This is a genomic window from Microcoleus sp. B13-B6, from assembly GCF_036705405.1.
Taxonomy (GTDB): domain Bacteria; phylum Cyanobacteriota; class Cyanobacteriia; order Cyanobacteriales; family Microcoleaceae; genus Microcoleus.
Genome location: NZ_JAUBUJ010000063.1, coordinates 1 through 50742 on the forward strand (window position 1 = coordinate 1; position 50742 = coordinate 50742).

The 50742-nt window shown below is 45.0% G+C and carries 44 protein-coding genes, 1 tRNA gene and 2 pseudogenes; 28 read left to right on the forward strand and 19 right to left on the reverse strand.

Annotated elements, in window-relative coordinates; translation table 11 throughout:
- The 7 genes and pseudogenes from QUB35_RS24260 to QUB35_RS24290 all read left to right on the forward strand — a co-directional run.
- A pseudogene (locus QUB35_RS24260) lies at nucleotides 1-486 on the forward strand (hypothetical protein); the annotation flags it as partial.
- Nucleotides 487-658: 172 nt separating this feature from the next.
- Entirely contained in the window at nucleotides 659-3655 is a 2997-nt protein-coding gene (locus tag QUB35_RS24265) for a DUF499 domain-containing protein (RefSeq protein WP_333144239.1), read from the forward strand.
- Between the two features lie 199 nt (nucleotides 3656-3854).
- The gene (gene yqeK, locus QUB35_RS24270; RefSeq protein WP_333144240.1) at nucleotides 3855-4490 is read left to right on the forward strand and encodes a bis(5'-nucleosyl)-tetraphosphatase (symmetrical) YqeK; all 636 of its coding nucleotides are present in this window, start codon (nucleotides 3855-3857) and stop codon (nucleotides 4488-4490) included.
- Between the two features lie 137 nt (nucleotides 4491-4627).
- Complete coding sequence (gene rsfS, locus QUB35_RS24275; RefSeq protein WP_333144241.1) at nucleotides 4628-5047, forward strand: ribosome silencing factor; 420 nt, start codon at nucleotides 4628-4630, stop codon at nucleotides 5045-5047.
- Between the two features lie 2 nt (nucleotides 5048-5049).
- Nucleotides 5050-5559, forward strand: a complete 510-nt coding sequence (locus tag QUB35_RS24280) for a CGLD27 family protein (RefSeq protein ID WP_333144242.1) — start codon at nucleotides 5050-5052, stop codon at nucleotides 5557-5559.
- 181 nt (nucleotides 5560-5740) lie between these two features.
- Complete coding sequence (locus QUB35_RS24285) at nucleotides 5741-6694, forward strand: asparaginase (RefSeq protein ID WP_333144243.1); 954 nt, start codon at nucleotides 5741-5743, stop codon at nucleotides 6692-6694.
- A gap of 120 nt (nucleotides 6695-6814) precedes the next feature.
- Nucleotides 6815-6891: transfer RNA gene (locus QUB35_RS24290), tRNA-Met, on the forward strand.
- Between the two features lie 350 nt (nucleotides 6892-7241).
- Here QUB35_RS24290 and QUB35_RS24295 read toward each other — a convergent pair.
- The 4 genes from QUB35_RS24295 to QUB35_RS24310 form a co-directional block, all read right to left on the reverse strand.
- Nucleotides 7242-8408 (reverse strand): RNA-guided endonuclease TnpB family protein, encoded by a 1167-nt coding sequence (locus QUB35_RS24295; RefSeq protein WP_333144244.1) that lies wholly within the window; start codon nucleotides 8406-8408, stop codon nucleotides 7242-7244.
- A gap of 150 nt (nucleotides 8409-8558) precedes the next feature.
- The gene (locus QUB35_RS24300; RefSeq protein ID WP_333056627.1) at nucleotides 8559-8747 is read right to left on the reverse strand and encodes a DUF2949 domain-containing protein; all 189 of its coding nucleotides are present in this window, start codon (nucleotides 8745-8747) and stop codon (nucleotides 8559-8561) included.
- A gap of 230 nt (nucleotides 8748-8977) precedes the next feature.
- Nucleotides 8978-9358 carry a hypothetical protein gene (locus QUB35_RS24305; protein ID WP_333144245.1) on the reverse strand — a complete coding sequence of 127 codons (381 nt, stop codon included), beginning with the start codon at nucleotides 9356-9358 and terminating at the stop codon, nucleotides 8978-8980.
- Nucleotides 9359-9752: 394 nt separating this feature from the next.
- Nucleotides 9753-9992 carry a hypothetical protein gene (locus tag QUB35_RS24310; protein ID WP_333144246.1) on the reverse strand — a complete coding sequence of 80 codons (240 nt, stop codon included), beginning with the start codon at nucleotides 9990-9992 and terminating at the stop codon, nucleotides 9753-9755.
- A gap of 51 nt (nucleotides 9993-10043) precedes the next feature.
- Between QUB35_RS24310 and QUB35_RS24315 the strand changes: the two genes are divergently transcribed.
- Nucleotides 10044-12932 (forward strand): PAS domain S-box protein, encoded by a 2889-nt coding sequence (locus tag QUB35_RS24315; protein WP_333144247.1) that lies wholly within the window; start codon nucleotides 10044-10046, stop codon nucleotides 12930-12932.
- 254 nt (nucleotides 12933-13186) lie between these two features.
- Here QUB35_RS24315 and QUB35_RS24320 read toward each other — a convergent pair whose 3' ends face one another.
- Complete coding sequence (locus tag QUB35_RS24320; protein ID WP_333144248.1) at nucleotides 13187-13777, reverse strand: rhomboid family intramembrane serine protease; 591 nt, start codon at nucleotides 13775-13777, stop codon at nucleotides 13187-13189.
- A 469-nt stretch (nucleotides 13778-14246) separates the two neighbouring features.
- On the opposite strand from QUB35_RS24320, the gene QUB35_RS24325 reads away from it, so the two are divergent.
- The 3 genes and pseudogenes from QUB35_RS24325 to QUB35_RS24335 all read left to right on the forward strand — a co-directional run.
- Nucleotides 14247-14624, forward strand: coding sequence for a Mo-dependent nitrogenase C-terminal domain-containing protein (locus QUB35_RS24325; RefSeq protein ID WP_333144249.1), 378 nt, complete (start codon nucleotides 14247-14249; stop codon nucleotides 14622-14624).
- A gap of 652 nt (nucleotides 14625-15276) precedes the next feature.
- Entirely contained in the window at nucleotides 15277-16161 is an 885-nt protein-coding gene (locus QUB35_RS24330) for an SGNH/GDSL hydrolase family protein (protein WP_333144250.1), read from the forward strand.
- Nucleotides 16162-16281: 120 nt separating this feature from the next.
- Nucleotides 16282-16416: pseudogene (locus QUB35_RS24335) on the forward strand (Mo-dependent nitrogenase C-terminal domain-containing protein); the annotation flags it as partial.
- 395 nt (nucleotides 16417-16811) lie between these two features.
- On the opposite strand, the gene QUB35_RS24340 reads toward QUB35_RS24335, so the two are convergent.
- Nucleotides 16812-17270: a hypothetical protein gene (locus QUB35_RS24340; RefSeq protein WP_333144251.1), complete on the reverse strand. Its 459-nt coding sequence runs from the start codon at nucleotides 17268-17270 to the stop codon at nucleotides 16812-16814.
- Between the two features lie 449 nt (nucleotides 17271-17719).
- On the reverse strand, nucleotides 17720-17902 hold the full coding sequence (locus tag QUB35_RS24345; protein ID WP_333144252.1) for a ribbon-helix-helix domain-containing protein: 183 nt from the start codon (nucleotides 17900-17902) through the stop codon (nucleotides 17720-17722).
- A gap of 599 nt (nucleotides 17903-18501) precedes the next feature.
- Here QUB35_RS24345 and QUB35_RS24350 point away from each other — a divergent pair.
- From QUB35_RS24350 to QUB35_RS24360, 3 genes are all read left to right on the forward strand, one after another.
- A complete protein-coding gene (locus QUB35_RS24350; RefSeq protein ID WP_333144253.1) occupies nucleotides 18502-19131 on the forward strand; it encodes a Uma2 family endonuclease in 630 nt (209 codons plus the stop codon).
- A 143-nt stretch (nucleotides 19132-19274) separates the two neighbouring features.
- Entirely contained in the window at nucleotides 19275-19892 is a 618-nt protein-coding gene (locus tag QUB35_RS24355; RefSeq protein ID WP_333144254.1) for a Uma2 family endonuclease, read from the forward strand.
- Nucleotides 19893-20195: 303 nt separating this feature from the next.
- A complete protein-coding gene (locus QUB35_RS24360) occupies nucleotides 20196-20429 on the forward strand; it encodes a hypothetical protein (protein ID WP_333144255.1) in 234 nt (77 codons plus the stop codon).
- Between the two features lie 3 nt (nucleotides 20430-20432).
- Here QUB35_RS24360 and QUB35_RS24365 read toward each other — a convergent pair whose 3' ends face one another.
- From QUB35_RS24365 to bchB, 4 genes are all read right to left on the reverse strand, one after another.
- Entirely contained in the window at nucleotides 20433-20591 is a 159-nt protein-coding gene (locus QUB35_RS24365) for a hypothetical protein (RefSeq protein WP_333144256.1), read from the reverse strand.
- A gap of 16 nt (nucleotides 20592-20607) precedes the next feature.
- A complete protein-coding gene (locus QUB35_RS24370) occupies nucleotides 20608-21087 on the reverse strand; it encodes a DUF2188 domain-containing protein (protein ID WP_333144257.1) in 480 nt (159 codons plus the stop codon).
- Between the two features lie 165 nt (nucleotides 21088-21252).
- Entirely contained in the window at nucleotides 21253-22053 is an 801-nt protein-coding gene (locus QUB35_RS24375) for a DUF1963 domain-containing protein (RefSeq protein ID WP_333144258.1), read from the reverse strand.
- Between the two features lie 78 nt (nucleotides 22054-22131).
- Nucleotides 22132-23658 (reverse strand): ferredoxin:protochlorophyllide reductase (ATP-dependent) subunit B, encoded by a 1527-nt coding sequence (gene bchB / locus QUB35_RS24380; RefSeq protein ID WP_190659189.1) that lies wholly within the window; start codon nucleotides 23656-23658, stop codon nucleotides 22132-22134.
- 1043 nt (nucleotides 23659-24701) lie between these two features.
- On the opposite strand from bchB, the gene QUB35_RS24385 reads away from it, so the two are divergent.
- Nucleotides 24702-25955 (forward strand): transposase, encoded by a 1254-nt coding sequence (locus QUB35_RS24385; protein WP_333056613.1) that lies wholly within the window; start codon nucleotides 24702-24704, stop codon nucleotides 25953-25955.
- A gap of 567 nt (nucleotides 25956-26522) precedes the next feature.
- Entirely contained in the window at nucleotides 26523-32036 is a 5514-nt protein-coding gene (locus QUB35_RS24390) for an AAA family ATPase (RefSeq protein ID WP_333144259.1), read from the forward strand.
- 282 nt (nucleotides 32037-32318) lie between these two features.
- Here the strand turns inward: QUB35_RS24390 and QUB35_RS24395 are convergent, their stop codons facing one another.
- The gene (locus QUB35_RS24395; RefSeq protein WP_333144260.1) at nucleotides 32319-33530 is read right to left on the reverse strand and encodes an acetate kinase; all 1212 of its coding nucleotides are present in this window, start codon (nucleotides 33528-33530) and stop codon (nucleotides 32319-32321) included.
- Between the two features lie 228 nt (nucleotides 33531-33758).
- Between QUB35_RS24395 and psaK the strand changes: the two genes are divergently transcribed.
- A complete protein-coding gene (psaK, locus tag QUB35_RS24400) occupies nucleotides 33759-34019 on the forward strand; it encodes a photosystem I reaction center subunit PsaK (protein ID WP_333144261.1) in 261 nt (86 codons plus the stop codon).
- Nucleotides 34020-34063: 44 nt separating this feature from the next.
- Here psaK and QUB35_RS24405 read toward each other — a convergent pair whose 3' ends face one another.
- The 3 genes from QUB35_RS24405 to QUB35_RS24415 all read right to left on the reverse strand — a co-directional run bounded on the left by QUB35_RS24405 (nucleotide 34064) and on the right by QUB35_RS24415 (nucleotide 36632).
- Nucleotides 34064-34702, reverse strand: a complete 639-nt coding sequence (locus QUB35_RS24405; protein ID WP_333144262.1) for a histidine phosphatase family protein — start codon at nucleotides 34700-34702, stop codon at nucleotides 34064-34066.
- Nucleotides 34703-34843: 141 nt separating this feature from the next.
- Nucleotides 34844-35533, reverse strand: a complete 690-nt coding sequence (locus QUB35_RS24410; protein WP_333144263.1) for a DUF3226 domain-containing protein — start codon at nucleotides 35531-35533, stop codon at nucleotides 34844-34846.
- Nucleotides 35526-36632, reverse strand: a complete 1107-nt coding sequence (locus QUB35_RS24415) for an AAA family ATPase (RefSeq protein ID WP_333144264.1) — start codon at nucleotides 36630-36632, stop codon at nucleotides 35526-35528. Before QUB35_RS24415 ends, QUB35_RS24410 begins: the two co-directional genes overlap by 8 nt.
- Before the next feature lie 103 nt (nucleotides 36633-36735).
- On the opposite strand from QUB35_RS24415, the gene QUB35_RS24420 reads away from it, so the two are divergent.
- A complete protein-coding gene (locus QUB35_RS24420; RefSeq protein ID WP_333144265.1) occupies nucleotides 36736-36963 on the forward strand; it encodes a DUF433 domain-containing protein in 228 nt (75 codons plus the stop codon).
- Nucleotides 36964-37279: 316 nt separating this feature from the next.
- Here QUB35_RS24420 and QUB35_RS24425 read toward each other — a convergent pair whose 3' ends face one another.
- Nucleotides 37280-39754 (reverse strand): phosphoketolase family protein, encoded by a 2475-nt coding sequence (locus tag QUB35_RS24425; protein WP_333144266.1) that lies wholly within the window; start codon nucleotides 39752-39754, stop codon nucleotides 37280-37282.
- A gap of 1027 nt (nucleotides 39755-40781) precedes the next feature.
- Between QUB35_RS24425 and QUB35_RS24430 the strand changes: the two genes are divergently transcribed.
- From QUB35_RS24430 to QUB35_RS24440, 3 genes are all read left to right on the forward strand, one after another.
- Nucleotides 40782-40871 (forward strand): hypothetical protein, encoded by a 90-nt coding sequence (locus tag QUB35_RS24430; protein WP_333144267.1) that lies wholly within the window; start codon nucleotides 40782-40784, stop codon nucleotides 40869-40871.
- Between the two features lie 132 nt (nucleotides 40872-41003).
- Entirely contained in the window at nucleotides 41004-41330 is a 327-nt protein-coding gene (locus tag QUB35_RS24435; protein WP_333144268.1) for a DUF433 domain-containing protein, read from the forward strand.
- A gap of 4 nt (nucleotides 41331-41334) precedes the next feature.
- Nucleotides 41335-41688 carry a DUF5615 family PIN-like protein gene (locus QUB35_RS24440; protein WP_333025693.1) on the forward strand — a complete coding sequence of 118 codons (354 nt, stop codon included), beginning with the start codon at nucleotides 41335-41337 and terminating at the stop codon, nucleotides 41686-41688.
- Nucleotides 41689-41790: 102 nt separating this feature from the next.
- On the opposite strand, the gene QUB35_RS24445 is transcribed toward QUB35_RS24440, so the two are convergent.
- The gene (locus tag QUB35_RS24445) at nucleotides 41791-42039 is read right to left on the reverse strand and encodes a hypothetical protein (protein WP_333144269.1); all 249 of its coding nucleotides are present in this window, start codon (nucleotides 42037-42039) and stop codon (nucleotides 41791-41793) included.
- A gap of 541 nt (nucleotides 42040-42580) precedes the next feature.
- Between QUB35_RS24445 and QUB35_RS24450 the strand changes: the two genes are divergently transcribed.
- The gene (locus QUB35_RS24450; RefSeq protein ID WP_333108471.1) at nucleotides 42581-42952 is read left to right on the forward strand and encodes a hypothetical protein; all 372 of its coding nucleotides are present in this window, start codon (nucleotides 42581-42583) and stop codon (nucleotides 42950-42952) included.
- 5 nt (nucleotides 42953-42957) lie between these two features.
- A complete protein-coding gene (locus QUB35_RS24455; protein ID WP_333144270.1) occupies nucleotides 42958-43386 on the forward strand; it encodes an HNH endonuclease signature motif containing protein in 429 nt (142 codons plus the stop codon).
- A 66-nt stretch (nucleotides 43387-43452) separates the two neighbouring features.
- On the opposite strand, the gene QUB35_RS24460 is transcribed toward QUB35_RS24455, so the two are convergent.
- The gene (locus QUB35_RS24460) at nucleotides 43453-43638 is read right to left on the reverse strand and encodes a hypothetical protein (protein ID WP_333144271.1); all 186 of its coding nucleotides are present in this window, start codon (nucleotides 43636-43638) and stop codon (nucleotides 43453-43455) included.
- Between the two features lie 575 nt (nucleotides 43639-44213).
- On the opposite strand from QUB35_RS24460, the gene QUB35_RS24465 reads away from it, so the two are divergent.
- The 3 genes from QUB35_RS24465 to QUB35_RS24475 all read left to right on the forward strand — a co-directional run bounded on the left by QUB35_RS24465 (nucleotide 44214) and on the right by QUB35_RS24475 (nucleotide 45426).
- On the forward strand, nucleotides 44214-44585 hold the full coding sequence (locus QUB35_RS24465; protein WP_333108483.1) for a helix-turn-helix transcriptional regulator: 372 nt from the start codon (nucleotides 44214-44216) through the stop codon (nucleotides 44583-44585).
- Between the two features lie 129 nt (nucleotides 44586-44714).
- Nucleotides 44715-45074, forward strand: a complete 360-nt coding sequence (locus QUB35_RS24470; RefSeq protein WP_333144272.1) for a DUF433 domain-containing protein — start codon at nucleotides 44715-44717, stop codon at nucleotides 45072-45074.
- Between the two features lie 4 nt (nucleotides 45075-45078).
- The gene (locus tag QUB35_RS24475; protein ID WP_333144273.1) at nucleotides 45079-45426 is read left to right on the forward strand and encodes a DUF5615 family PIN-like protein; all 348 of its coding nucleotides are present in this window, start codon (nucleotides 45079-45081) and stop codon (nucleotides 45424-45426) included.
- 172 nt (nucleotides 45427-45598) lie between these two features.
- Here QUB35_RS24475 and topA read toward each other — a convergent pair whose 3' ends face one another.
- Nucleotides 45599-48322 (reverse strand): type I DNA topoisomerase, encoded by a 2724-nt coding sequence (gene topA / locus QUB35_RS24480; protein WP_333144274.1) that lies wholly within the window; start codon nucleotides 48320-48322, stop codon nucleotides 45599-45601.
- Nucleotides 48323-48893: 571 nt separating this feature from the next.
- Here topA and QUB35_RS24485 point away from each other — a divergent pair.
- Together QUB35_RS24485 and QUB35_RS24490 are read left to right on the forward strand one after the other, a co-directional pair.
- Nucleotides 48894-49565 (forward strand): hypothetical protein, encoded by a 672-nt coding sequence (locus tag QUB35_RS24485; RefSeq protein ID WP_333144275.1) that lies wholly within the window; start codon nucleotides 48894-48896, stop codon nucleotides 49563-49565.
- Nucleotides 49566-49735: 170 nt separating this feature from the next.
- On the forward strand, nucleotides 49736-50742 hold a 1007-nt coding region (locus tag QUB35_RS24490; RefSeq protein ID WP_333144276.1), incomplete at its 3' end, for a protein kinase domain-containing protein.

The following is a 50742-nucleotide window of genomic DNA, read 5'->3' on the forward strand; positions in this document are numbered from 1 at the left end:
CTCACTATTGTCTCGGATGATTCACTTTTACCCCCTCACTCCGTGTATGTGCCAGTTGGGGGTGCGGAATGTGGGATACAAGTAAAGGCGGATAAAGCCCGACTGCTACCAGTATCAGAGCGATCGCAATATCTGTTCGGCAAAGACGCGGGCCAAGCCCCAGTCAAGCGCCCGAAAAAAGACCACAAGCAATTGAGTCTCTTTGATACTTCAGAGAGCACAGCCGATGAAGTGTCAGAAGATTGGGGCGATACCAATATTGAGAATCAAGGTAAAACTGTACTCGATCGCATCCACCAAACCATGATTCTATTTGCGGCTGGACGCAGCGAAGCCCTCAAACGCTTCTTAGTCGATGACGGCGTGGGAAGTGACAAGCGCTTCTGGACATTAGCCCAGTCCCTCTCAGCCTTGTATCCCACGGGCACTGATGAAAAGCGCTGGGTGGATGGAGTTTTAGCAAGAAAGAAAGGACTAGGATTTTAAATATAGCCGATTCCACTTGTAGGGGTAGTGCCCCCGTGCCTACCCTCCGCGTCTACAATTTTGTAGGTGTTTCAGAGATTGGGGCGGGCACGGGGGCACCGCCCCTACAGAGAATGAAACTCCATAAACCTGGGATACGTTATAAATTAACCCATAAATAGGAAGTAATATTGTGGCAGGACTCAAACCTTGGTATAAAATTGAAGGACTTATCCCCCGCGAAGACTTGCGCGAGGGCAAACCTTTAGATGCTTCCGAATTTGCCGTACATCTCGACCAAGTGCGAGACAAACGAGCGCCCGCAGATTATCAAGAACCCGATCGCTTTTTCGATCGCACTTATCTTACCAAATATTTAACATACCTCGCCGCTCAGGTAGTCCGGCGACTCTCCGGTGAAACCACAGAAACCTCAGCTATATTTAATCTTTCTACGCAATTTGGCGGCGGCAAAACTCACGCATTAACTCTACTCTATCACTTAGCAAAACACGGCCCTGCTGCTAACAAATGGACGGGAGTCGATAAAATCTTAAACCAAGCAGCCATTTGGGCCATCCCCGAAGCCGCTGTAGCCGTATTTGTCGGCACTGAATTTGACTCCATCACCGGGCGCGGTGGCGATGATGGCACTCCTCTACGCAAAACACCTTGGGGTGAAATTGCCTATCAGTTGGGAGGGGAAGCGGCTTTTAATATTGTCGCCGAACACGAAGCACAATTTATTGAACCCAAGGGCGATGTAATCCGCAAGTTTTTGCCTAAAGATAAGCCCTGTTTGATTTTGTTAGACGAGATTATCAACTACGCCAGCACTTATCGCAAAACCGGTTATGGCGATCGGCTTTATAACTTCATTCAAGCCCTCTCAGAAACTGCCAGAGGTGAAAAAAATGTCGTTTTAGTAGTATCTATTCCCGCCTCGGAGATGGAATATACTGCTGCTGACGAAGCCGACGAACAGCGCTTCAAGAAAGTGCTCGACAGATTGGGTAAGGCAATTATGATGTCTGCCGAATCTGAGACATCAGAAATTATCCGCCGTCGCTTATTTGAATGGACTGCTAATGCTGTCACCCCTGAAGGTAAAATCATGCTTCCCAAGGATGCTGTTACTACCTGTAACGAGTATGCAGATTGGGTGATTGAACACAAGCAACAGTTGCCTAGTTTCCCGATTGAAAGTGCGCGGGAAGCCTTTGTCGCGACTTATCCTTTTCATCCAACGGTGCTATCGGTATTCGAGCGTAAATGGCAGGCTTTGCCTCGATTTCAACGCACCAGAGGTGTCCTCCGACTCTTAGCTTTGTGGGTGTCTATTGCCTACCAAGAAGGTTATAAAGGCAACCATCGCGATGCCCTAATTGGATTAGGAACTGCACCTCTAGATGACCTATCATTTCGAGCCGCCGTATTCGATCAACTGGGAAACGATCGCCTAGAAGGGCCGGTGACAACTGATATTTGCGGCAAAAAAAACTCTCACGCCATTCGTCTTGATGCGGAAGCTACGGAAGATATTAAGAAATCACGACTGCATCGGAAAGTGACGACTGCGATCTTTTTTGAATCTAATGGTGGCTGCACTCGCACAGAAGCAACTGTCCCAGAAATTCGACTGGCTGTAGGTGAGCCAAATGTAGATATTGGCAATGTAGAAACGGTTTTGGAATCTTTAACTAGCGATTGCTATTACTTAACTGTCGGGCAAACTAAGTATCGATTTAGTCTCTATCCAAACCTCAACAAGATTCTAGCAGACCGCCGCGCTAACGTGCAAGGGCATCGCATTGATGAGCGAATTCTCAATGAGATTCAGAAGCTATTTGCCCTTAATCAGGGAATTCAGGTTATATGTTTTCCCGAACAACCTAACAATCTTCCCAATCAAGCTGTGCTGACTTTAGCGGTGATGTCTCCCACCCATTCCAAACAGGATGAGAGTACCCTAAAGTTGGTGGAGTCAATGATTCGCGAGTCTGGTGCGTCAGCGAGAACGTTTAAGAGTGCGCTAATTTTTGCGATCGTCGATTCTGATGTTCAATTGCGCGAAGAAGCCCGCAAGATGCTATCCTGGGAAGACATTCGGGATGAGGAAACCAATTTAGATGACGTGCAGAAAAAGCAATTATCTGAAAACCTGAAAAAGGCTCAGCGCGATTTGATTGAAACCGTATGGCGCGCTTATAAATACGTCGCATTGTTAGGGAAAGATAATAAGTTACGGGTGGTGGATTTGGGTTTAGTGACTTCCAGTTCTGCTAAATCAATTGTAGACTTAATTATCAATCGCTTGCGCCTGGATGGGGATGTGGAAGAGGCGGTGAGTCCTCGGTTTTTGGTTCGCAATTGGTCTGGTGCTTTCCAGGAGTGGAGTACCAAGTCTGTGCGGGATGCCTTCTTTGCTTCACCTTCGTTTCCGCGACTTTTGAAAGGGGATGCGGTGAAAGAGGCGATCGCTCGCGGTGTCAAAGATGGTACTTTAGCATTAGTTGGCAAAGCATCAGGCGATCGATACGAACCGTTTGAGTTCAAAACCGATTTACCAGCCAGCAAAATCGAAATTTCAGACGATTTGTTTATCATTAAATCAGAGGTAGCCGCCGCTTACCTGCAACGTATCACCGATCCGCCAAAGTTGAGCGCGTTAATAATTTCCCCCACCAAAGTGCAACTCGAACCGGGTAAAAAGCAAACTTTTATCGCACGGGGACGCGATCAATATGACAAAGAAATTGCTATTGGTGAAATACAGTGGACTACTACAGGCGGTAATCTTGAACCCAATGGGCTTCTCACAGTTGGAGAAGATGAGGGCAATTTCACTGTGACAGCAACAGTAGAAACAATCAGTGCTATTGCTGAATTTACCGTAAAATTTTCTAATGGTGGCATAGCGAAACAAAATGCTACAATTTATCAATTACCCGACCCCAAAACCATCCCACTTCCACCTAAAGGATTGAGATGGATTAGTGAAATTAGTCCTCAGAAGTGGATGAATTTTTATACTAAAGTTCTGAGTAAATTTGCCAGTGACAAAAATGTTAAGCTCACAGTGAAAATAGAAGTTTCTATCGAAGGTGAGGTATCTCAGCAAAGGCGGGATGAGACTAAAATTGCACTCCAAGAACTCGGATTGAATGATGAGGTGGATGTTCTAGAATGAAGTGGAGGGGGTAGGCACGGGGAGTAGGGGTCGCACTACCCCTACAAAACCATGATTTGCCGCTCTAATGAAACCGCCCAGCCTTCGCCCCCTTCACCCCTCCCCATCCCAGATATCACCACACCCCTGCGTGCCCGACACCGCAGTCCATTAAAACAAAACGCTAAAATAGTAGCTCATACAATTTCGGAGTTAATACTTGGCACTTGCACCCGCTCGCGAAAACGTCCTAGCTTGGCTCTCTGAGCGCGTTCCTGCTGCCCGCATCAAACACATCCTCGGAGTCGAACAAGTAGCAGGTGACTTGGCTTGCCATTACGGCCTCGACGAAGCAAAAGCCCGATCGGCCGGTTTGTTGCACGATTTGGCAAAATACTTCAAACCTCAACTGCTGCTGCAAATGGCCCAGAAGGAAGGTTTAGAGTTAGACTCAGTGTTGGAAGCACACCCGCATTTGCTGCACGCAGACGCCAGCGCGATCGTCGCTAGAGACGAATTCGGGGTGGTCGATCGAGAAATTTTGGACGCAATCGCCAATCACACCCTCGGCCGACCAAACATGAGCCAGCTCAGTTGTACCGTATTCATAGCAGATACCATAGAGCCGAGCCGCGGCAACACAGCCGCACTAGAAGCACTGCGCGAGGCAAGCTGGCAAAATCTTTATGCAGCCGTGTGGCAAACTAGCGATTATTCTCTTAAATATTTGCTAGAAACTCGCTGCTACATCCATCCCCGCACCGTACTTACGCGGAATTGGGCGCTGCAAATGGCCCGCGAATCGCCGGAAACAGGAAATTCGACCCAGAAGTCGATCGAACAAATTACAAGTTAAAAGTAAAATTTACCAGAAATTCTGTCCTTACTTTTGGCTTCAAGCTAATTCCTATTTCCAGCCTCAAACTGCCAACAATCGATCGCGAAAACGCACCGATTCCCCCTTACCGTATCAATTAGGAAATTAAACACTTAATGTCTGATCTAACCCAACTCGAATACTCCAGGGCTCAGTCTACAGCAACCGACGGCACATCCCAAGACGAAGCTCGCGGCCTGATCATGACCGTTGCCCAAGCAGCCGATGACCGCAAAGCAGTAGATATTGTATTGCTCCGCGTGTCAGAAGTATGCTTTTTGGCAGACTACTTTGCGATCGTCACCGGATTTTCCAACGTGCAGGTACGAGCCATCTCCCAAGCAATAGCAGACCAAGTTGAAGAAGAGTGGCAACGCTTGCCACTGCGTACACAAGGGCTATCAGACGCTAGTTGGGTCGTCATGGACTACGGCGACGCGATCATTCACATTTTGAAGCCTCAAGAGCGGGAGTTCTACAATTTAGAAGCGTTCTGGGGACACGCCGAACGCATTGACTTTTCCCCCACGCCGTGAGGATGGCTAATGTGAAAAACGTTTCAGCTTCTATTTGTCCCGTTCCGCAAGAACAGCGGCCGATCAATGAATACCAAGAACTTAAAGAATCCTGGTTTTTTAGCTGGGTAACACTCAATTGGCCCGGATACCTGGCAAAACTAGCTTGGGTTTGGGCTTGGAGTTGCTTGGTATCCGGGCCGATAGCTGCTTCTAGCTTTTCTCCTGTCAAGTATCCAGCTCAATTTGTCCTCAGCGGTGCCGCAGGTGCCGGTTTTATTCTAGGATTAGCTTTGCTGCGGCTCTACTTGGGTTGGTTCTACGTGCGATCGCGCCTTTCAAATCCCACGGTCGTCTACGAAGAGTCTGGCTGGTACGATTGTCAATCTTGGCCTAAAACTCCCGAAGTTTTGCTTCAAGACCAGTTGATTGTTAACTACCAACTAGAACCAATTCTCAGGCGTCTGCGGCAGACATTTTATGGTTTGACAGTATTGCTGGTTGCCGGGGGACTAACTTGGAGTTGTTTGTAATCGGGAATGGAAGGGAGTTTTGAGTTTTGAGATTGCCGCGCACCGCCAACAGGGCACACGGAGTGCATGAGTCAGAAACGATCGCAGAAAGATTAACTTTATAACTCGTAACTGGCAGCTCGCAACTCAAAACTTCCACCGGCCTCAATCTAAAATCTAAAATCTAAAATCTAAAATTGATATGACAAGGGGAAAACGAACCCAAGCTCCCGAACTGGAAGTCACACTGCTGCGCGAAGGTATTGTGGAATCGAGGCACCGCGCCCAGGCCGCTGTCTGCGACAACCGCGGGCGCGTTCTGTCTGTTGCTGGTAACTCGGAAACGGCCTCATTTGTCCGTTCTTCACTCAAGCCTTTTCAAGCTTTGGCGGTGACGGGGACTGGCACTTTAGAACGCTACGAATTGACCGATCGAGATTTAGCGATTATTTGCAGTTCCCATCAAGGTACGATCGAGCAATCGCGCCAGGTATTTAACGTCCTGTGGCGCTGCGACATTGACCCCTCTAAACTTCAATGCCCCATTCCCGAAGGCAAAAAGAGCGCCCTGCAATACAATTGCTCCGGGAAACACGCCGGAATGCTGGCTGTCTGTCAGCAACTGCACTGGCCTCTGGACACTTATTTACGCCGCAAACATCCTGTCCAGCAGCTTATTTTGGGCAAAGTGGCTGACTTGCTGGCAATGCCTGCCGAAGAGTTTATCAGCGCTCGCGACGACTGCGGCGCTCCTACCTATCTGTTGCAGTTGGGGCAAATGGCGTCTTTGTACGCTCAGTTAGCCTCCGGCAACAATGTGGATATGGAGCGGATTGTCCGCGCTATGACTCATCACCCGATGATGGTTGCCGGTGAGGGCAAATTTGACACGGAACTGATGCGCTTGACTCAAGGGGAATTGGTGAGCAAGTCCGGCGCCGAAGGGGTGCAGTGCATTGGCCGCGTGGGCGAAGGCATGGGCTTGGCAATTAAGGTGACGGATGGAGGAAAGCGTGCTCAATTTGCTGTGGCGATTCACTTGCTCAAGCAGTTGGGGTGGATTACTCCGACGATCGCCGAAACTCTGGCGGAAACTTACCTCACTCTGAGCGAATTCAAGCGATTGGAGGTAATCGGGGAAGTTTCGATGCTTTAGGGCGATCGAGACTCGCTCGCCGATTTCAGCAACCCCTCCCACAATCTAAAAAGTTTTTTTGATGGAGGGGTTGCAATTTTCAGAAAGATATGTTTATATTAGTAAAGAGACAAAAAGCGACGCGGGATAGAGCAGCCTGGTAGCTCGTCGGGCTCATAACCCGAAGGTCAGTGGTTCAAATCCACTTCCCGCCACCAACTTAAATAAGACAAGCCCCGGCATCCTAAAAGTTGCTGGGGTTTGTTTTATGCCGTCTGTTTGATGCCGTCTGCGATCGCCTCTTCGACAGATTGAAAACAGTTTATTTTAGTCGGCAACAAAAATGAGGACACAACAGTGTTGTGTCCCTACTGTATATTTGTATTTTTCTAATTGGGACAAAATAAGACCCACCCTTAACCTAAACACTGAACCCTATACTTTCCGACGACCGTTTGTGCAAGCTTTATTTGTTAAAAAATTGCAATCCGATATCCCTATTTTTTAAATCAGGATTGTGAACTACCAGACGCTGACCACTTAAGTGGTACAGCGCTGGCTTCCTGATTCAACGGGGCGGGGCGTCCCACAAAACCGAAGTTTTACCAGATCGACTTACATCCCCTCCACAGGCAGAAGCGCTAGTTCCTAACGCCAAAATCCGCAAGGCTTCATTTCTAATATTGGTTGCCGCGTTTACGTCACGATCGTGGTGAGTACCACAATGCTGACAACTCCATGCTCTAATATCAAGAGTGAGATTCTCAACTCGATTTAGACATACATGGCAAGTTTTAGAACTCGGAAACCATCTATCGATTTCGACATATTGCTTTCCTTCGCTCTGGGACTTGTACTTGAGCATGGTACAAAACATACCCCAGCCAGCATCACTAATAGCTTTGGCTAGATTATGATTCTTTACCATGCCTTTGATGTTGAGATTTTCCACTGCAATAACTTGGTTTTCGTTAACTATCTTGCGGGATAGCTTTTGTAGAAAATCTTCCCGGCATCGGGCAATCTTGGAGTGAACTTTTGCCACCGCCCGTCTTGCCTTTTTCCTGTTTTGACTGCCTTTCTTTTTGCGAGAAAGCTTTTGCTGCTTACGTTTTAGGTTCCGCTGACGTTTAACAAAATGCTTGGGATTGCCAAACTTAGAACCATCACTGGTAATCGCAAAATGAGTCAACCCGACATCAATGCCAATAGCTTTACCTGCTGGGACGGATTCAGGCTTTTCTTTCCCGTCGTCAGTCAAAACAGAAATAAAGTGTTTGCCGTCTGGGTTACGAGACACGGTAACGGTCTTGATGTCGCCCTCGAAATCACGGTGCCGCCGACAGAAAACTAAACCAATTTTAGGTAAATTAATATAGTCACCGTCAAATTTGACATTTTGAGGATAACTGATCGACTGCCTGTCGTGCTTGGCTTTGAATTTGGGTGGCATCGCCCTCTTGTCAAAGAAGTTTTTGTAGGCAGTAGATAAATTCAATGCAACGACCTGCAAGCATTGAGAATAGGGTTCTTTCAACCATTCGTATTCTTTCTTGAGTGCAGGGAGCAAACCTTGTATGTATGCTCTCGATAGTCCTTTCCCGGTATTCTTGTAAGTTTCTTGACACAGATTCAAAGCATAATTCCAGAACCATCTCGCACAGCCAAAAGACTTTGCCAGCAAGACATCTTGCTCATCTGTGGGATAAATTCTGTACTTGTAAGCTTTATACATTTATCAGGAGTGCAGAATACCGGTAAAAATATCATACGCGCACAAAAACGATATTGATTCGCTGTCGCTCAATTTATTTTCTGACTCATTTTCATCCCGACGCTCACCTTCGGTAGAGCGCGGGACTTCCCATTCGCATTAGTTAAATTGCTAAGTTGGCTGAGCTTCCATCCAATCAAAAATCAGGTTTAATTGTTCCAGTGTTACTAACCCGTACTGCCACAGAACCATCGGCAGTTCGCTGGCATCTTGTTCACCGTGTCGGAGAGCAACGGCGATCGCAGAATTCGATATTGCCAACTCTCCCCGCAAATAATCGATCAGTTGAGCCTTTCTCATCACCTTCACCGCCTGTTTTATGCGCTATTGTAAAGATATGTAGCTAATCAGTCTGTATCGGAAGTTTAATTGGTCTAATCTTAGGTTCACAAAAAAGAACCCAGTGTGATGGAAACCGCACAAAACTTGTGATAAAACTCAGATAAAAAAGCGATCCCAGTCACAAGAACTGGGAGAATCAAAAATAGGGTTCCGCGATCGCTCGCTTCAAATGAATTCATTTAAAATTGCTAAAGTCCTAGCAGAAGCTGAACTCCCGCTTCTGTACCGCTGTCGGTTTGTTTTGGAGGTAAAGGATTTCCTTGACGCTGGGCGTCCGAAGGAGTAGTAATAAATTCCAATGGGCCCTCGATTTTGAGGCGAAATGTGTCGCCCAAGCTTCTTTCCCTTCTAGCAGAATTAGCCGCCGTTTCTGGTTCACTAATCAAGTTTTGGTAGTCCGAGTCTAAGGTTCTGTCCTCCACAGTCCTCAACGAGTCGCCTGATAAAGTCGTTTCCGAATATTGGGGCGCTGGTTGCAGTCTTTGTTGCGCGAGAACCGCCGGCGTCAAACCGATAAAAATTGAGCTCAGTCCGAGAGCAGTGCCAAGAGTAGCAATAACTGCGTTCATCATCCATGCCTCCGCTAGTTGCATCCTACTATGCTGATTGTACCCAGTCGCAATTAAGTTGTACTCTATCAAAAGTAGCTGCTTGTGGAGATATCAATTGCAGTTGCTGTGAAAACTTATAACTTTGGATACCGTTATCGGAAAAATAAAACTGACGCAGCCACCGGGTTGAAACGCCAAAATACGTCATTTCAGGCACGAGTCAACCAAAAACTCGATTGGTTTGATTAGCGCGCGTCAGGAGTGGAAAAATAGTTAGTGCTGGACGCACGGGCGGCGATCCATCGGTTGTTTTTCACGAAAATAGTTCGTTGCAGACCGCCAAAACGCTAAAAAAACCTGGTTTGAGATACCTGTTCAAAAAAAAATGCAACGGCCGGCAAATTCTAAACCCTTACAGAACCAGTCTTTCTGAATTCTTTAATTCTGGAATCTCAAATCTATAATAGTATGAGCGTGTAGAGTGAGTCCAGGATTGATACGCATTCATCTCGATTGCCCCTGTTCTCAAAGCGGACGATCGCGCTAAGATGGCGGTGGCAGTCGTTAAAAATTCAGTTGCCAGCGACCAATTCCGAACTCTTAACAGCACTTGGCCTACTAAAACCATCTCAACTTCAAAACCGGCGCTCATCAGGCTGTACTTTACCGAAATGTTCGGGGTTCGTAATATTTCTGCTTCATCATGCCAATCAGATATTTGACCGACCAAATTTTAAAAATGTCAGGCAAAGTGCCAATTCGCATCGTCCTTGTTGTGCCTTTTGCCCTCCAGACTTTCGCGGCGGTAGGGTTGACGGGGTGGCTGTCGCTGCGGAACGGGCGCATAGCCGTCAACGATGTGGCCGCACAACTGCGGACAGAAGTCACATCGCGTATCCAGCAACATATTAATAGTTATATTGAAACGCCACACCAAATCAATCAGCTCAATCTCGATGCCATCCGTCTCGGCATTGTGAACCTGCAGGATAGTGAGAGTTTGCAACGCTACTTCTACAAACAAATCAAAATTTTTGATAAAATTAGCTACATTCAATTCGCATCCGAAGAAAAAGATTTTATTGGAGTTGAACGCCTCGACGACGGCAAGTTGCAAGTTCAGATTTCTAATCCATCTACTGGCTATAATTTGCATAGCTACGCGCTGTCCGAGTTCGAGGAACCAACCAAGCTATTAAAAACTACTCTCAACTACGACCCCCGTGTCCGACCTTGGTACATAGCTCCGGTGCGCGCAGGCAAACCGACTTGGAGTAAAATCTATAATTTTTTTGACGCTCCAAAACTAGCGATTACGGCTGCTCAACCAGTTTATGGCGATGATGGTAAACTGATTGGCATCCTGGGTTCTGACTTGGCCCTTGCCAAGCTCAATCAATTCTTGGAAACTCTAAAAATTGGGAAATCAGGACAGACTTTTATTGTAGAAAGGTCTGGGCAATTGGTGGCAAATTCTACTAGGGAACCGCCATTTATTGTTAGCAATGGTGTTGCGAAACGGATTGTGGCAACGAGCAGCAAGAATGTTCTCATTCGATCGACCGCCCGCTATTTGACAGAACACTTCGGGGATTTGCACAAAATTGACAGATCTCGCCAGTTAGATTTTACGATCGACGGTCAACGGCAATTTCTACAGGTGACGCCGCTTTTAGACAGCAGGGGCCTCGACTGGTTGATTGTGGTGACGGTTCCTGAAGCCGATTTTATGGAAAGGATTCATGCCAACACTCGGTATACTGTGGTGATGTGTCTGGGTGCTTTGGTGCTGGCAACGGCGATTGGCGCTCTGACTTCTAGGTGGATTGTTGTACCGATTCGGCGTCTGAGCAAGGCTGCGGAGGCTTTGTCCCGGGGAGAATGGGACGGGATGGTGGTAGATTCCCGGTTGATGGCGTCTGTAAACCGGGAGGATGAGGTGGGTGTCCTGGCTCGCTCTTTTAATATGATGGCCGCTCAATTGGAAGAGTCCTTTACTACTCTCGAAGATCGGGTACAATCTGCGATCGCCGACAAAAATGAATTAATTATTTCTCTGAAAAACTCGCAGCAAAAACTGGCTCTCCATCTTCACCAAACTCCTTTGGGAGCGATTGAATGGAATCTAAACTTTGAAGTAGCGGAGTGGAATTTGTCAGCGGAAAGAATTTTTGGATACAACCGCTTGGAAGCAATGGGACGCCACGGAGTCGATCTCATAGTTCCTGAAAGTGCTAAGGAGTATGTGAGGCAACTATCTATAACTTTGTTGACTAATACAGGAGGAGTTACCAGCCTTAACGAGAACATCAGAAAGGACGGCAAAATAATTCTGTGCGAGTGGTACAATACGACTTTGGTTGATGCTGACGGCAGCATCATCGGAGTGGCATCGCTGATTCAGGATGTGACTGAATTTCACAGTGCTGTGGAGAAGTTGCGGGCCAGCGAGGAGCGGTTTCGCCAGTTGGCAGAAAATATTCATGAGGTATTTTGGATTAGAGAACCCAATCAAAAGCAGCTAGTTTATGTGAGTCCGGCTTGCGAGAAAATATGGAATGTGAGCTGTCAGAGTTTGCAGTCAGAAGCGGAGGCTTTTTGGGATGCTATTCACCAGGAGGATGTCGATCGCGTCAAGGCTGCTTTTGAGAAACAGGTGCGGGGCGATTATGATGAGGAGTATCGGGTAGTGCGCTCGGACGGTTCAGTTTGCTGGGTGCGCGATCGGGCTTTTCCAGTCCGCAACCAAACCGGAGAAATTTACCGCATCGTCGGTATTGCTGAAGATATTACCCAGCGCAAATTAGCAGAAGAATTCCAAAAAGTCGCTCAAACCGCTCAAGCAGCAAACCAAGCCAAAAGCGCCTTTTTAGCTAATATGAGCCACGAATTGCGAACTCCCCTCAACGCGATTATTGGTTACAGCGATATGCTCAAAGAAGACGCCGAGGATTTAGGCTGCGAAGATTTTATTCCCGACTTACAAAAAATTCAAACAGCGGGGAAACACTTGCTATCTTTAATTAGCGACATTCTAGATATTTCTAAGATTGAAGCGGGGCGGATGGAACTTTACTTAGAAACTTTCAACCCGGTTAATTTAATTGACGAGGTAGTTTCTACTGTCAAACCCTTGGTAGATAAAAATTCTAATAAGTTTGAAGTTGATTGTGCTGACGACTTGGGAATGATGTATGCGGACATTACCAAAACTCGTCAAATATTGCTCAACCTGCTGAGCAATGCAGCCAAATTTACGGAACATGGCACTATTAGCCTCTGTATTGAAAGAGTTAAACATGACAGCTTAACCACTCAAGAAATAGGAGAACCTTCCGACTCAATAATTTTCCGGGTAGCTGATACGGGCATTGGGATTCCCCCCGAACAATTGCAGCATTTATTTCAAGCATTTATGCAGGGCGACGCATCAACTACCCGCAAGTATGGCGGCACGGGTTTGGGATTGACTATTAGTCGTCACTTTTGCGTGATGATGGGTGGCGATATGCACGTTGAAAGCGAGTTAGGTTGCGGTTCGGTTTTTACTGTGTGCTTGCCGGCCCGCGTTGAATTATTGGTCAGCAGTTAGTCTTGCTATCCGGGACGCAATTGTTATATCATTTCCGGTAACACCGGAATGATGTTGACAGTTGACAGTTGACTGTTGACGCCGTGAACAGTCAACTGTCAACGCCGTGAACACTGAACTCGAATTTACTATTCCGATGAAGAGTGGATTTGATCTTACACAAGAAACCAGGTTTATTGACAAAAAACCTACGCTTTTAGATAATTTATGAGCAATAAACCAAGGTGATGATAGGATGCAGCCTCAGTCTTATTCTAGTTAATTCGCCGTTTCTGCCGCCCCAAAAGTTGAGCTGTTAATACGCCGCCGACAAAGCCAAAGAAATGCGCTTGCCAGGAAACTCCCGGCTGCGACGGCAAAACTCCCCAAATTAAACTGCCGTAGAAGAAACCGACAATTAAAGATACCAAAATAGATGTAAAGCTGCGTTCAAAATAGCCCCGTAGCAGCAAGAAGCCGAAGTAACCAAAGATTAATCCGCTGGCACCAATGTGAACGGAATTAGGCGCGCCAGTCAGCCAAACTCCGAATCCGCTGACTAGCACAGTGACGGCACTCACAATAAAAAAGTCGCTCATTTCTCGCAGCATTATCAACCAACCCAATGTCACAAAAGGGAGGGTATTGGCGGCTAAGTGAGCAAAACTGCCATGCAGAAAAGGCATCAACAGGATGCCTTGAAGTCCGTCGAGGCTGCGGGGGCGGACTCCGTAGGCATTCAGCCTGCCTCGGAACAGGAATACATCGACAATTTCGATAATCCAGAGGAGGGAGACGAAGCCGCCGAGAATGGCGGCGTGGCTTTGCAATTCGCGGGTGATAGCTTTGGTTTCTGGGTTGCTCATGGGTGGTGAGGGCGGTGATACCGATTATTTCTAATTGTATGAGTTTCTGGGCGATCGCGAGCAAAGATTGTTGGGTCAAGGTTTCAGGGTTTTTTGCAGCAGAGCTTATTTAGAAATATTATAAGTTTTATTAAAAGTTCCGCATTTTCACGTATAGGATAATTCACCTGGATGCGTCACAATTGTAATTGAACTACAAAAGGAGAGTCAACCGAAGGTTGAAGCTAAAACGTAGAAGACAGAATTTTTACCCTATCAATCAATTGTTGGGCTTGAAATGAGGACACTTTTTAGAGCGCACACCGTCTTTTAAAAAATCAGGAACTACTTTTCTCGCCCTAAGTCATAAATTTAAGAAGTTCAATCCGGTAAAGCAAAACGAGATGCTGTAGATACTGATTGTAGATAATATCGCACAAGCTCTACAGAGAGTTCTTGGCACCTCGTTATAAAAGAGGAAGAGAGCAAAATGAACGTATTTGAGCATACAGTCTCCTACCGAACTCTGCCACATTGGGTAGGATTTGGCAAACAAGAAACCGCCGTTAATGTCGCTACAATTTCTCAACCTTACGGTCAAAATCCACACTTTGACCCCTTGCATCCGCTAAAACAATGGCTTGATAACACTGCAATTAAAAGTCAAAAGTTGGCTCGGTTGCTGTGTAAGTTTATTCCCAGCCAGTGTCCGTTTGAGCGAGAAGTCAAAATTGGCGATCGCACTTTATTATCCATTCCGCCGCTGTGCAAGTTAAATCCGCTTTACGAGCAAGTGGTTGGGCTGCGCTTTCGAGCTTTGTGTTATTTGGCGGACGAGTGTGGCGAAGATGTAACTCCTTATTGTTAATTCTGCAAAAACTTAAATTTTTCACTGTCTTTTCACCCTCCCTTCTCCTTGTTGGGGAGGGTTTTTGTTTTGTGCAGGCTTTCCGGGATAAAAAGTGCGCTCAATTTCTTGATCGTCGAGTAAATCAGCTTTAAATCCCTTCTTTTTTTATTGATATTTACCTCAAGGGTAGTTGTTTGGGAGGTTTTGGTGGTTCGCCTCTTGCGTAACTTTATTGGGTAATCTCCCAAAAGATGTACGGTTCTGCCCCCGCCACAGCGCTATGAGCTAGATACCATTAGAAAAGTGTCAATCGATTTTAGATTTTAGATTTTAGATTTTAGAGGCGACCCCAGGGATAAATGCGGGGGCTTGAGGATTTTCGATTTTCGATTTTGGATTGGTTCCACGGATAAATCACGTGGCGGGTACCACCTTTGAAATTCTTGGTCAAGGACATCACCAATCTATGTAGGTTGAGCAGTGGAGTGGGGCAACCCACAATTAAAGTTCAGGTTTACTCCCCACATTTTTTACAAAATTGATATATTAGTAATTTGGGCAAATATTTAAGCGATTTCAAGAATATAACTAACACTAAATGTCAAAATCACGAACTCGGTAATTACCGGGTACAATTTATCAAATATTTCAAGAATATAACTAATACAAAGTGTTGAAAAAAACGTTTTTTGCCGTAATTATTGCGCTTTTATCTTTTATGGTTGCACTCATCCTATCAGCTCAAAGTTCTGAGGCTGTCAATGAACTATATGTATTTGGGGACAGCCTTTCGGATATGGGAATGGTGTTTCGATCGAGCGGGGGTCAATATCCGCCTCGTTCGACTTACTTTCAAGGGCGTTACTCGAATGGTAAAGTTTGGGTAGAGTATCTTGCCGATCGCCTAAAGTTGCCGCCTGAACGAGTCACTAATTTAGCCTATGGAGGTGCAACAACGGGGAGCGATCGCAATAGCCTTGTCCCTGGTGTGTTAGCTCAAGTTCAGTCATGGACTAAATCCCAAAAACAGGCAAATCCTCATGCGCTGTATGTACTGTGGGCGGGTGCAAATGACTATTTGCAGGGGGTAAATAATGCGAATGTTCCCGTTGAAAATGTGGGGAGGGCGATCGCGTCTCTTGCTGATGTGGGTGCCAAAAATATCCTGCTGGCAAATTTACCAGATTTGGGGCAGTTACCGGCGACGCGAACAGGCGCTAATTCTGCAAGGCTGACTGCATTAACACAAGCACACAATCAGGGTTTGAGGCGAACAGTTAAGGTATTAAGTCAACAGCATTCTGACTTAAAGATTGCGACTCTGGATGCTAATGCGCTTTATCGGGAAGCGATCGCAAACCCGGCTAAATATGGCTTGACTAATGTGACGAGTGCGTGTTTATCGGGTGGAGGTGTTTGTGGTAGTCCCGATCGATTTTTGTTTTGGGACGGCATTCATCCGACGACTGCCGCACACAAAATTTTGGGGGAAGCAGCATCCGCAATTGTGCAGGAGAGCGGGATGATTAAATCTGGATTGGGGACGCTTCGGTAAACCATTTTAAGGCTCGACGGGCGCCACAAGACCGGGATGCTCCCTTGGAGTAGAGGTTGACATGATTTTTTGCATGAGAGCAAGATTGGCTCATCTGATATTGTAGAAATTTCTCTCGTGGGCGATCGCACTTTATTATCCATTCCGCCACTGTGCAAGTTAAATCCGCTTTACGAGCAAGTGGTTGGGCTGCGCTTTCGAGCTTTGTGTTATTTGGCTGACGAGTGCGGCGAAGATGTAACTCCTTATTGTTAATTCTGCAAAAACTTAAGTTTCTCACTGTCATTTCACCCTCCCTTCTCCTTGTTGGGGAGGTTTTTTTTATTTTGAGATTATTCGGCGGTTGAAACCTGTTATATCAATTCCGGTTGCACCGGAATTATTGTTGACTGTTGACTGTTGACTGTTGACTGTTGACTGTGAGTCGAAAAACTGAATGGTTGAGTGTTAACTGTTGACTCGATTTTATTATTCCGATGCAACCGGAAACGATATTAACCTCAAACTCAAATGTGGCGAAGCGCCGGTCATTTGAGATCGAGGTTAAATTAGACAAACTTTCGTCTGCCTCAGCAGACAAGCCAGATATTCTGTTAGAGCCCCGGCTTTTTGAAAAAGTCGGGGCTCTAAAGCCCGATCGCATTTAAATACTAAAGGGAGCGAATCACTCGTTGTTCGAGAATGCGTTTGCCTTTGTTATAAATACTAAGGCTAGCTCCTGTAACGATGTAATCGTAGGCACCATTTGTGGCCACGTAACCAGTCCCCTCTTCAGTACGAGCACGCAGGGCGATTGTGCTGCCGTTACTCTTTTTAACGCCGTAGTAATATAGTTGATTGGCGTGGTTATAGCACAGATAAATCCGAAAGTTGCTGGTCTCGAAATAGTTTGCCAGTGTCTGTCTTTTGCGAGCACAAAAATCTCTAACCTGTTTTTGGGGAGTGGATACATTAGCTATTTGTATGGTTTCAATCGGAGACTGAGTGCGAGACGCTGTTGGTGCAGTGCTTGTGTTCGATTGTCCTAAAGCTAAGGTTGCCGCTGGATTGCTGGCAAATAGCATTAAACCGAGTAAGCTGGTTTGTGTGAGTCTTGCTGTGAAGTTCATAAGTCATTCCTTTAAAATATGTTGATGCGTCTAATCTAGGTAAGTTGGATTGATGAGGGCGAGCGAACAGTACAGTTTTCACAATTGGCCTCAAGGAGGAAATCCTGGGATGCAATTTCCGTTTCCCCTGAGAGATGGCACTATTCTCAATAAGCTTTTAGGGGCAGGCTAGAAGCCCGCCCCACAATAGGATTGAATGTATAGTCGAAAGCTGGTTACTGAGAATGATATTTTTATGGGAGTTTCCCTGCAACTGAGTAGCCGGCGGACAATTAAATAACTGGCACTTTCGATTGCTGATAGGACTTATGCACTAACAGGCGATCGCGAGGACAAAGCAGAGAATGATTTTAAATATTGGGCGCCAACTGCGGGCGCTGATGCTAGTTTTCATCAATTTCGATAAGTGCGATCGCGCGACACGCCCCCGTAACCCACGAGGGAACTGTTTACGTGTCGCTTTTGGGATCTTCAGGCCCAGAGGGTACTTCTCCCCTTTGTTGGGCTTCCAATAAAGCCGTTTCCACGAGAAAGGCTATCAGGTTAGCCGTGGATCTGCCTTGCTTGTCAGCCCATCGATCCAAAGCTTCATATACGTAATCAGGAAAGGTAACGTGAACGCGCTTGCTCAATGTAAATGTTTGTTTGTTTGCCAACGCTCTTAATGGTACAAGCTTACGCTCCCGATCGTGTTGTTACCCTATTCTTAAAAATCTACTGACACATATTTGGGCTTATTATGTTACAATTCCTCTAATCCCATCAAGGCTCAGTCAAAAGCCAGTCCGATGCTTTCCGAGGGCTCAGGACTGGCTATGGCTCCAATTAACAAGGAGATACACCTATTATGCCGTATGAGAAACGTCTCAAGCCGTGGATCGTGGTTCGTTTGCTTCCAAATCTACAAAGGGTCGTTATCGGTCGCTTTCGCAGTTGGTCAGATGCAGAGGGTCATTTGCGAGTTCTCCAACAACTGCTTCCCGCGGCTCGATTGACCTTAGTTTTCGATCCAATCGATTAATTTTGGTTGCGAGTTGATAAGCGTGCGATCGCCCTTAGTTGAAAGAGGGCGATCGTAGATGTTGGAATCTTATCAAAAACAGGCTTTCCGGCCTGTTCCCCAAAGAATGGTTTTTGTTGTGGGGTGTAGGGGTTGGGCAGGAGAGCCCGCCTCTACTTTCGGGCAATGTTAAACTGGACGCAAAATATCAATTGAGTTGGGAAAAAAACCGTGACAGCTATTCTACAAGCAACAGAACAGCCAACAGCACAGCGCTACTTCACTCCCGAAGAATATCTAGCCCTGGAAGAAGCAGCAGAGTATAAAAGTGAATATCGCGACGGAGTAATTATTCCTATGACAGGTGGAACTACGAATCACAATCAAATCGCTGGAAATATTTATATCGCATTAAGTCTTGGCCTCAAAAAACAGGACTATAGAGTGTTTTTCGGCGACGTGCGTCTGTGGCTGCCGAAAAAGCGAACTTATACTTATCCCGATGTGATGGTAATTCCGGGGACACCTGAGTATTTCAATAATCGCCAGGATACGGTGATGAATCCTCAAGTGATTGTGGAAGTTTTATCGAAATCTACGAAAGCTTACGATCGCAGCGATAAGTTTAAGTTTTATCAAACGCTGCCGACATTTCAAGAGTATATTCTGATTGACCAATCTCAGGTTTATGTAGAACAGTATTGTAAGTTGGCAAACAAGCGGTGGTCGTATAGTCAGTACGATGAGGAGGATGCGGCGCTAGTTTTGAATTTCTTTCAAGTTGAAGTAGCGCTGGCTGATGTCTATGAGAAGGTGGATTTTGAGGCGGAAAATGAGCCAGAAGAAAGCGGGGAGGAATAAGGGCGATCGCTTTCTTGGAAATGCGGGTTATCATTTAAGTGAGCGATTCCCTACCCTGCGGGAACGCTTCGCGAACGGGATAGCTTCGCACGCGCGTACTCAAAAGAAATATTTGTTCAACATCCTTGCGGGAGAACATCAACATGACAGGCACTTTGCAAACAACCGAGCAACGTTACTGCACAGAAGAGCAATATTTAGCACTGGAAGAAACAGCAGAGTACAAAAGCGAATATCTCGACGGCGAAATTATTCCTATGACAGGCGGATCTACGAATCACAATCGGATCGCAGGAAACGTTTACATTGCTTTAAATTTCGCTCTTCCAGAACAAGAGTATGATGTCTTCATCGGTGACGTGCGTCTGTGGATACCAAAAGTGCGACTGTACACTTATCCCGATGTAATGGTAATTTTTGGGCTACCTGAGTACCGCAACAATCGCACAGACACGATTACCAACCCTCAAGTTATTGTGGAAGTTTTATCAAAGTCTACTAAAAACTACGATCGAGTTGACAAGTTTACATTTTACAAAACTATTCCTTCTTTTCGAGAATACATTCTGATTGACCAAACAAAAATCAAAATCGAGCAGTATTCTAAGACCGAGAATAAAAGATGGTTGTATAGCGAGTATGATGAGGAAGATACGGCATTAGTGTTTAATTCCTTTCAGCTAGAAGTTCCTCTATCTGCTATTTATAAGAAAGTGAGTTTTGAGCAAGTTGAGCAAGAAGATAGTCAAAATGAGGAGTGAGAGCGATTCCCTACCCTACCCTACGGGGAACGCTTCGCGAACGGGATAGCTTCGCACGCGTACTTGGTTTGAAAAGGGCGATCGCTCATGCCTGGTGTTAATACCAATTCTCCAAACTCTTGCAACAATTATGAGTTTTTGGTTTGTTTACGCTCACGCTTCAGGTAAGGTGCGTCGCTTGGAGATTGTCGCTCTTTTTTAGGATTGGCAGGTGGCGACGCACCCTACAGCTACTGTTGCATGAGTTTTGAGAATTAGTATAAACTGAATCTAGCGGTAGTGTTAAGCAAGGAAAAAATAGCCGTGATACCTATTCAAGAACAAATTGTTGACAAACTGAAAAATTTCTCTGAAATCGAACTGCAAGAAATCCTCAACTTTGCTGATTTTTTGTTATGGCAACGGAGGAAGCAGGAAGTATCTTCACCACGCGAGGAAACTGGCAACAGCAAACCAGCAAATATGGATGAAGAGTGCGAAGTTCATTATGTTGGTGGAGTTTTAGTCGTCAAAGCATCATCAGTAAAAACTGAATAGCTTTCATTCGTAATTACCAAGTAAATCAGCTTTCAATTGTTCTAGAGTACCGCGCTTGGCATTCCCGGCTTTGAACGCGGTTAGGGTTTCTCTAGCATTTCTAGCAATTTGTTCGCGACGATTTTTAATTATTATAGCAAATTTTGTCGTGGGCGATCGCACTTTTATTTCCCTGCCTCTAAACACTATCTAAACATTCATGTTTCCCGGACTCAAACTCCCGCCGCTTTCTACGCTGCAACAGCGCATCTATGGCTGGATTGATCGTTTCCTGAACTTCTCCATTTTCACCGTGAATTACCACATCAAGCCATTGAGCTTTTGCAGAACCCACTGCATATTTAAACGCTGCTTCCTGAGTGGGAAATACCTTTTGACTTGACTCTACATTTTCCTCTGTCACCGCCCACCCATTGGGATGAGGTGTTACGTGCAGTTTGCGGTTCAATTCCTTCAATACCCGCTGGCGCAACCCAATTAAAGTAATGCCGACAATAGTTTCACTATCCTCATGATAGCGGGCGATCGCGCCATCGCTAATGTCCACAGCTACAGCTTCGCGCGGTTCTCCCAGCGAGAGATATAGAACATCCGCTTCTTTATCGTAGAAACCCGTAATAGTTGTGGAATCTTCGAGAATCTTTACTGTTTTATCCATATAATTCGCTTATTTGATGATGGCTGTTTTCTCAGGTAAGCTGTTGTGATAAATCCATCATAGATACCGTAGGGTGCGTCGCTATCTAACATCTCCGAACTCAATCGAAAATCTTATAGCGACGCACCATACCAGAACTCTCAAAATACCATTTTTTACCCTCAATCAACCGCAATCCCACTCGTAGATAACATCGCTAAAATCCAATTTTTGTAATGCTGATTCTTTGACAAAAAAGTTACCTACGCCACCATCGCCCCACATAATATCTATTACCTCATTTCCATCGGTATCCATTTGAAATAAAAGGCTATAGGGATCGCTTTCGCAATCTGGTCTAGGATCGTGTGATTGAAAAGAATCATGATAGCCACCAATTTTATGACCGCCAGGGGCGCATAGATCCATATAATCATCCTCGAGTTGCTCGTCTTCTCTAAATAATTGATAAAAATCTTCTCCTAAAAGTTTTGTAAGCCCCTCATCGCAATCACTAATTGGCGCATACTTTTTAGTAAACTGCAAACTGCAACTTCCCCAAATAGGCCCGCGTTCAAATTTGGGCAAAAAATCATAATTGGTGATGATATTCTCAAGGTTGAGATCGGGTTCAGGAAAATATAAAATTTGAAAAATATCTTCACCAGAGTCGAAAGATAAGCCATAAAGACATAATTCATCATCTGGAAGATAAAACTGCAAGATTCCTCGATCGGGAAAACCTTCAAGATGCGGTACTTCGGAAAAGTTGATTTGGGCAAGCAATAAGAAGCAATCGCCATTAGGAGTTTTAGGATACTCGAATCCTTTAGGTAAGTATGGCAACCCACCAAATTTACTTTGCCACCAGTTCGCAGGTTCGTTGTTTTCAATTGTAATTTCAATATAGGGTTTGATAGTTAATTCGATTCGATCGCGATACTTTTCTAGTTTGGGAGATAGCGGCACATCAAGTTTGTAGTTCATAAACCGATCGCAACTTAACTTATTTTAACTCCAAAACAAAACTTTGCAAGGTGGGCAAATGCCCACCCCAACAATAAACTACGCGCCGACAGATTCCTTCGCTGCGTACAGCACCTCAACGGTAATCTTATCAATCCCCCGATCGCGCGCAAACTTCTCAGTATTTCGCTTCACCTTACCCCGCACAAAACCAGGGATTTTATTCAACTCAGCCTGTCCATCCTTCGTCCAACCCATATCAGAGTCAGCCGAAATACCCTTCGTAATCACTTCCTTGGTATCGTGGCCGCCGAAGATTTCCAGCAAGTGGTCTTCCATTCCCAAAGTGAAGGAATTGTAGACCAAATCAACGCACTGATTCGTGCCTTCATAACCCAAAAATGGCTTGTAGCCGATCGGGAAATTTTGGACGTGAATCGGTGCAGCAATTACGCCGCAGGGAATATCCAACCGCTTACCTACGTGGCGTTCCATTTGCGTACCGAAAATTGCCGAAGGTTCCGCTTTGGCGATCGCATCTCCGATCGCCCCGTGATCGTCCGTCACCAGCACTTCATCGCAATACTCGCTTACCTGTTCCCGGAACCAATCAGCATCGTGTTTGCAGTAGGTTCCTGCCCACACAACGTGGATTCCCATCTCGCGAGCCAAAATCTTCGTCATCGCGGCAGCGTGGGTATTATCGCCAAATACGACGGCTTTTTTGCCGGTTAAGTTTTGGCAGTCGATCGATCGCGAAAACCAAGCAGCCTGCGACACAAATCGAGTTTGTTGGTCAATAAAATTTTCGTAATCAACATCCGCACCTTGAGCGTTCAAAACTTGCTGAATCTTGCGGATACAGCGCGCAGTTTCCACCACACCCATCGGCGTAATATCCACCATCGGCGTACCGAATTCTTTTTGCAAATACTCCCCGGCCATCATCCCCAATTCCCGATAAGGAACCAAGTTAAACCAAGCGCGGGGCAGTCTTTTTAAGTTATGAACCGAAGCACCTTCGGGAATAACTTCGTTGACTTCAATGCCCAAATCTGCCATCAAACGCTTCAACTCGGTGCAGTCGTGCTGGTTGTGGAAACCCAGGGTAGACATACCGATAATGTTGACAGATGGTTTTTCGCTTTTGGCTTCTACTAAATCGCCTTTTTTGCGGGCTTTGTTAATGTAAAATTGGACGATTTGATCCAAAGTGCGATCGGCAGCTTGGAGTTCGTTGACGCGGTAATGGTTAACATCCGCCAGCAATACATCGCCTTTGGCATCCAATTGAGCTCGTTCCACGAAGTTTTCCAAGTCTTCTTGCAGAATGCTGGAGGTGCAAGTCGGGGTGAGCACGATTAAATCTGGGTGTTCTTCTCTGTCTTTGCGGGTGATGTTGTCCACCACCCGTTCTTGCGAACCCCGCGCCAGTACGTGTCTGTCAACGACGCTGGTAGTCACCGGGGTGAAATCCCGTTCCCTCTCCAGCATGGAACGCATGACGTTGAAATAGTCGTCTCCAATGGGTGCGTGCATGATTGCATGGACGTTTTTGAAGGAAGTGGCGACGCGCAAGGTGCCGATGTGGGCTGGGCCTGCGTACATCCAATAAGCCAATTTCATAGTTTTTTTCCTGGTGCTGGTTGAGAATTGCCCGATCGGGCGATTACTGCTAAATTTTAAGGTTGTTTCTGATTTTCTCACCGGATGAATCCTTGAGAAATACTAAGTTTCTGAGGATTTACACATTTGGGAAATGCTCAAACGCTTTGCCCGCTTGGCATTTGACTCGCAATTCAAACAACTTTACCTGGGTTTTATGGCAATAATTCTTAATCTTTCCTAAAATTTTCTTAAGAGTTAGGCAAATTTGATTAATGTAGGGTTCGCTGCCGCGCACCAGACAAGGTGCAATAATTCTGCATTTTTTGTCAAATTTACTCTGCTCAAACGGTCAATCGATTTTAGATTTTAGATTTTAGATTTTAGATTAAAGAATTGAAGCATTGACCCCACGGATAAATTGGGGGGGCAAGTTTCATCGGATACAGGTTTTTTATTTCTGGGTCCTGAGTCTGCGAAGGAATGAATTCGGGGGCTTGTCTCCTGGATGCTTTCGGTCAATCGATTGCGCGATTTGAGATTTTCGATTAAAGATTAAAGAATTGAAGCCTTGACCCAGCCCAAAAACGGATACGCTGCCACGTACAGGAGTCGTGGAAAGATAAAAATTGTAGACCCTAGTTCAAGCTCCCAGATTTATCTGTGGGGTAAATCTAAAATCTAAAATCTAAAATCTAAAATCGACTGACCCCACGGATAAATTCGGGGGTTCCTTTATCGGATACAGGTTTTTTATTTCTCCACCCATGAAGCCGGGGGCTTGTATCCTAGATGCTTTCGGTCAGTTAGCTAAACAGACGGGAATCCCCGCACTATATCGCTTCGATTAGTGTGGGATGAAAGGCGCGTGAGGTGAGGATTCCACCCGTCTAGCAATTCAAAACTATGTTTTGAATTGCTAGACGGGTGGATGACGAAACAAACAAACTCTTTGTTTAACGAGTCTATTTTGTACTTCAATATACTTTACTCATGCACTTGACAGTAAATAAAGTATTCTGGTACAGTAACACTAATTGATATGTACCGACCACGCCAAAGGAATGAGAAGCTCTTACCAATATCGATTACGTCCAACAAAGTTACAAGCCATTGAAATCGACAGATGGCTGTCGATGCTATGGGCTCAATACAATTACTTGTTGGCTGATAGATTCAATTGGTACGAGCAAAACCGTTCTCCCATCAATGCGTGTCCGCTAGTTTGCCATTTACCCGAACTGCGGGATAATCCCGAATATTACAGTCAGAAAAAAACGTTACCTCAACTCAAGAAAACTCATCCTTGGTATGCTGAGATTTACTCTCAAGTTCTTCAAGATGTAGTTAAGCGAGTTAAGGTATCTTTTGATCGTTTCCTAAAAGGTGATAGCAACGGAAAGCGTAGTGGCAGACCGAGATTTAAACCACGCAGTCGTTATCGCACGTTCACTTATCCTCAAGTTAAAGACGGTTGTTTACAAAATAACTTAATTAACTTGCCGATGCTTGGAAAAGTTAAGGTTGTTTTACACCGTTCCATACCTAATGGATTCAAAATCAAAACCGTCTCTATCACTAAAAAGGCTGATGGGTACTATCTTACGCTCTCCCTAGAAGATTCAACAGTTCCTACGATTAAACCAGATTTTAATCCTCAAAAGATTACTGGAATTGATGTTGGGCTAAAGAATTTCTTGACAACCTCTGAGGGCGAAACAGTTGCAATTCCTCAACATTACCGCAAAGCCGGGAAACGTCTGCGAACTATTCAGAAGCGAGTATCGCGTCGTAAAAAAGGTAGCAACCGGAGACAGAAAGCAGTTAAGCAACTGGGAAAATGTCACAAGAAAGTAGCAGAGAAGCGTAAAGACTTTCATTTTAAGACGGCTAACGAGCTGTTGAAAAAATATGATGTTGTTGCGGTTGAAAATTTGAATATTAAAGGACTGGCTCGTACAAAATTAGCTAAATCTGTGTTGGATGCTGGGTGGTCAAGCTTTCTGTCGATTCTAACAAATAAAGCCGTAAATGCTGGTGTGTTGGTAATCCCAGTAAGTGCCTACAATACTTCACAAGATTGCTCTAGTTGTGGCGAAAAAGTACCAAAAAAGCTGCATATTCGTTGGCATGACTGCCCTCACTGTGGGTGTAGTCTAGACCGCGATCATAATGCAGCAATAGGAATCAAAAATAGGGCGGTGGGTCATCCCGTGCTTAAAGCTCAGTCAATGTCCGAAGCAATAGCTGGAGTCACTGAGAAGCCTACACCAATGGTGACAGCTTGTGTTGGTGTAGGAGTATGTCACTATTGTTAATCGATGGTCAAAATAGATAGAACTGAAGGAACTTGCAGCTTCCGAAGCAACACTTAACTCCCTCCGCGCCTCGGTCGCCAATTATAGTTAAGATTTGCATCGGCCGTTGTTTTGAAGCACCCCAAATTCGTGCCCGATCGCCGGAAAAAATAAATCTTTCAGCACTTGCGTATTTTCACGAGATGTGGTGACGCTCCACTAAAGTCAAGCGATTGCTTGGAATCTGAGATGATTTAGTTGTCAACATGGCGATCGAGCATTAAAGTAAATGCTTGCACAAATCCTGTATTTGTGATTTTGTTTACCTAACTGCTGAGGTGACGAAAGCCCCAGCGTGCTTTTGTCAGCAGTAGCTCATTCCTGTCAAGGCCTGCTTTCCCACACATCCCAAAAGATAGCTCTTGAGCGATAATGAAGAATAACATAGGATTTAGGATAATAAACCCGATTTACCCGAAAAAATCTTGGGTTTGTCAACGACTAGCAACGAAGAAACCGGGTTTCTAGCCCGCCGCGCGTCAGTCCTGTAACATTGACCAAGCACACCTAATTTGAGAGAACCCAACTATGATGGCAATTCCCGGCGTTGCAGTTCTCGCTCTCATTTATGAAAGCAGCACTTCCCTGGTTTACCGCGGCCACAACGAGCAGAACAACCAACCTGTTATTATCAAACTTATCAAAGAAGACTATCCGACTCCTGAAGAACTGAATAGATACAAGCGCGAATATGAGATCACTGCCAACTTAAGCCTGTTGGACGGAGTTGTGAAAGTGTATAAGTTGCAACAGGTTAGAAATAGTCTGGCAATGATTTTAGAAGATTTTGGCGGGGAATCTTTAAAAATTTTTATGGGATCCCAAAAATTTACCCTTTTAGGATTTCTGACTACTGCCATCAAAGTTGCTGAAACTTTGGGAGAGATTCACGGAAAAAATGTAATTCATAAAGATATAAATCCCTCTAATATAGTTTTTAATCCTGCTACAGGACAAGTGAAACTAATAGATTTCAGCATTTCAACTGCATCCAACCTGGAAAATATCCCCAGTAAAAATCCCAATTTTTTAGAAGGCACTTTAGCCTATATGTCGCCCGAACAAACCGGCAGAATGAACCGGGTAGTCGATTACCGCACCGACTTTTATTCCCTCGGCGTGACCTTCTATGAAATCCTGGCAGGACAACTCCCTTTTGCCACTACCGATCCTATGGAGTTAGTTCACTGTCACATCGCCAAACAGCCAGTACCTCTCGCTGAAATAGCCCCAGAAATTCCTAAAGCTGTTTCAGATATTGTGATGAAATTGTTAGCAAAAACCGCTGAGGAGCGCTATCAAAGTGCTTGGGGACTAAAAGCAGATTTGGAATCCTGCCTGTTTCAGTGGCAAACATCTGGGTTTGTTTCCGATTTTCCTCTCGGTCGCCAAGATATTTCCGACAAATTTCAAATACCTCAAAAACTTTACGGCAGACAGCGAGAAGTTGAAACTCTTTTAGCGGCATTTGAACGGGTAGCAGCAACAAATAATCGAGGCTACCGCACCGACGATTCTCAAATTTCAGTCATCAAAAAAGAGTTCAAATCGAAAAAAGAAATTCCCTTGTCAGTCCTAGCGAGAGGACAGCATAAATCCCGCAGCGAGATGATGCTGATTGCCGGTTATTCCGGCATTGGCAAATCTGCAATGGTGAAGATTTTAGACAAACCTATTACCCGCAGGCGCGGCTATTTTATTTGGGGAAAGTTTGACCAGTACAAGCGGACTATTCCTTACTCTGCCGTTGTCAGCGCTTTTTCGGAATTGGTGCGGCAACTCTTAACTGAAAGCGAAGCTCAATTAGCAGTTTGGCGCGAAAAACTCCGCACTTCCTTCGGTCAAAACGGACAAATTATTATTGATGTCATTCCCGAAGTTGAACTAATTGTCGGAGCTCAGTCTCCTGTAGCTGAATTGGGGCCGACGGAATCTCTGAACCGCTTTAATTTAGTATTTCAAAATTTCATTCGCGTATTTTGCCAGCCAGAACATCCGCTGGTCATTTTTCTCGACGATTTGCAGTGGGCTGATTCTGCTACTCTCAAGCTGATCGAATTGATGATGACAGATGAAGCTACGCAATATCTGTTTTTAATTGGCGCTTATCGGGATAATGAAGTTAGTCCTACTCATCCTTTAATGATGACTTTGGAGACGCTGCGAAATCAGGAAGCTATCATTAATCAAATTGCTTTGTCGCCGCTGGGGGTGGAAAACATAACTCATTTGATTGCGGAGACTTTGCACAGCGATCGCGAATCTGTCAAACCGTTAGCTGAATTGGTAATCAGCAAAACCGACGGCAATCCTTTTTTTGTCAATCAATTCCTACAAACATTGTATCAGGAAAACCTGCTAGTTTTTCACCCGCCACAGTCGGGGAGCAAGGGCGGCTGGCATTGGGATATGACTCAAATTGAGCAGTGCGCTATCACTGACAATGTAGTAGATTTGATGGTACAAAAACTGAGAAAACTGCCAAGTTCAACGCAGCAAGTTTTGCGTTTGGTGGCTTGTTTGGGCAACGAATTTGACTTAAATACTCTTTCTTTAATTAATGAAAAAGAAGCCTCGGAAACTTTTTCTCACCTGTTGCCCGCGATTAAGTCGGGACTGATTCTGCCAACTTCGGAATTGGAAAGCAAGTCATTAGATTACGTGCTGTTTCCGCTATTAATTCTGAATTATAAATTTTTGCACGATCGCGTACAGCAAGCAGCTTACGCTCTGATCGACGACTCGCAAAAAAAGGCAGTTCACCTGAAAATAGGCAGGCAAATCCTAGAAAACACCCCGGCTGAATATCGCGCTGACAGAATTTTTGAATTAGTCGATCACTTGAATGTGGCTCGATCGCTAATTAAAGACGATCGAGAATTAATTGAACTGGCAACACTGAATTTAGACGCGGCCCGCAGAGCCAAAGATGCCACTGCTTATGTTGCTGCCTTGCAGTATTTAACCGCAGGCATGGACGGTTTGAGCGCCGATATTTGGGATGCCCACTACGATTTAGCCTTTGCCTTGCACATGGAGCGGGCAAATGTTGAGTATTTAAACGGTTATTTCGAGAAGTCTGAAGAATTTATTAATATAACTCTGGAAAAAGCGCGATCGCCCTTAGAAAAGGTAGAAATTTACAACCTGCTGATCGTGCAGTACACCCTGCGGGCGAAGTACGAAGAAGCCGTTAAAGCCGGAATCAAAGCTTTGGACTTACTAGGCATTGACTTGCCACTAGACGGGCTACAAAAAGTCATATCCGAAGAATTTGCAGCAGCCACAAATATTTTAGCAGGTAGAGAAATAGCTTCCCTGATTGACGCCCCCGAAATGACTGTACCCGACAAAAAAGTGGCAGTCAAATTAATTACAAACTTGCTGACATCGGCGTACCTCAAAAATCCCGACTTGTGGAAAGTCAGCGTTTTAAAAGGAGTCAATCTTTCTCTACAATATGGTTTAGTACCCGAAGCTTCTCTTTGCTATGCTGGCTACGGTATGTTCTTAAACGCAGTTTCTGGAGATTACAAAGCTGCGTATCAATTCGGCTTGCTATCGCTGAATCTCAGCGAAAAATCTGGCAATATTGGCTTGAAGTGCAGAGCTTGTTCATCCCTGGTCAGTATTTTTTATTACTGGTTCAACCACATCAAAGATTCCCACGCGATCAGCAATGAAGGATATCAAGCAGCTTTAGAATCAGGAGATTTAGAGTATGCGGGTTATATCCTGTCCAACCGCATAGCTAACTCATTTTTTCAAGGTAAAGAAATCTCGCAAATTCTGGTAGACACGAGCAGGTATTTGCAGTTCAGCCAAAAAACCAAAAATCAGCTCGTAACCGATATCTTATTAGGAGTAGAGTTAATCCTGCGTAACTTGAGCAAACTAACTCCTGAAAAGTTTGTATTTGAAAGCGAAGATATCAGCGAAGCTGAATATGTACACAACTGCCAAGCTCATCAAAATTTGTACTCGCTCTGCCTTTATCAGATTCGCAAATGCCAGGTAATGTACTGGTACGGCAACTTCAACGAAGCGCTACAACTAGCTTTTGAAGTAGAAAAACAGCTATCTTTTATTACCGGAGCCATACCCGCTACCGAATGGAATTTTTTCTTTTCTCTAACTTTAGCCGCCGTTTTCCCAAATGTTTCAGAAGAGAAGCAAAAGGAATATTTGGAAAAGTTAGAGGAAAACCAAAAACAGATGAAAATTTGGGCAGACAACTGTGCCGAAAATTTTCTGCACAAGTACCTTTTAGTACAAGCAGAAATAGCCAGAATTTCCAAGAAAGATTCAGAAGCTGTAGAACTGTACGATTTCTCTATAAATTTAGCCCAAGACAATGAGTTTGTCCAAAATGAAGCGCTAGCTAATGAACTAGCAGCTAAGTTTTGGTTGAGTAAAGGCAAGTATCAATATGCCAAAATTCACTTGCGCGAAGCTCACTCGTGCTACTTGCGCTGGGGTGCAGTTCGCAAAGTAGAAGATTTAGAACAGAAGTATCCGCAGTTGCGGGAAATGACGCCAATCAACGGAAGTTTTAACAACAATCAAACTACCACAACTATTCATACTTCTACGGGCAGCGATGCGAGAGTGCTGGATTTAGCAACGGTAATGAAAGCATCTCTGGCGATTTCTAGCGAAATTGTCCTCGATAAGTTGCTGGCTTCTTTGATGAGAATCTCCTTAGAAAATGCGGGTGCTCAGTTAGGTTTTCTGATTTTAGTCAGAGATGGTCAACTGTTGATTTCAGCTAAAGCGTCAGTATTTGCTGAAGATGTAGCTGTGCTGCAATTTACGCCTGTTGAAGGCTATCAGGATTTACCTGTGACGGTGATTAATTATGTGGAAAGGACTCGCTCGGATTTGGTGTTGAGCAATGCGGCGGCTGAGGGACTATTTACAGCAGATCCTTACGTTGCCAAACACAAACTCCAATCTATTTTGTGTACTCCTATCATCAATCAAGGCAAACTAATCGGCATTCTTTATTTAGAAAACAATTTGACTGTCGGAGCATTTACTCCCCACAGATTGGAAGTTTTAAGGTTGCTTTCTTCCCAAGTTGCTATTTCTTTGGAAAATGCTCTACTTTACAATTCTGTGGAACAGAAAGTGCAAGAGCGGACGCAGGAGTTAAATGAAAAGAACGAGCGTTTAGAACAAACTTTGCGCGAACTTAAACTAACTCAAGCTCAATTAATCCAAACGGAAAAGATGTCTAGTTTGGGGCAAATGGTGGCTGGTGTAGCTCACGAAATTAATAATCCTGTAAGTTTCATCTACGGCAATCTTAATCCGGCTAGCGAATACGTTAAAGACTTGCTAAAATTGATTGAGCTTTACCAGCAGCACTATCCGGAACCTGCTGATGAAATTCTCGAAGAAATAGAAACAATTGAGCTGGAATTCTTGAGCGAGGATTTGCAAAAGCTGCTGGATTCCATGAAAGTAGGAGCGGAAAGAATCCGGGATATTGTGCTAAGCTTGCGGAATTTCTCGCGCCTCGACGAAGCGCAAATGAAGTCGGTAGATATCCATCAAGGCATCGACAGTACGGTGATGTTGCTGCAACCGCGCCTGAGAAAAGAGGGCGGGCGTTTGGGAATTGAGGTGATTAAAAATTACAGCACGCTACCCCTAATTACTTGTTATGCGTCTCAGTTGAATCAGGTATTTATGAATATTTTGACAAATGCGATCGATGCTCTCCTCGTAGCAAGAGATTGCCCGGAAAATTCTCATAAACAGCCTACTATTACAATTTCTACAGAGGTGACAGACAGGAATTCTGCCATAATTAGAATTGCCGACAGCGGGCCGGGGATGAGCACTGAGGTGCTGCACAAGATATTCGATCCATTTTTTACAACTAAGCCTGTGGGTTCGGGTACTGGTTTGGGATTGTCTATTTCTCACTCGATTGTTGTCAGTTCTCATGGCGGAAAATTGACTTGCGTTTCTGCACCCGGAGAGGGGAGCGAGTTTATTATTGAAATTCCGATCGCCCCCAGGCAAGTTTTGTAACCGTTTCTGGATCATTACCAACCCTGGCAGTATTCCAACGATGTCATATCAAATCTGTTAGCATCGGAATTATTCAGATCTCTATTCTTTTCATCTGCGTGAATCCGCGTCCATCCATTGTCATCTGCGGTGAATACATTCTCTTTTTTTTACCGCAGATGAGGGCAGATAAACACAGATTAACGCAGATGAATTAGATATATTCGGGTGGCGCAGTTCGTGATTGTTGACACTGCTGCGAAGCTGAGTGGGCATCGTGGTTGCAGGAATTCATAAAATAAGTTAGTGATAAAGTTTCCAGCATTCTCGCGCAATTTCCCAATCCTCCTGCGTGTGAATTACCAAAATTCTCACGGCTGAATCCACTGCCGCAATATCTTGATCGATCGGTGACTGTTGATTTTTATCCCCATCCAATTTTAACCCGATAAATCCAAAAGCTTCGCAAGCGGCAGCCCGCACAACAGCAGAATTTTCCCCAACTCCCGCCGTAAAAATTAAAGCATCCAACCCTCCCAAACTCGCCAGCATGGCACCAATTCCGGCACGCAAACGGTGGATGTAAATATCCAAAGCAAGTTGAGCTCTCTGATTACCTTGGGCGATCGCATCTCCTATCTGCCGCAGATCGCTAGACACGCCTGAAATCCCTTTTAAACCTGAATTTCGATTGAGAATACCATCAAGTTTCTCAGCAGTAAAATCGGATTGTTTTAACAGATGAATGAGAATGCCTGGATCGATCGAACCCGATCGACTTCCCATCATCAAACCTTCCAAAGGCGTAAATCCCATCGTCGTGTCAACACTCCAGCCACCGCGAATGGCCGCCAGAGAACATCCGTTGCCCAAATGACAGCTAACTAACCGCAAATCTGCCACATCTCGACCCAGAATGTCGGCGGTCCGACGCGCGCAATATTGATGGCTAATCCCGTGAAAACCGTAGCGCCGAATCCCATTTTCCAGCCATTCATAGGGGCCGGGATAAACAAAGGCTGCGGGCGGCAATTGTGCGTGAAAAGCTGTATCAAATACTGCTACTTGCGGCACATTTGGGAGGAATTTTTCAATCGCTTCGATACCTTCGAGGTTAACCGGATTGTGAACGGGGGCGAAAACAGATAAACGGGCGATCGCCTGTTTAACATCCGGCGAAATTAACGTACTTTGCTGATAATCTTGTCCGCCATGTACGACGCGGTGGCCGACAATATCAATCTCGTTTAAATCATTAATTGTTTGAGTTTTTCCCTTCCAAAGACTCTCCAGCATTCGAGAAATAGCATCTTGGCGAGACTCGGATGCAAATTCCTCCTCAAGTCGATCGCCTTTTGCTGTTTTGACTTTCAACTCTGCTATACCCTGCTGGTGAGTCCAATCAATTTGAGCTGACCAGAGGGGTTGCAAAGGTCGATCGGGGAGGACATCGTTTAACTCGTAAAGACAGCTCTTTTGACTGCTAGAACCCGCATTTAACACCAGTATTTTCATGCTTTATTATGTCCTGTTGATTCGTTCTTTCGATCGCTAGGCGATTGCAATCGCATCTTGTCAAACTTTCATCCGCCTGCACAGACGAAGAAACCTTGATATCCTGGGAAAATTTTTAAGAAATATGTCGAAAAATTAACTCTTAATGCAATGTGTAGCGAACAGTTGCATTTTTTTGATATATCTTCTATGCACATTTTCGTTTACTAAAGTTTAAGGAGTCGATCGATGTTTACACCAATTTTACTTGCCGTTGCCCCCAGAGCCGTAGAGTGGAGCCCCACGATCGGTTTGATTATGATTCTTTGCAATATTTTAGCTATTGCGATCGGCAAATCAACCATCCAAAAGCCTCACACAGGCCCAGCAATGCCCTCATCCAGTATGTTCGGCGGTTTGAGTTTGGGTGCAGTTGTGGGAACTATGGCCTTTGGTCATATTTTGGGAGCAGGTGCTATTTTAGGATTGTCTAACTTAGGCGCGATTTAGTTGCAGAATAGAGGGTACGCAGTACGCGCACCCTACCCGCAATTTCAAGTACCGGGTAAATTGCGGAGGTTTTCATCCATGTACGATCGATCGCCCAAAACCTCCAGCAACGGGCCGCGCACGTCAAACTTGACAATACTGACAGAAGCTGCTAAAGCGGCAATGCGATCGCGATAACGTCCCAAATCAATCCCCAACAGACTGCACAGAATAATCCTAATAGTTGCTTTGTGCGAGACAACCAACACATTTCCATTCTTATATTTTTCCTCAATTTCTGCAATAACTAAGGAAGCTCTACTGGCAATTTGCACCGAAGTCTCGCCGCCGTTTGGTGCATTCCAAGCAGGTTCAGTCAGCCAATTAATATAATCTTCTTCGTATTCTTTTTTGACCTCTTCTACTGTTTTGCCTTCCCACTCACCGTACTTAATTTCCCTCAGTCCGTCGCGAAGCTGCATTTCAATTCCCACAGCATCGCACAAAGGTTTTGCAGTAGCAATTGTGCGTTTCATCGGACTGACATAAACAGCATTCCAAGGCAATTTTGCGTAAGTGGCGGCAAACTGTTCTGCCATTTGAGAACCTACGGGCGTTAATTCTGGATCGATAGCGCCGCAGAAGCCACCTGTTTGGCTGTAAGTCGTTTCACCGTGTCGTACAAAGTAGATTTTTAAGCTCATAGAGATATCTTATTTGATTGGTGAACAGGATTTTTTTTGATTAACCACAGAGGGCGCAGAGGGCGCAGAGTCAGATCAGAGAGAGATGAATAATTGCGATACCAACGGATTTGATATTAATTGTATGTGATTTTTACTATATTAGCAAAAGAGTTTAAAAAACTCCTTCAAATCATCGAGTGCAGGATTATCCCAATCCCAAATATCTTTTTTGTGTTCCATAACATAATCAAACCCCGACATACTGCATTTCTTTCCAGCTTGTTTCTGTTCCTGATTTGAGCAAGTATCATACCTGAGATAGATGCTCACCCAGAATTTATCAAAATCTTTCTGCTTGATTTCCTTTCCCTCCTTTTCTTTTATGCAACTTCTCCAGCTATCCAAACAATCAGCTTGAGGTGATTCTCTAGCCTTTATTGCCTTTAAAAGCGTTTCCAGTTCGCCTTTACCTCCAACATTTGTAAAGTAACAAGCCAATTTTGCATTTGTTCCATAATCTGTACAAATATCGATAAATTGTTTAGTGCTTGACAAGCTTTCAGCTTCAAACACTTGTTTTATACATCTATCTACGAATTTCAGCCGTTCTTGATCTGAACAATTATCAATATCTATAATAATTCCTATCTTTTCGATATCTTTTCGGTCAATCTTTCTTATTAAATTTTTTAAAGCTTTGATTAACTCTGTTTCGCTCAAGCCTTCCAAACTTTGATAATCATCTATATAAATAGGTGATGCTACCTGGATATCGCAGTTTAGTTTTTCAACCATTGCCTGCATGAAAATTTTATCATTTTTACTTTCTACTATGACAATATTACTCACCTCTCACTCCTTCTTGATGCTCAATGGCATAACTAAGAGTTTCCAAATCGAGCCGACTTCCGATTATTTGATTTGTTTTGAGTTTCCTTGCTAGTTCAAAATATGCGCTGCTGCATTCCTGATTTTGTTCTAAACCCACATCCGCAAATGCTTGAAGCATCTCTAAACTGTGCGTTGTAGCAAAAATCTGCGTATCCATTTCAACCGCCAACCGAAATAACACTCTCCAAAACTCCCGCTGACTTGTATGGTGTATGCCATTTTCTATCTCATCAATTAGCAGTATTTTGTGTTCGCTGTTTACCAGTTTAAGGATTATTTCTGCAACTCTGTTAATGGCATCTCCAAACAATGATAAAGGCAAACGCTTTTCGCCTTTCCTTCTCAAGTAGAGCGTGGGTTCCCCGATCGAAAAACTGTCTACTGATTCTATTGAATAGTCGAGAATTTGAAAAGCTTTCAAAACTTCGCTATCTTTTTCATTCAAACGCGCCAGGTCAAATAGTTCCGTGAGATTCCTTTCAAAAGACCTCATACAAGATGGAATAAAAGGCGGTTCTTTAACATTAGGACGACTGCCAAACCCCATTTTTTTTGATGAAGTAGCTATTGCAACGGAATTAACAGTTTCTTGATTGTATCGAGTTAATTTGATATTTAGGACTGACAAATCATCTTTATCCTTCAAGAATAACTCTCTTAATCTTTCTACATTTGTGTCTGAGAAAATATTGTCTACATTTCCAGATTCATCTAACCAAATTTCTATTTTATCTACGACATTACTTTCATCTTTTCCATGAATTACTATAACTGCGTCTTTGTTGAGGGAATAAAACAAGTTGTCCCATTCCCTTTTATATATTGATTCTATTGATTCTATCCATTCTGAGGATTCTGACGATGCTGACGATTCCATTCTCAGCTTTTTTAATGCGAATATACTTCTACCGTCGGGATCGTTATAGAGAAAAAGTGCTTCTAGCAATGCTGTCTTGCCAGCATTATTTTTACCGCCGATTAAATTTACTCTTTCAAACCCAGAAATTTTGATTTGCTCAAAGCACCTAAAATTTTGAATGTCTATTTCTTTAAGCATGACGGCCTCTTTTGAATGTACAAATCCTAAATCACCGTTGATTTATGATAAGATTAATTCTATCTTAGTTGTTTTACTTCATCTGCAACAAGCGAGGAATTTCATGCAGACTATAGACATCTTTGAAGTCATTGAACGCCATCCAAGCAAGGTAAGCGGTGCATGGGTATTTCGAGGCACGCGCGTACCTGTTGCTGCCTTTTTCGAGAACCTTAAAGATGGGGCCTCTATTGACCAGTTTCTCGAATGGTTTCCGGGAGTAACTCGCGCCCAAGTTGAGGTATTACTCGATCGCGCCCTAGCCTCGTTAACGCAGATGGCACAAGCATGAAGATATCGATTAACCCGCAAGTCCGCCGGGGGTTGAAAACCCCCGTCTCATAGCGAAAGTCCTCTTTTAGAGGACTGAAAAGCCAATTAAATCAACCACTTAATTCCTAATTTCAAATCTCAAATCTCCAATCTCAAATCAATAATTCCCAATCTAACATCTAAAATCTAAAATCGATAGTCGGTTTCAACCGACTTTTGCTATGAGACAGGGGTTTTCAACCCCTGGCGGACTCGCGGACTAACGACAGATTTCTCATAACAACTAAAAAAAGCCCTCAATTTCTGAGGACTTTCTTTTCAGACAGCGATCGCACCTACCCAGGAGCACCCGATCGCACGGTTTGATCTCCTGTCGTTGTCGGATCTTTCGTTTCCTTCGGCGCTTCCGACGAAACCGCGCCCGCGTGCGGCCACTGCCAGTCGCGGATTTCCGGCATATCATCGCCGTGTTCGTTGATATAGTGCCTGTGTTCGATCAGCTTGTCACGGATAGCTTGTTTGCCGTAAGCTGCAACAGAACTCAGTTTGGGAACGCGATCGAGTACATCTCCAACTAAATGGAATCGATCGAGGTCATTAATCACCACCATATCAAACGGCGTCGTAGTCGTTCCCTCTTCCTTGTAACCCCGAACGTGAATATTCGGGTGATTTGTCCGGCGATAAGTCAAGCGGTGAATCAGCCAAGGATAGCCGTGAAAAGCAAAAATCACCGGCTTATCTTTCGTGAACAAAGTATCAAAATCTTTGTCAGACAAACCGTGGGGATGTTCGCTAGCAGGTTGCAGCGTCATCAAATCCACCACATTCACCACCCGTACTTTTAAATCAGGATAATCTCGGCGGAGAATGTCAACCGCAGCCAAAGTTTCCAGCGTTGGAACATCACCCGCGCAAGCCATCACCACATCCGGTTCGCCACCTTTATCGTTGCTAGCCCACTCCCAAATGCCGATGCCTGCCGTACAGTGTTTAATCGCAGAATCCATATCCAAATACTGCAATGCCGGCTGCTTCCCTGCAATAATCACGTTGACATAGTTGCGACTGCGGAGACAGTGATCCGTTACAGACAGCAAAGTATTCGCATCCGGTGGCAAATAAATCCGCACCACTTCCGCTTTCTTGTTAATTACGTGGTCGATAAAACCCGGATCTTGGTGAGAAAAACCGTTGTGGTCTTGTCGCCAAACGTGAGAAGTTAGTAAGTAATTCAGAGATGCGATCGGTCGGCGCCAAGGAATGTGACGAGTAGTTTTCAACCACTTGGCGTGTTGGTTGAACATCGAATCGATGATGTGAATAAACGCCTCGTAGCAGGAGAAAAAGCCGTGGCGTCCCGTCAGCAAATAGCCTTCCAGCCATCCCTGACATAGATGTTCGCTGAGGACTTCCATCACCCGGCCGTCGGGGGAGATGTGGTCGTCTTCGGGCAAAATTTCGCCCGCCCATACCCGGTTCGTCACTTCAAACACCGGATCGAGGCGGTTTGAGGCCGTCTCGTCAGGCCCGACAATGCGGAAATTGGCGTTTTCCTGATTCAGTGTCATCACGTCTCGCAGGAAGCGGCCGGAAACGCGGGTTGCTTCTGCCATTACAGTGCCCGGTTTTTGCACGTCAACGGCGTAGTCTTCAAATTTCGGCATTTTCAAGTCTCGCAGCAGCAGGCCACCGTTAGCGTGGGGATTGGCCCCCATCCGCCGATCGCCCTTGGGCGCGAGTTCCGCTAATTCGGGAATTAACTTGCCGTTTTCGTCGAAGAGTTCTTCCGGCTTATAGCTTTTCATCCAATCTTCGAGGAGTTGGACGTGTCCCGGCTTAGAAGCCATTTCCGAAAGTGGGACTTGGTGCGATCGCCAATAATCCTCAGTTTTCTTACCGTCAACTTCCTTGGGCCCCGTCCAGCCTTTGGGAGTTTTCATCACAATCATCGGCCACTGGGGACGGCCCGAATAGCCCTCTGTCCGGGCTTTTTCCTGAATCGCCTTAATTTCGCCGATCGCCGTATCGAGAGTTGCAGCCATCAACTGGTGCATGGTTTCCGGGTCTGAACCTTCCACCCAATAAGGTTTGTAGCCATAACCGACCATCAAACTTTCCAATTCCTCTTGCGGAATGCGGGCCAACAGAGTTGGATTGGCAATTTTGTAGCCATTCAAGTGCAAAATCGGCAACACAGCCCCGTCGCGAACCGGGTTGAGAAACTTGTTAGAATGCCAGCTAGCAGCCAAGGGGCCACTTTCGGCTTCCCCGTCACCGACAACGGCCGCCACAATCAAATCGGGATTGTCGAAGACGGCACCGTAAGCGTGGACGAGGGCGTAGCCGAGTTCGCCGCCTTCGTGAATCGAACCGGGGGTTTCCGGGGCGACGTGGCTGGGGATACCGCCGGGAAAGGAGAACTGTTTGAACAGCCGTTTGATACCCTCTTCATCTTCGGAAATGTTCGAGTAATATTCGCTGTAAGTGCCTTCGAGATAGGTGTTGGCGACCAAGCCCGGCCCGCCGTGTCCAGGGCCTGCGATGTAGATGGTGTTGAGGTCTTGGGCTTTGATGATGCGGTTGAGGTGAACGTAGATGAAGTTTAAACCTGGAGTAGTGCCCCAATGTCCGAGGAGTCTCGGTTTGACGTGTTCGATTTTGAGGGGTTCTTTGAGTAGGGGGTTGTCGAGGAGATAGATTTGTCCGACGGATAGGTAGTTTGCCGCCCGCCAGTAGGCGTTCATTTTGTGTAGTTCTGAGTCGGAAAGCGGCTTTAATTGCGGGAGATCGGTTGTTCCTAGCATCATCAGCGATTGACTCCTAAGTTGTGGTTGTTTTGTAAAGTGCGATCGAGAAGTGCGATCGATATTAATTTGTTATAGCAGACTTTTTGTATTTAACCTCCATGTCTTCCACGCAAACTATTGAATTCTAGCTCCTTTATGCCTCAATAAAAGTTTAAATCAATGTTAATTTCTGGCTAAACATCGCACAGTTCTGCTCGAAGAAAGACGACGATTTTCGGGGATCAAGGAATTCAGCAATAGAAAATAGGATTTACACCAGATTTTGCGTAGAGTGTGCATTGCGAACCGATCCGTATATGTTGCGAGTGGTGCGATATGTTGTGCAAGTACCGAAAAATATACTTCTCAAGGTAGAAGTCATCATGATTTATACCTAAAGTTGATTGTACTTTGTGCCTGCCGATGGCTGATACCGGTTATCAAAAAAAATCCAACTGTAGGCAATATCCAAAGCTTTATGTCCTCAGTCATTCCCAATCTAAAATTTAAAATCTAAAATGGTATGACTTTTTTTATCTTAAAGTTTTTTGTGTTCGTTTAAGCTCAGGGTAAAAGGGTGAGCAATTTTTATAATTTAGAGCTTTATCAAGAAGTTAAAAAGATATATAGCCTTTTTCAGTAACATGAGGTGCTCTCGCGGCCTCCGTGGCCTCCGTGGCCTCCGTGGCCTCCGTGGGCATCAGTTGCGAGCGGTGTGTACCTCATTTTATTGAGAACCGCTATAGCAAGGCTATTTCATTTGTAAACGGGCTTTTTTTTATGAATCGCAGAGGCGCAGAGGGCGTAGAGGAAGAGATCCGAGAGAAAGGAATTGCGTATAACAACCAATACATATTATCTAATTATTAACCCAAAATTTAGCTAAGCTGAGGCGCATCTAAATTTGACAATCAAATTCGAGCAAATTCTTGTGGGGATTAGGGGCCCTAGCGTTCCGCCCGCCCAAAAATACAATTTAGATGCGTAAAAGCTTAACACCTGGCAATGAATTAGCCAAACTCCCGGTGTCTGTGGGGGTGATGCTTGTATGAGAAATACTCGCATTCCTGTTTGGGAACTGGTGAGCTTTCATCGTTTGGGTATGAACGAGTCTCGACTCCAGGCGATCGCACTATAATAGTAAATACATACATATAGCCTTTCTCAGTAACATGAGGTGCTCATAGGGCATAGGGCATGGGCATAGGAAGGAGCCCGTATACCTCACAACGCTTGAGAACCGCTATATTTCATAAGTACCAAAATTTCTATGACTATCAAAGAATTAGAAGCGCAACTTCTGGCTTTAACGCCAACCGAGAAAGCTCAAATCATCCAATTATTAACCCAGAACTTAGCCAACACCTGGCAAGGAATTAGCAAGACTCCCGGTGTCTGCGGCGGTGATGCTTGTATCAGAAACACTCGCATTCCTGTTTGGGTACTGGAAAGTTTTCGTCGCTTGGGTATGAACGAGTCTCGACTCTTAGATAACTATCCCACACTAACCGCTACTGATTTAGCAAATGCCTGGACTTATGCGGCAGCTTTTCCCGATGAAATTGAAATAGCTATCCGCGAAAATGACGAGGATTGAAATGATGGCGCGTCTTTATGGTGACGAACAATTTCCCCGAGAGGTTGTAGAATTGCTGCGCCAGATGGGACACAATATTCTGACAGTGCAAGAAGCCGGAAAAGATAACCAAAAAATTCCTGACGAAGAAGTGTTAGCTTTTGCAGTCAATGAAAATCGAGCTGTTTTAACTCTCAATCGCCGTCATTTTATTAGACTGCACAGCTCACAGCCTGACCATGCTGGTATTATTGTCTGTAAGGCAGATGATGACTTAGCAAGAATGGCGACTAACATTAATGAAGCTATTTCCTCACTTGCAACATTAACAGGTCAATTGATTCGCGTCTATCGTTCTGGGTCGCCATCTATATCTTAAGCGATCGCCACAAAGTAAACTCAAGCAATCTCAATCCGAAAATCACTGCATCGGTTTGATTGCTGGCTAGATGCCATCGCCGATATTTCCCGCTGAAAAAACCTAGGAGGCGACTAAAACAGGGCACTCTGAAATCCGGCAAACATTGGACACAGTTGGCTGGTGGGAAACGACTCGCACTTCGTGAGAATACCGGGGACGCGGGTCATTTTCTAACCAGATGGGCGGTACCATCATCACTTCATAGTAAGCGATCTTATGCAAAACCCCGGGCTGGGACTTCAACTCCACTGTCAAGCCCGCTCTGTACTCAAATGCTTCTTCCCAGTCTAGGTTTTCATTCATACCCATAGCGATCGCGCCTCTTAATCTTGTTTCTTTTGTCCATTGTAGAGCGGTACATAAAAGATTGGGTACTTTCTGTTGCTTATGATACAATTTTTAACCTTATATGTTCGTTCCCTGACAATTTAAGAGAGAAGAGCAATTGTCAATAAGTAAATAGGATGATTTTGCTGACGGGTGACAAGTAAGCAGAAAAGCTAGGCTTGACAAGAGTTGGAGTTGAGATGTCTCAAAAAAAATAGGGGCGATGGAACCGCGCAGACGTTTATGAGACAAAGGAAGAGAACCGAAGAGAATTTTAAGGACGGAAGTACAAACCAACTTTTGCCAGCTTGTCTAGTATTTTATAAATAAAGAAACTCCGTTTTTTTAATAAACCGGGTTTCTGGATGAGTGAAAACTCAACTAATTTCACTTAGTTTTCTTCTTTGTCGCTGTCGCCGTATTTTTAGCAAGCGAGATCCTGCTTCATTTCTTTTTGGCAGATGTCTAATACTCAAAGTAAAATATGGCATAATATAAATATTAGTTTCATAGCTTTGCACCTATGACCGCCCAAATTACCCTAAATCTGCCAGATGAAGTCTATCACCAAGCAGAATTGCTAGCGCAGCAACGCCACCGCACCGTGAGTGAGATTCTAGTAGAAACTCTGGAAAATTTTCTCTTACCAACCGCTAAACCAGTATCAGCACTGTCTGATTCAGAAGTAATCACTCAGACTCAACTCCGGCTGCAACCACTCCAAGAACAACGATTGAGTGAATTGCTAGACCGCCAACAATCCGGTACGATCGCATCTGTAGAACTGGCTGAATTGCAGGGCTTAATCCACATATATGAAACTCGACTATTGCGACAAGCTCAAGCCTTAAATGAAGCTGTGCGGCGCGGCTTGATCGAACCATTAAAAGGATAAGGAAAATGGCGATTTCCGAACAAGTGCGATCCAGAGTTCGCGCCCAAGCTCAAAATCGGTGCGGTTATTGTCGCAGTTTACAAATGTATGTCCTGGGAATATTGGAAATTGACCATATTATTCCTAAAGCGATTGGCGGTACTGACGAGGAAGAAAATCTCTGGCTGGCTTGTAGTCTGTGCAATAATTACAAAGGAACCCAAACTGACGCATTAGATCCGGTCACGCAAAAGCACGTTAAGTTGTTTAATCCGCGCACTCAACAATGGTCACAAAATTTTGCTTGGAGTGAAGACGCTACAGAAATTATTGGACTTACAGATTGCGGCCGCGCAACAGTAACAGCACTACAGCTAAACAATAATATTGCTGTTACTGTCAGGCGTCAGTGGGTTAGTGCTGGATGGCATCCGCCCACAGACATTTCTCCTTAAAAGGTTTGAGGGTCACAAATGGTCGATCGCACATATCGTCTTTTTGGTGGCCCAAGAGATTTTAGATCAGGGCGAGGTCAGGAATAGGGTGGGTGGTACGATCGATCGCGCAAATGATATCAAACTGACTAATTTAACTGAAATGAATACTGAGTCAGTGCAAATTATGTAAAAAAGAGCGATCGCACTTTCATCGAGATGTTGAAAAAAGTGCGATCGCCTTTCTATTTTCTTACTTAAGCTGTCGCGCATTTAAATTGTATATTCAGGGCGGGCTAGACGCCCAACCCCTACTCCCCACAAGACTTTAATTGTTTTTGACATACAATTTAAATACAGAACAGCTTACCTGCACCAACAGTTAGAAAGTCCCACTGATTCTTTTTAACCATTGATTGCCATCAGGTGTTTTTCCCGTAACACCGAATTCATCTGTTATGGGAGTAGTATCAGTCATGAAAGTACCATCTGGCTTGAGCCTGATTCCGTAAAACTTTCTACACTCTTCGCGCCATACATTGGCATTTGGTGTCGTTCCTGTGGCACCAAATTGCTCCGTTACAGGAGTCTTTGATTGAGCATTAGCTGGCAGAGATATACTCAATATTAAGAGCGCAATACTACCAACAAAAAACTTGATACTTCATAAGATTGCGAATTCCTTTCTCAAGATATTGACAAACAGACTTTGACTGGTTGGAAATTGGTACTGGGTACTTGATGATGATTCGAGCTTTACAAGATTATATTGAGTAATAGTATTTTATCTTGTGGAGCTTGGTCAACAAAATTTATAGAATTTTCTTGTAAATACACGATTATCCGATATTCAGACATGGCGTTTTCACGCTTGCCAGCGTCTCCGCGCCACCCGTGAACTCCTTGGCATGACTCAAGAGCAGGTCATTGAGCAGTTAGAGATCAACTACGACATCACCATGAGCCAGCAGACGTTCTCTACTATCGAACACGGCAAGCGCAAAGTAGACGCCGAGAGGGAGTTACCCGCCTTCGCCGCCGTCTACAGCAAACCTATCGATTATTTCTACGAAACCCTGGAATTGCCCGCCGCCGCACCCCCACCCGCACCCGCACCCAACCGTCGCTCAGTCGTCACCGTTGACATGGAAGCCCTGACTCAGCGCGATAAGTTAGAATTAGCAGCAGAATTAATTCACAACGTTTTGCAAGAAACCTAACTAGCAGAGACAATTTAGCAAACCAGTTAATCCTGTTTTTGCTCCCGTTATTGTGTCATTCCAAGTCATAAAGCAATTGATGCCATACAATATTAAATACATACCTAATTGATAAATCAAATAGATTTCATGACTATCAAAGAATTAGAAGCGCAACTCTTAGCCTTAACGCCGATCGACAAAGCTGAGGCAATCAGCATCTTAACTCAAAGCCTGAAAAACAGCGGACGCCCGATTACAAAAACTCCCGGCGTGATGGGCGGCGATGCTTGTATTGACAATACTCGCATTCCCGTTTGGTTGCTCGCAAGCTATCGCAATGACGGCGCTACCGATGCTTTTATCCTAGACTGCTATCCCCATCTCAGTGCTGCTGATTTGGTAAATGTTTGGGCTTATGCTGAAGCTTATCCTGACGAAATTGAGGAAGCAATTAGACTGCAAGATGAGGCTGACGAAATATTAGATACACCTGAAAATATCAAATAAACCTATGGCGTGTCTCTACGCAGACGAACAATTTCCTCGGCAAGTCGTGCAAAACCTGCGGTCTTTGGGGCATGATGTCCTGACTGTTCAAGAAGCAGGAAATGCTGGACTACCTGATGAGGATGTATTAGCATTTGCCATCATTGAAAATCGGGCTGTTGTGACCGTCAACCGACGGGATTTCTTTCAAATGCACAAGCTGCAACCTGACCACTATGGTATTATTGCCTGCACGCGAGATGACGATATTGCTAGACTGACTGCTAATATTAATGATGCGATATCTATCGCTCAGACATTGACGGGAAAAGTGATTCGAGTCTATCGTTCTGGACCGCCGTCCATATCTTAATTGCATTCAAGAGACCTTATGCCCTACTATACTCAAGCCGAATTTTAAGGACTGAAGTCCTTACTACAAACCTAAATTTGTGCAGTATTTTACCAACAAAAAAACCGGGCGGGCACGGGGACACCGCCCCTACACCGTCCGGGTTTCTCGATCAGTGAAAACTAAACTAAAATCACGTTGTCTTCTTCTTAGCCGCAGTCGCAGTCGCAGCCTTCTTAGTCGTGGTTTTCTTCGCCGCAGTGGTTTTCTTCGCAGTAGTTTTCTTCTCTGCAGTCTTCTTCGCCGCAGTCTCCGACTTCGCCGCCGCAGTCTTAGTTGACTTCTTCGACTTGCTGCTAGATTTTCCGCCGCCCGCTGCTTCCTTCGCTGCTAACAAATCCAGTGCTTTTTGTAAGGTGAAATTCTCCACAGATTCATCCTTAGCCAAAGAAGCATTGATATCGCCGTGTTTGACGTAGGGCCCATAACGGCCGTCGTAAACATTGATAAGTTCTCCCGATTCTGGATGCGCGCCCAATTCCTTCAAAGGTTTAGCTGTTTTGCTGCTGCCGCGGGCGGCTTTCGGCTGCGATAACAATTCTAATGCCCGATCGAGCTCGATCGTCAAAACATCATCCGGCGGTTTGATCGATCGATAATCTTTCCCCACCTTACCCTGGTCATGCACCACATAAGGCCCGTACATCCCCAAATTAGCTTGCACCTTCGCCCCCGTCTCCGGGTGAGTTCCCAACAACCGAGGCAAAGTCAACAAACTCACCGCCATATCCACCGTCACGCTATCCTTATCCGTCCCCTTCGGTAAAGAAGCCCGCTTCGGTTTCTTGTTCGTTTCCGAAACATCCCCTAACTGAACGTATGGCCCATAACTGCCAATCAGCACATAAATCGGTTCCCCGGTTTCTGGGTGAAGACCCAATTTTTCCGGGCCTTCCATTTTTTGCTTTAACAGAAACTCCACTTGATCCGGGTCTAAATCTGCCGGGGTCAAATCTTGGGGAATCGATGCTTTTACCAGGCCTTCTTCGCTTTCAGATTCCAGGTATGCGCCGAATTTGCCGATGCAGACTTTAGCAGAAATATTCTCCAGTACCACAGTTCGGGCAACTTTCGCATCAATCTGACTTTCCTGTTCTTTAACTTGGGTTGCGAGTCCGGTTTCCCCTGTATAAAACTTTTGCAAATACGGCAGCCATTTCGCCTCGCCGGTGGCAATTTCATCGAGGGTTTGTTCCATTCGGGAAGTAAAACCGGTGTCTACTAAATCGGGAAAATGTGTTTCCAATAAAGTCGTGACGGCGAAAGCGGTGAATGTCGGAATTAGGGCATTAGCTATTAATTTCGCATACCCCCGATCGACAATTGTACCGATAATACTCGCATAGGTACTCGGACGGCCCACACCTTCGCTTTCCAGCATTTTCACCAGAGAAGCTTCCGTGTAGCGGGCGGGAGGTTGAGTTTCGTGGCCAACTGCCTCTAAATCCTTACAATTAGGTTTATCCCCCACCTTCAGCGCCGGCAAAATCACCTCTTGGTCTTCCAACGCCGCATTCGGATCGTCGGAACCTTCCACGTAGGCGCGCAAAAAGCCTGGAAAATCAATGCGTTTCCCGCTGGAACGGAAACCGGCATCTTCTACCTGAGTTTGTACCGTAACGTGAGTTTGGCGGGAATCGGCCATTTGAGAAGCCACTGTCCGCTTCCAAATCAAATCATAGAGGCGGAAATCAATCCCATCCAATCCAGTTTGCTGCGGAGTCCGAAAAGTGCTGCCAGCGGGACGGATAGCTTCGTGGGCTTCCTGCGCGCCTTTGCTTTTCGTGGTGTATTTGCGCGGCTGGGGGCTAAGGTATTCGCTGCCGTAAAGTTCTTGCACGCAACTGCGCGCCGCTTCGATCGCCTGTTCGGACAAATGCACCGAATCCGTCCGCATATAGGTGATAAAACCGCGTTCGTACAGACTTTGGGCAATTCGCATGGTTTCCCGCGCACCCAGCCGCAGCTTGCGGTTAGCTTCCTGCTGCAAAGTCGAGGTCGTAAACGGCGGCGAAGGTTTGCGGGTGACTGGCCGTTCTTCGAGATTTGTGACAGTCCAGGGTTTGTTTTGGATGCGTGAGAGTAAAGCCCGCGCCTGTTCTTCGTTCAGCAAAAGTACGCGGCGGCCTGCGATAATTTGCCCGGTATTTTCATCAAAATCGCTGCCATTTGCAACTTTTACATTGCCGACTGTCACGAGTTTGGCATCAAAAGAAATCTTGCCCTTTTCCAAAAGGGCTTTTAAATCCCAGTAACTACCTTGGCGGAAAGCGCGGCGTTCCCGTTCCCGGCGCACCAGCAGGCGTACAGCGACTGACTGGACTCTACCGGCGGACAAACCCCAAGCGATTTTTTTCCACAGTAGCGGAGAGAGTGTGTAACCGACGAGTCTGTCGAGAATTCGGCGAGTTTCTTGGGCTTGTACAACTCGATTGTCGATATCGCGGCAGTGAGTTAAGGCGTCGCGGATAGCTTCGCGGGTGATTTCGTGAAACACCATCCGCTTGATGGGCACTTTGGGTTTGAGGATTTGCAACAAATGCCAGGAAATGCTTTCGCCTTCCCGGTCTTCGTCAGTGGCTAGAATCAGTTCTGTGGCGTCTTTGAGGGCGTCTTTGAGTTCTTTAACAATTTTCTTTTTATCTTTCGGGATGACGTAGAGGGGTTCAAAGTCTGCTTCCACGTTTACGCCCAGTTGCGCCCATTTTTCTCCTTTAACGGCTTCTGGTATTTCTTCGGCGGAGGATGGTAGGTCGCGGACATGGCCCATCGATGCCTCTACACGGTAGGTGGAGGGCAGGAAGTTGCGGATGGTACGGGCTTTGGTAGGAGATTCGACGATGACTAAGGTTGACATGGCATCTTTTAAATATGGATGGCAGCGCAGCTAGAGGGTCTAAGTTAGAGAGTTTAGGTCAGATGTCAAGGTTTCTTTCAACTTTGGGCGATTATTTTCAAACTACCTTAATTTTTAACTTACTGCCGATCGGGTGGCAGGTGACAAGCTGATGGGATTTTACTGCTTTGGGGGCAGAGGCTGCGAATCGCCTCTCTACAAGATGCACGGGATGATGACCTGACTCTAGCAGAATTGTCGCTAACTGGATGTTGAGACTGCTGGATGCGGGCGGATGGTTCCTCAATCTGGTTGTAACTTGAAGGCTGGGGCGATCGATTGCGCGATTTTAGATTTGAGATTTTAGATTTTAGATTGGGAAAGATTTACTGAGTAGAGGTTTGGGATTATCGATCGGGCGATTTTAGATTTTAGATTGTAGATTTTAGATTGGGAAAGATTTACTGAGTAGAGGTTTGGGATTATCGATTTTAGATTTTAGATTTTAGATTTTAGATTGGGAAGAAAGATTTAAAGCAATCACAGAGGATTAAAATTAATTGAGCGATCGCTCAATTCTATGAACAATGCTATGACATTTGAATTCGACCATCTTTTCATCTTTACTGATATTGGTGCTTCCGAAGCTAATCGTTTATCATCCTTTGGTTTAGTTGAGGGTGCATCTCGCATTCATCGCGGACAAGGTACAGCCAATCGCTCTTTCTTTTTCCATAACGCAATGTTGGAATTGTTATGGATTCACGATCCAGAAGAGGCGAAGTCTGAGCCAATTCATCGGACTCGTCTTTGGGAGCGATCGACAAATCGGAATAATGGTGCGTGTCCATTTGGCATCTGTTTGCGTCCCGCCAAAGGTTCTGAGGACACAGTTGCATTTTCTAGTTGGGCATATCGTCCACCTTATTTATCTGAAACGATGAGTATCGCAGTAGGAACAAATAGTGATGTTTTGACTGAGCCGATGCTTTTCCAAATTTCCTTTGGTAAACGTCCAGATCAATACTTTGCTGATAAGTCACAGCCTTTGGATCATGGTGTTGGTTTCCGCGAAATTACTCGTGTAGAATTAGTCAGTCCTGCTGCCAATAATCCGTCACCTGAACTTCAAGCAGTGCTTGAGACAAATCAGCTAAAGTTACGGATAGGAACCGAGTATTTTGTGGAGCTTGGTTTTGATGGAGAAGTGCAGGGACAACAGGTAGATTTTCGACCGGGATTGCCGCTTATTATCAGTTGGTAATCTAAAGCCGTAAAACAATTAATAAGATGGCTGCTGTATCGAAGGATCTGCGATCGTTCGTACAGAAGGCGGACTGACAAGTGCAGGAACATTAGAGGCCATTGAGAATTTTCCAAGTTTGCTGAGTAAACTAGATATATAGTAACCCCCAATTTATTGAGGACTGGAAAATGGAGAGAATTACTGACCTGCCTGGGTATCGCATAACAGAACAACTCTATGCAGGGTCTCGCACTCTAGTTTATCGCGGTGTTCGGGAGTGCGATCGGACTCCAGTCGTCATCAAACTGCTGCGAAACGAATACCCCAGCTTCAGCGAACTGCTGCAATTCCGCAACCAATATACCATCGCCAAAAATCTACGTCTACCTGGAGTGGTTGAACCCCTCGATTTAACACCTTACAAAAACGCCTATGCTTTGATAATGGAGGACTTTGGAGGAGTGTCCCTGTCTACTTATGCCGAGGTAGCAATTGATAAAAACCAACCCGATAAATCTCTATCTTTAGAAAACTTTCTCACCCTAGCCAGGGAACTAGCAAATATTCTCCACTCTCTCTACCAAAACCGAGTTATTCATAAAGATATCAAACCAGCCAATATTCTGATTAACCCACATAGCAAACAAATTAAACTCATTGACTTCAGTATTTCTTCCCTGCTGCTGAGAGAAACCCAAGAAATCCAGAATCCCAACACCATCGAAGGAACCTTAGCTTATCTCTCCCCAGAAAAGACAGGAAGAATGAATCGAGGCATTGACTATCGGAGTGACTTTTATTCGCTGGGTGTCACCTTCTATGAATTGTTGACAAAACAGTTACCCTTCGACTCAGACGACCCAATGGAGTTAGTGCATTGTCATCTAGCCAAACAGCCGATTCCCGTACATCAAATCAACCCCGAAGTCCCCCTAATTTTATCCCAAATTGTTAGTAAACTGATGGCCAAGGATGCGGAAAATCGCTATCAGAGTGCATTAGGACTGAAACACGATTTAGAGATTTGTCTGGCTCAATTACAAAACACGGGTAAAATTGAGACGTTTGCATTGGCAACGCGGGATATTACAGACCATTTCCTCATCCCCGAAAAGCTCTACGGCAGAGAAACAGAAGTTGAAACCTTATTAGCAGCCTTTGAGCGAGTCAGCAGAGGCAGCACCGAAATGATGCT

Coding starts and splice junctions, on each gene's coding strand:
- rsfS (WP_333144241.1), top strand. CDS start 4,628: ATGTCTGATCTAACCCAACTCGAATACTCCAGGGCTCAGTCTACAGCA.
- QUB35_RS24280 (WP_333144242.1), top strand. CDS start 5,050: ATGGCTAATGTGAAAAACGTTTCAGCTTCTATTTGTCCCGTTCCGCAA.
- QUB35_RS24285 (WP_333144243.1), top strand. CDS start 5,741: ATGACAAGGGGAAAACGAACCCAAGCTCCCGAACTGGAAGTCACACTG.
- QUB35_RS24295 (WP_333144244.1), bottom strand. CDS start 8,408: ATGTATAAAGCTTACAAGTACAGAATTTATCCCACAGATGAGCAAGAT.
- QUB35_RS24300 (WP_333056627.1), bottom strand. CDS start 8,747: ATGAGAAAGGCTCAACTGATCGATTATTTGCGGGGAGAGTTGGCAATA.
- QUB35_RS24305 (WP_333144245.1), bottom strand. CDS start 9,358: ATGAACGCAGTTATTGCTACTCTTGGCACTGCTCTCGGACTGAGCTCA.
- QUB35_RS24310 (WP_333144246.1), bottom strand. CDS start 9,992: ATGAGCGCCGGTTTTGAAGTTGAGATGGTTTTAGTAGGCCAAGTGCTG.
- QUB35_RS24315 (WP_333144247.1), top strand. CDS start 10,044: ATGCCAATCAGATATTTGACCGACCAAATTTTAAAAATGTCAGGCAAA.
- QUB35_RS24320 (WP_333144248.1), bottom strand. CDS start 13,777: ATGAGCAACCCAGAAACCAAAGCTATCACCCGCGAATTGCAAAGCCAC.
- QUB35_RS24325 (WP_333144249.1), top strand. CDS start 14,247: ATGAACGTATTTGAGCATACAGTCTCCTACCGAACTCTGCCACATTGG.
- QUB35_RS24340 (WP_333144251.1), bottom strand. CDS start 17,270: ATGAACTTCACAGCAAGACTCACACAAACCAGCTTACTCGGTTTAATG.
- QUB35_RS24355 (WP_333144254.1), top strand. CDS start 19,275: ATGACAGGCACTTTGCAAACAACCGAGCAACGTTACTGCACAGAAGAG.
- QUB35_RS24370 (WP_333144257.1), bottom strand. CDS start 21,087: ATGGATAAAACAGTAAAGATTCTCGAAGATTCCACAACTATTACGGGT.
- QUB35_RS24375 (WP_333144258.1), bottom strand. CDS start 22,053: ATGAACTACAAACTTGATGTGCCGCTATCTCCCAAACTAGAAAAGTAT.
- bchB (WP_190659189.1), bottom strand. CDS start 23,658: ATGAAATTGGCTTATTGGATGTACGCAGGCCCAGCCCACATCGGCACC.
- QUB35_RS24385 (WP_333056613.1), top strand. CDS start 24,702: ATGAGAAGCTCTTACCAATATCGATTACGTCCAACAAAGTTACAAGCC.
- QUB35_RS24390 (WP_333144259.1), top strand. CDS start 26,523: ATGATGGCAATTCCCGGCGTTGCAGTTCTCGCTCTCATTTATGAAAGC.
- QUB35_RS24395 (WP_333144260.1), bottom strand. CDS start 33,530: ATGAAAATACTGGTGTTAAATGCGGGTTCTAGCAGTCAAAAGAGCTGT.
- psaK (WP_333144261.1), top strand. CDS start 33,759: ATGTTTACACCAATTTTACTTGCCGTTGCCCCCAGAGCCGTAGAGTGG.
- QUB35_RS24405 (WP_333144262.1), bottom strand. CDS start 34,702: ATGAGCTTAAAAATCTACTTTGTACGACACGGTGAAACGACTTACAGC.
- QUB35_RS24415 (WP_333144264.1), bottom strand. CDS start 36,632: ATGCTTAAAGAAATAGACATTCAAAATTTTAGGTGCTTTGAGCAAATC.
- QUB35_RS24420 (WP_333144265.1), top strand. CDS start 36,736: ATGCAGACTATAGACATCTTTGAAGTCATTGAACGCCATCCAAGCAAG.
- QUB35_RS24425 (WP_333144266.1), bottom strand. CDS start 39,754: ATGATGCTAGGAACAACCGATCTCCCGCAATTAAAGCCGCTTTCCGAC.
- QUB35_RS24430 (WP_333144267.1), top strand. CDS start 40,782: ATGAGAAATACTCGCATTCCTGTTTGGGAACTGGTGAGCTTTCATCGT.
- QUB35_RS24435 (WP_333144268.1), top strand. CDS start 41,004: ATGACTATCAAAGAATTAGAAGCGCAACTTCTGGCTTTAACGCCAACC.
- QUB35_RS24440 (WP_333025693.1), top strand. CDS start 41,335: ATGGCGCGTCTTTATGGTGACGAACAATTTCCCCGAGAGGTTGTAGAA.
- QUB35_RS24445 (WP_333144269.1), bottom strand. CDS start 42,039: ATGGGTATGAATGAAAACCTAGACTGGGAAGAAGCATTTGAGTACAGA.
- QUB35_RS24450 (WP_333108471.1), top strand. CDS start 42,581: ATGACCGCCCAAATTACCCTAAATCTGCCAGATGAAGTCTATCACCAA.
- QUB35_RS24455 (WP_333144270.1), top strand. CDS start 42,958: ATGGCGATTTCCGAACAAGTGCGATCCAGAGTTCGCGCCCAAGCTCAA.
- QUB35_RS24460 (WP_333144271.1), bottom strand. CDS start 43,638: ATGCGCGACAGCTTAAGTAAGAAAATAGAAAGGCGATCGCACTTTTTT.
- QUB35_RS24470 (WP_333144272.1), top strand. CDS start 44,715: ATGACTATCAAAGAATTAGAAGCGCAACTCTTAGCCTTAACGCCGATC.
- QUB35_RS24475 (WP_333144273.1), top strand. CDS start 45,079: ATGGCGTGTCTCTACGCAGACGAACAATTTCCTCGGCAAGTCGTGCAA.
- topA (WP_333144274.1), bottom strand. CDS start 48,322: ATGTCAACCTTAGTCATCGTCGAATCTCCTACCAAAGCCCGTACCATC.
- QUB35_RS24485 (WP_333144275.1), top strand. CDS start 48,894: ATGACATTTGAATTCGACCATCTTTTCATCTTTACTGATATTGGTGCT.